Source organism: Halomonas sp. AOP27-A1-41 (assembly GCF_052378605.1).
Lineage (GTDB): Bacteria > Pseudomonadota > Gammaproteobacteria > Pseudomonadales > Halomonadaceae > Vreelandella > Vreelandella citrativorans.
Map to the genome: position 1 here is coordinate 1 of NZ_JBQSXT010000021.1, position 57544 is coordinate 57544.

Sequence of the window (57544 nt, forward strand, 5' to 3'; positions counted from 1 at the left end):
AAGTGCTTGGCGTCGGCGCTGTTGATAAAGCCACCAAGTGTCGATGCCAAAGGAGTAGGAAAGTGAGAGTAGTGCGCTAAACGCCAATAGGCTCGCAACGAGCGTGGGCGTCAGCGGGGTGAGCGCCAATAGCAGGGCGGATACTTGCCAAACGCACACCACTTTACGGCGTATGCTGGCAAATAAAGGGACTGAAAGCCACGTAAAGTGCCAGCTAGCCACCACAAATAAATAGCGCGTAACGCCAATCAAAATCACCCACAGCCCTAACGATTCAAGTTGAATTAACCCCACACAGAGCAACAGGATAAGCAGCGCATCCAGCTCCATATCAAAACGGGCGCCAAACGTGCTATAGCTCTGCGTTTTTCTGGCTATCCAGCCGTCCACGCCATCCAGCATCAGCGCGGTGGTCGCGGTAACAAGCCATAGCCAAATGGCATGAGTGAATACATTGTCGGCCAGCGCCCCCGCCACCAACGCGACTAATACGGCGCGCAGTAACGTTATTCTGTTGGCCCAGCCAAGTGCGCCACCCGACCAGAAAATCAATACGAAAAGGCTAATAAACGCATAGGTGCCAAACGCTAGCCCCCAGTTCAAAGCCGTTACCGTCAATGTGGGTAGCAGGCTGCCCAGCCCCAGCAGTAGCAAACTGCCCACCGCTAGTTCGCTGGCGCTGTAGAGGCGGCTCGATAAAAGATGGCTAGAAGCGAGCGTGGTAATTCGAACCATTGTGTCTCGCAAAGCGGATATCCCGCCCGCAGTCAATTGATGGGTGAGCCTGTTTATATATACGCTTCTTATACGTGGCTCTGCGGTTGTCTACCCCATTAATCATAGCGTATTGATGTCCCTGAAAAGTACCTGCGTACATTTTTAACCGTTCTTAAACGAAATTGGCGCCCGCATTCATCGACCTGTGTCTTTTCTGGGCTAAGCTTTACGGTACGCCACAAAAATTTCATACGTTGGCCATGCCAGATTAACGGCAGAGGTGCCCAGCTGATTGGATGAAAACGCGAATAATAGGGAAATGACATGTCGGCGAACGATACGGCCACTGCCTTCTGGGTAACGCGTCCAAGGGTCGGCGAGCTTAAAAAAGAGACGCTCACCAGCGTAGGGGAGGAAGACGTACGCGTACGTGCCCTGTTCAGTGGCGTTAGCCGTGGCACTGAGTCGCTGGTATTCAATGCCCGCGTACCCGAAAGCGAAGTGGAGCGTATGCAGGCCCCTTTTCAGGCAGGTAGTTTTCCCGCGCCGGTCAAGTATGGCTACTGTAGTGTCGGCGTTGTTGAGCAAGGGCCTGCGCACCTGCTTAACAAAACGGTATTTTGTCTCTATCCCCATCAGGATCGCTATGTCGTTCCTGCTTCCGCCGTATTGCCTATTCCTGACAGTATACCGGTGCCGCGCGCCGTGCTGGCCGCCAATATGGAGACGGCCATTAACGGCGTTTGGGACGCCGAACCAATGCTTGGGGAACGCGTCAGTGTTATCGGGGCCGGTGTTGTAGGCGCCCTGGTGGCTTACCTGTGTTCACAGATCCCCGGTGTGAGCGTCACGCTGATTGATATTAACCCGAAGCGCCAGGCGCTCGCCGAGCGTTTAGGCCTTGTCTTTTGTACCCCGGAAAAAGCGCCCAACGATCAAGACTGCATCATTCACGCCAGCGGCCATCCCGAAGGCTTACGCCAAGCGCTAAGCCAGGTCGGCAACGAAGGCCGAGTTATCGAAATGAGCTGGTTTGGCGAAGGGGAGGTGAGTATCCCCTTGGGCGGTGCGTTTCATTCACTGCGCCTTAGCCTGCGCGCCAGCCAGGTGGGCCAGTTACCCGCTAAATTGCGCCCGCGATGGGACTTCCAGCGCCGTTTAATGTTGGCCTTGAGCCTGTTAAACGATAGCCGATTAGACGCACTGATTAGTGGCGAGAGCGACTTTGACGCCTTGCCCCAGCTTGCTCCCAAACTCTTTTCTACGGACAGCGACGTGCTATGTCACCGCCTTCGTTACCCCGCTCACGTTTAACCACTACAGCTTACTATCAGGAGCGTTTATGTACCGTCTATGTGTTCGTGATCACTTTATGATTGCGCATAGCTTCAAAGGTGACATTTTTGGTCCTGCCCAGCGCACGCATGGGGCAACATATGTCGTTGATGTGGTCTTTCAGCGCCCGGAGCTTGATGAGGACGGATTAGTGATTGATATCGGCCTCGCCAGCGAAACGCTCAAGGAAGTGTTGTCACACCTGAACTATCGCAATCTGGATGACGAAGAAGCCTTTAAGGGTAAAAACACCTCCACCGAGTTTATGGCCAGCGTTATCTTCAGCCGTTTGGCCGATGCCATCGGTGAAGGCCAAATGGGGAAAACCGCGCAAGGCATCGCTCGTATGGAAGTCAAACTGCATGAGTCGCATATTGCCTGGGCAAGCTATGAAGGCGATCTATGAGTGAACCACTGACGTTTATTATCGCGGGGGCGCTTGATCAGCGCACCGGCGGCTATATCTACGATGCGCGCATGATCGAAGCGCTGCGTCAGGAAGGGCGCACCGTCGATGTCATCAGCTTATCAGGCCGCTTCCCTAATGCCGACCAGGAGGCTGCCGAGCAATTGGCTACGGCACTAAACGATTTGCCCGAGGCCACGGACGTGGTAATCGATGGTCTCGCCATGGGGATGTTACCGGACATCATTATTGAGCAGGCCAATCGGTTGATGATAACAGCACTGGTGCATCATCCGTTGGGTGATGAGCAAGGGCTAAGCGAATCCGAGCAGCAGCAATTTCATCAGTCTGAGCTGAAGGGGCTTGCCGCCGTCTCACAAATAATCGTGACCAGCCGGTTTACTGAGCGCCGGTTGAAGGCGTTGGCAAACCGCTACGCCATGCCTATAGCGGCTACGGTTAGTGTTGTCGAGCCTGGGGTGGACGTTGTCCCCATGAACGCCGCCCCAGCGCTTGGCGAGCCGCTGCGGTTTGTGTGTGTGGCAACGCTTGTTCCGCGTAAGGGGCAGGATGTGTTGGTCCAGGCATTGGCGGGATTAAACCAGAGAAACTGGCAGTGTGACTGTTATGGCGGTGCACGTGATGCGGCGTTTGCCGACCGGGTAGCGAAGTTGATTGAGGCGCATGGGCTTGCGTCTTGTGTGCAGCTGCACGGCGAGTGCGACGCGACGACCTTAACCAGGACGTACGAAAACGCGCACGCCCTGGTACTGCCTTCCTGGTACGAAGGTTATGGCATGGTGGTCACCGAGGCGCTGGCGCGAGGCCTGCCTGTCATTACCACGACCGGGGGCGCTCTTGATGAAACCTTGCCGGAAGGCGCAGGCCTTAAAGTAACGCCTGGGGATGTAAAGGCACTGACACATGCACTGAGCCGTTTCTGCGATGAACCTGAGCTGCGTGCGTCGCTTAAAGCCGGTGCAGAAGCGGTGCGTGAAACGCTTAGCGATTGGCAGCATGCCGGTGCTGCGTTTGCTAAAGCGCTGAACCCGATCCCCTCTTTTCATACCGGCAGCCAGTTTGAAGCCGATTGGCTCACGCTGCGTGAAGAGGCGGATGCTACGTTTAGAAGCCAGCAGCTTCCTCAAAAAGCCGCTATATGGCTAAGTGAACGCACTCAGACGCCGAGGCTGGTCGATTTAGGGTCAGGCAGAGGAAGCAATATGCGCTTCCTAGCGCCTTTTCTACCGACCCCGCAGCACTGGACGCTCATTGACCATGACGCTGAACTACTCAACGACGCCCGCGACAGCATCGGCAAGCTGGAAAATGCCCAGGCGGGCATTCGGGTAGAAACGCTCTGCACGTCGCTTGATTCGCTTGTTCATGTACCTCTGCAAGATTCGGATCTGATAACCGCATCGGCGCTGCTGGATCTTGTATCGCAAGGTTGGATCGAAACGCTCGTCACGCACTGCCAAGCACGTGACCAAGCGCTGTTAATGGCCCTTAGCGTGACCGGAGAGTGGGGCTTTACCGATGCCGATGATGAGCCGTTATCCGATGATGACCACTGGCTACTGGCGCTGTTTATGGCGCATCAGCATCGCGACAAAGGATTAGGTGATGCCTTGGGCGGGCAGGCTCACGAGACGCTGGTTAATGCGCTTGAACAAGCGAATTATCACGTTGAGCAGGTTGCTACCCCTTGGCTGTTGAGTTCGGCTAACCGTTTACATCAGCCTTTAATGACGGCGCTCATTAACGGCTGGGCGGAAGCGGCGACAGAACAGGCACCAGAGGCCGCTACTCGCATTGGTGAGTGGCGTGAGCGACGTACACACTCGGTGGCTTCCGGTGAAGTGGGCATTTGGGTGGGGCATTGTGACCTGCTAGCAACGCCAGAAAAAAGGGCGTAGCCCGATGAACATGCAGCAGATATGGCGCTCTCCTTGGGTTCGACGCGGGCTAATGAGCGCTGGCTTGCTTGTCATGAGCTATGGGGTCGTTATGGTCTGTGCGGCGCGGGCCATTGGTGTCGAGCTTGCGGCGTCGAAAATTTTGGCACTGGCGCCGGTGCTTCTGTTAGCCATGTTAATTCCGCTGTCCCTTGCTTATGGTGTGTTAGTACTGCTTTCAAGCCTGCCGGGCATTTGGGTGGCGATGGATAAACGTCACCGTGCCCAGCCGTCAGGCAAAGGTGGTGGCTCTCAGCACCACGTCAAACAGCGTGTCGTCTCCACAGCGAAACGTTCTCATCGTCGGGCGCAGAGCACTTCCAAGCGTCTCGATAGGCGTCATCTGAAGCCCCGGCCTGCCCGAGCCGATCAGCAGTGGGGCGACCAGAAGGTGCAGGCGATCAATGACGTTTGCTTCAATAAACCGGGAAACCGTTATGCCGCCCCCTTCCACCAGAATGCGCTTCAAACCACACTGATTAAGCAGCGCGATTACATCATTTGGGGCGAACTGCCCCTGCGCATTAAGCGGCAGTACATGGCGCTGAACCCGCGAATTGGGCGGCGGCGGTGTATCCGGCCCCACGATGTGCAGCGTGGGCGCCGAGTCGGTGTGGAACAGCTTAATGCCTGTGGGCACACGACCGCGCGGATCAAGCACTACCCGCGTGGGATGCGTGCCGGTGACATGACGCACTGTCAATTGGGGATCGTCAGCACTGGCCGTGCCGGCGCCGACGATAACGGCATCCACCAGCGCCCGCAGCCGATGCAGGTGAATCAGGCTCTCATGGCCGTTGATGTAGTGCGAGTGGCCGCTCTGCGTCGCAATACGCCCGTCCAGGCTTTGCCCCAGCTGGGCAATCACCCAGTGGGGGCGGCTTGCCAGCGGCACCAGGCAGTCCAACAGGTCAGTGGTCGCCGGTGTTATAGCGTTCTGACGGTGCCAGTTGCCCTCAGCGTCGAGCTGCAATGGCGCCTCGGTTGTTCGGCCTTCACGTATTGCCAACAGCCACGCCCATGCCGTGTCTATATCCAGCGACGTCTTCTTCTCCAACAATGTTTTAGGACCAATGCAGCCACTATGGTGACGGGTGTCGGACATAACGCCTCCACGCTGAGAAAACAGTCTTATCTTGCGGGGCCGTATCGTTCAACGCAAGCGTACGCTACCCGCTGCACCAGGCAATTAGGAGGCCACTATGTATCACATTGAACGCGCTATTTTCGATATTCGCCGTGGGCTGCCGGTTGTGCTTAATACGGGGGAAAAGCGTCTACTGGTACAGGCATTAGAGGGCATTGAGTCGGTCGATATGCTGGCCAAACTCGCAGGGACGCGACCTTCTCTGGTATTAACGCGCCATCGCCTGGAGGCGATGGGCATGTCACTAACGGCGGAAGCAGCCTGTTTGCCATTGGTTGAGCATGTGAGCGAAGATGATTTGCAGGCGCTCGCGGTGGTTCAAACGGCAAGTCGACCCGCGCATTCCTTATTAAGTGGCCTTAAACCCGCAGGACCTGGTGAGCGTGGCGCGGTTGCACTCATGCGCCGTGCTTTGCTAATTCCAGCCGCGCTATGTGCCGATGTGAGTGACCCGGCAGCTGAATTGGTGGCGCAGGAAATTGCTCAAGGCAAGCTGTTGGAAGTTGATGCGAGAGACGCTGCAAAGTGCCTGGCCGGTGCACCGGGTATGCTGAAACGGGTGAGCGAAGCCAGGATTCCGCTGGAAGACGCTGCTGAAAGTCGCTTTGTGCTGTTCCGCGAGCCGGATGGGCTACGCGAGCATGTGGCGGTCGTAATCGGACAGCCTGAAACGCTGGAAGGGGCAGTTCCTTTACGCCTGCATTCTGCATGCCTGACCGGCGATTTATTTGGCAGCCTGCGCTGCGATTGCGGCGAGCAGTTGCGTAATGCCGTGGCGGACATTCAGGCCATGGGGGGAGGTGTACTACTTTATCTGGCCCAGGAGGGGCGGGGCATTGGGCTTGCCAATAAGCTGCGCGCCTATACTCTGCAAGATGGTGGCCTGGACACCATGGATGCTGACCAGGTGCTGGGGTTTGGTGACGACGAGCGCCAGTACGCCGTGGCGGTGGACATGCTTAATGCGCTGAAGATCTCTCAAGTGCAGCTACTGACGAATAATCCATTGAAGATCGCTGCCCTGCGTGAAGGCGGGATTGAGGTGGTATCACGTCAAGCACTTTATGGGAGCGTCACCGACCAGAATCATCGCTACCTGAGTGCAAAAGCCAATCGAGCCGGTCATCTTTTCGGCGACGTATTAGGCCGACATGGGCGCTAACGCACTTAAAACGCAGGCAGCCGAGCTGTTTCCGTGATCACGGTTGCCAGTTGCTCAGCGTAATGGTGTACCAGACGCTCACCCAATGCCGACGTGGCTTGGTGGGCATCACCGGCCACGCCGTGCTGGCTTAAGTCCTCGGCAAGCCAGGCAAATGCGGCGGCCCCTTCCGGGCCTACCAGTCGGCAATTTTCTAACGTGCCGAGCGGGGCAGCCTGATAGTTGTCCAGATTGACGGTGGTTGGCGCCAGGTATTGCATCATGGCGGTTTCAAGCAGCCCGCCGTGTAATCCATAACGCAGCTCTTGGGCATCAACCGCACCTTCAAGCGGTGGGAGCCGTGTATACGTCGCTTTAACGACGCGCATATTAAACTGCTGGCGTAGGGTGAGCGCGGCCAGCTCCATAATGGCTTTATTGCCGCCATGGCTGTTGATGAGTACCAGCCGGTTGATGCCCGCCTGAGCGACGCATTTCCCATACGCTTCAAGTGTGGCAATCGCGAGCGACGCAGGAAGGCTAAGCGTGCCAGAGAAGTTAGCGTGCTCGTCGCTTGCGCCCACCGCAATAGAGGGTAAGCAAACGACCTCTAGAGCGGGGTCAAGAACGCTCAGCATAGCAGCCTGCAGTCCTTCGCCAATAATCAGGTCCGTGCCTAACGGTAGGTGTGTGCCGTGCTGCTCAATCGCGCCCAGCACTAAAACGGCGACAGGGTCGCGCTCGGCGACCCCCGCTAACTCGGGAACACTAAGCGCTTGCCAATCGTAAATCATAAATCCTGAATTCCTGGCGTAAGCTCCTTGTAACGGAGCTAGGTATGGAGGGTGTGATAGCCGGTCCTGATCAACGTTGTAGTAAACACGTTTTTGTAACCATAGTGCGCCTGCGCTTGAAACCACAGCGCTGTTGGCAGGTTAGGTCGAAAATTAACGTTTGAAAAGCTGTCACATACCATCACCCGCTATGGGCACGCGCCAGTAGGGGGTGATCCACTCGGCAGGCATGCAGGTCGCCCGAGGTAGGCCATCTGCACCTGTGGCTAACCTCAGGCTACGTTAAACCAGCATCGAACTGCTTAGCCGATGTGCTAGCTGGCCAAGCATTAATGAGGCTCCTTCGTCTGGGCAGCCGGGGACGACGGCGCGTGGACGCTAAACTGGTTTAGCGACTGAGGCGGCATCTCGCCAGACAATTCAGAAGGCAGCGCATTAAGAACATACGGAGAACCATCGGCCATGGCAGGCAAGATTAAACTGTCGCGCGCCATAAGGGTGTTAAATTCATCCAGCAAAGATGGGCTCAAACTCGTGCTAGGCGTTTTTAGCAGCCCTAAGCGCTGATTGATAACGCCGCCCCACGTGCTGCTACTGGAGTACTTGATGATCGGGACTGCCAACAGCAGGCCTAGCCATACCGGCGATAGCCATCCAAAGGCTGAGGCGGAAAACAGCATGACAGCTCCCGCCCAGGCAAGGCCACATAGCGTCATCCAGCCAGCATGCTGCCAAACTTCTCCCCAAGGTAAAGAGCGCTCGCCTCGGGGTTGGGTTTGCCACTCAATAGAGCGCCCTAGCAGCACAGTGATAATAAATAGGCTGTGCCATGCCATCATCAAGGGTGCAATCAACGCGGCAAAGAGTATTTCCAATACCATGCTGGTGAATAGCTTAAGCCTGCCACCAAAAGCATGAGGACACTGTCCGAGTGCCAGTAAAAACCCCAGAAACTTGGGTGCCAGCAGCATCCCCAAGGTAATGGTCAGTAGCCCTACGGATAACGATTTGGGCAGCATTTGCTCTGTCGGCTCATCAATCGCCTGGTAGCCGACCAGAAGGCTCGTACACACCAGCAGAGCGAGCCACACAAGCGATGATAAATAGGCAAAGGCGCCGAAGAAAAAATGTAGCCGACTGATGGGATGAAAGCCCGCGCCCGTTAGCAAACGTAGATGCTGTAAATTTCCCTGCAGCCAACGACGATCACGCTTGGCAAAGTCGAGCATATTGCTGGGCATGGCCTCAAAGCTGTTATGAGAGGCGCTGGCATACGGGTCATGACGTGAAACGGCGGTGGTGGCCGTAGTATCAAGAAGTACCTGCCAGCCACTTCTTTTTAACAGGGCTGCCTCCACGAAATCGTGGCTAAGAATTTCTCCGCCAAGTGGCGGTTTGCCGGGAATGGTAGGCAAGCCTGCGCTGGCCATAAAGGCGCGCGTGCGCACAATGGCGTTATGCCCCCAGTAGTTGGCAGCACCGCCTTGCCAGAAGCTTTGGCCTGCGGCCAGCATCGGGCTGTAAAGTGCAGAGGCAAACTGGGTGAAAAGGCCAAACAGCGTGCGCTGACCAACCGGAATCGGCACGGTTTGAATCAAGCCGACACTGGGCTCGCGCTGCATGCGGTGAACTAGCGTTAACAGCGTCTCGCCACTCATCAGGCTATCCGCATCCAGAACCACCATATAGTCGTAGCGGCGTCCCCAGCGGCAGCAAAAATCGGCAATATTACCTGCCTTACGCTCATGGTTGTTTTCTCGACGACGGTAGTGAACCGCCAGCTGACCGGCAAGGCGCTGCTGAAGTGCTGCCACGTGGGCGGCCTCTTCCTGGGCTTTGTCGAGGTCCTGCGTATCACTCAGAATAAAGACGTCGAAGTGTTCGCTTAAGGGTGTCTCAGGAGGGTTCGAGGAGGTGTGTGCCTGCTCAATTAGCGAGCGACAGGTCGCTTCGAGGCCTGCAATAGTGGGGATGGGAGGTTCTGCATAAATCGGCATGACCAGCGCTGTTTTACTCACCAGTAAATTGCCGTTAGGCGAAAGCGGCACTTGCCGACGCAGGCTTAAGGGATCTAGCCGCAGGGCGCACACAATAAAACCGAACACAGCACCCCAAAACGCCAAGGCGATCCAGCTAAACGTTAGTGCAAACAGTACCAGCATGGTGATTTGCCAGCCTATTTCCAAAAAGGAAATAACCTTGAACATCGCCACACAGCCAGCAATGCTGGAGCTGATGACGAGCACGGCCAGCAATGCGCGACGAAAGGCCAACCACGGAATCAACGGGGTAAGTTCAATAGATTTACGCATCGGGATACCACACATAGTTCCAGGTTTCGCTAATGGGCTGGTTATTGAGCATTAAACGCAGGCGGATATCAGTTGGCTCATTTCCCGGGGGAACTCGAAAGCTGGCGCGCCACATGTTATCGGGGAGCGGCATAACATGGGGCTGCGTGACGTTGCCGGTTTGGGTGCTAATGTCGAGTTCGACGGGTTGATCTGGGGCAATGCCATCAAGCGCACCGCCTTGAAAATCGACAACAAACTGGCGCTCTACTGTAGCGCCTTCACTGGCGCTTCCCTCAATGGTGGCCTTGCCATGACGGGTGCGAATGGCTCGGCCTACGGCGTGGTCCTGGGCATCATTGAGTGTGTAGGTGTGATAATGAAGGTGGCGTGAGTCCCCAGCGTTAAGCGGCTCATCGTCGACCCAATAGGCAACAATATTGTCGTGGGTTTCATCCGGAGTGGGTATTTCTACTAGTTCAACATGACCTGCGCCCCATGCATCAATAGGCGCTACCCATTGGCTGGGCCGTTGATGGTAATGCGCTTCCATATCCAAATAGCGGCTAAAGTCGCGCTCACGCTGCATCAGCCCAAAACCGTGGGGGGCGTTATCCACAAAGCTTGAAATATGTGTTTCTTGAGGATTACTGAGCGGGCGCCAAATCCATTCATCAGCGCCTGTATGTATCAATAATCCATCAGAGTCGTGTACCTGTGGCCGAAAATCATCAAACCTTTCATGGCTAGACTCGCCAAATGTGTACATGCTGGTAAGCGGAGCTATGCCTAGCTTGGCAACATCGTGACGGGCAAATAGCTCGGCTTCTATCTCGGCATCGGTTTGTTCACCTGGGCGCAGCGTTATGCGGTAAGCACCGCTTAACGATGGACTGTCGAGCAGCGCGAGTAGCGTGATTTCATCGGCATCTTCGCTTGGTTTATAGAGCCAAAACTCCCGAAAGGCTGGAAACTCTTCCTTTTCAGATGACGCTGTGTCGATCGCTAATCCTCGCGTTGATAATCCGTAGGTTTGACTCTGGCCCACCAGGCGGAAATAGCTGGCGCCTAAAAAGACCGCGAACTCATCCGCGTAATCGTCATTGTTGAGGGGATAGTGCAGCCGAAATCCGGCATGGCCACTGCCGGTTAAATCCTGCTCAAGAAGCGCCTCGGCATTGTCATCGTACTGAAAATCATCGCTGGAGAAGGGCAGCGGGGTGGCGTCATCGCCCTCAATGATGTTCAGCGTGATAGGCGTTTGAAAAATAAACCCGCTATGAAATAACTGTAAATTGAAGGGGCTTTCATCACGCCAGTAGGCTTGGTCGGGCGAAAAGCGGATTTGTCGATAGGTGTCGTAATCAATCTCTTTTAGGGCCGAGGGTAGTGATTCTTCAGGCGCTTGATACGCCTGTTCAGCAAGCTGTTTAGCCTGCTCAATGACCGCATTGAAATGGTCATCTGTGTGGGCACTGGTTGGCAATGTCGTAAAGCAGCCAAGCAGTAATATCCACTTTCCGATCTCCGGACTCTTCAACGTCGTACAGCGCATAGGCGAGTTCCTTTCGACGGCTGACTAAAACAGGGTGAGCTAACATTACTATCAGTATGTTTAAACAAATTTTGTACACTAAATCCTTTATGCACACCGTTCATCTAACGTATGGTCGCCAACATGGGTAATGCCGCCACTTACACGGCATTTGGACGCCCGCTTAACGTATATGTAGACCTGCCGTTGTTGCGCTCAATCTTTCACTTGCTAGTAGGTAATGTAGGCCAAATATGGGCATTTTGCGCGATGCTTGCAGGCGCGCTGGGCTATTTTTGCGCCTTGGGAACAGGCGAGTGACCCACCGGAGGTGGTCTGGCAGGATAGTGAGCGGATACGTGATCATGACGCTTGGTCTGTCGACTACGCTGTAGAGGTGACCGGGCGTTGGGCGAAACGTGTGGCAGACGATAAAACGTTGTTGATTGTGCTTGGCGATCATCAGCCAGCACCGCTTATTACCGGTGACGATGCCAGTGCGGCAGTACCGGTGCATATTATTAGCGGTGACCCTGCGTTATTGGCGCCTTTTCGCACGTATGGATTTGTGGAGGGCACGCTGCCGTCATTGGATAATCCTGAAAAGACTGCGCGAATGAGCCAGCTTCGCCACTGGTTACGGGAAGCATTTGGCCGCCGGTAACACTTTGCCTACAAGGACGAGACTATGATTCAGCCGGTGATTCTGTGCGGGGGAAGCGGCACGCGGCTGTGGCCGCTTTCACGCGAGCAAATGCCCAAACAGTTTTTGCGCTTAACCTCGACGAAGAGCCTGCTTCAGCAAACGCTGGATCGCTTGGAGGGGATAAGTACGACACCGCCGTTTATTATGGGCCATCAGGCGCACCGGTTCCTTATGGCTGAGCAACTGCGTGAAGCGAACCAAGCGGGGCGTATTGTGCTAGAGCCAGAAGGGCGTAACACAGCGCCTGCGATTGCCTGTGCGGCGTTGTTAGCCAAGGGCGCAGGAGACGATCCGCTGCTGTTGGTCTTGCCGGCGGATCATGTCATTGGCGATGTGAGCGCTTTTCAACAAAGCGTCGAGTGGGCCGTGCCCTTGGCAGAGCAGGGCTATTTAGTCACCTTTGGCGTTGTGCCTACGCATCCTGAAACGGGATACGGCTATATCGCCTGTGGTGATGCATTGGAAAAGGGCTATCAGCTCGCCTCGTTTATTGAAAAACCGAATGCAGAGCGCGCCGCTCAACTGCTTGAACAAGGCGATACGCTTTGGAACAGCGGCATGTTTTTGCTACGCGCTTCGACATATCTTGAGCAGCTGGCAGACCTTCAACCCGAGATGCTGTCTGCCTGCCGGGCCGCTGTTGATGGCGCTCACAGCGATCTGGATTTTCTAAGGCTCGCCGAAGCGCCGTTTCAGTGCTGCCCTGCCAATTCGATTGATTATGCCGTCATGGAGCACTGCCGTTTTGCGGCCGTCATCCCCCTTGATGCTCAGTGGAGCGATGTAGGCAGTTTCGATGCGCTTTGGGAGATGGCCGCGGCGGATGAAGCGGGCAATGTGGTGCAAGGTGATGCGCTGTTGCACTCGACTACGAATTCACTCGTGATGGCCGAACACCGCCTGGTGACCACGCTGGGTGTTAACGACTTGCTTGTGATTGAAACCCCTGACAGCGTGCTGGTGGCGCATCGGGACCAGGCCCAGCACATAAAACAATTAGTGGCGGTGTTAGCCAGTAAAGGGCGCCGCGAGCTTCAGTCAGCGCCCCAGGTACATCGCCCCTGGGGTGACTTTCAAGCAATTGATAGTGGTGAGCGCTACCAGGTTAAGCATATTACGGTGAAACCCGGCGGCCGACTCTCCCTTCAACGCCACCATCATCGCGCCGAGCATTGGGTCGTGGTAAGCGGAACGGCACAGGTAACCGTGGGAGAGCGCAGCTTCTTAGTCAGTGAAAATCAATCGACCTATATTCCGATTGGCACACTTCACCGCTTAGAGAACCCCGGTAAAATCCCGTTAGAGCTGATTGAGGTTCAGTCGGGTGCCTATCTGGGGGAAGACGATATCGAAAGGCTCGATGATGTCTATGCACGCCATGACGATGAGTAGGTGCTGATAAGGTCTATCAGCACCTCTCAGGCAGAGTTTAGTAAAGCCGGAAGTCGTTGGCGTTGGGGTTTTGCTGCTGCTCTTCGATGACTTTGCGGTAGCGCTTGTATTCCCACTGATACTGGGCGGGTTCCAGCGCAATTGACGCTTCAACACTGGCGTTAACCCCGCTCGCAGACACTGTTTCGTCAGCACTATACACCCGCTCGTCGGCGTCCAGAAAATGGATAGCAAAGCCGCGACCAGGCAGGCGCAGGGCAACGCCTGTGACAACGCGTGCCTGGGTGCGCGCCACCAGTTTGGGGAGTAGCGTGGCGGTATACGCATCGCGTGAATAAAACGGCGCAAAGACGCCGCTGCCCCAGTCGGGTTCCTGGTCAGGCAGAATGCCGATGGCCTCGCTGCGCTTAAGTGCTTTAAGCAGTGCTGCAACGCCCCGCGGGTTAGTGGGCACCAACTGCGCGCCCATCCGTTCACGGCCATGGCGAATAATCGGCTCAAGGTTGGTTATTTTGGGAGGCTCGTACATAGCGGTGAAAGGGAAATGGCTGGAAAGCCAGAAATTCAACACTTCCCAGTTGCCAAAATGCGGCGCCAGAACAATAACACCACGGCCCTGTGCGCGTGCGCTGTCCAGCTTGTCGCGACCATGCACTTCAACAATACTTGCTTCAACGCGATCAGGCTCCGCCATCCAGGCATAGCCCAGCTCCATCATGGTGGCGGTGGAGTGACGAAGGCTCTGTTTAGCGAGTGCCCTGCGCTTATGCTGGTCAAGCGTGGGGTATACCACCTTAAGATTAATATCGGTGACGTTTCGTTCACGGCGGCTAAAGCAGTAAACGAGAGGACCAAGCGTGGAGGCAAAACGCCACAGGCGCGGCAGGGGCCAGCGCGAAAGCCTTCGCCAAAGCCACGCAATCGCCGTGGCTCGGGAGAGTCGCTTGTCTGATGTCGTTGCGTGTTCCGTCATTCGTTAGATTAACCAGCTGTCCACATTACTCGGAGCACGTTTATCTTGTAAGCCCTTAAACCCTTTAACGCAGCGAACGATAAACCAAACCGCCAGTGCAAATAAAAGCGGGAAGCCGATCAGTACAAAGGTGAGCAGGAAGCTAATGCTTGCGTACAGCAAGCCAATCCAGAAGGTGCGAACCTGATAGCGGTAGTGTTCGTCCAGCCAAGCCGGGCCTTTGCCTTGATAGACATAGGCGATGATGACGCCGACAACCGAGGTGAAGCCGACAACAAAGCTTGCCAGATAAAGCGCATAAACCACCATGGCCATTGTGGTGTCGTGCTGCTTGCTTGGCTCGGCGGTAGTGTGTTCTGAAATAATTTCGCCTTCAATCGGCGAGTCATGACGGTTATCTTGCATGTCTTTTTACCTTTAATACGGATGAGACAATAAAACGAAGGTTCTTAACGCCCTATAATACCTTGCACGACGCCGCTAAGCATTAGTCACTGACTGGCGGTAACATTAGCGAGCCGGGCGGCAAATCTCCAAAAGGTTACCATCGGGGTCGCGCAGATAAACGGACTCGATCGCGCCATTGGCACCCTGGCGAGCCACCGGGCCAAGTTCAACCTCAATACCCAGCACGTCTAGATGCTGTTTGAATTCATTCAGCGGCAATTGGCAGCGTAGGCATAAATCCAGGCTGCCTGGCGTAGGGGTTGCAGAAATAGGCTCGATGTCGGTGTCGGTTTGATGGAGTCGTAGGGCGGTATCGCCCAGCATTAAATCTACCCGTTGGGCATCACGATAGCGTACGTCTAGCCCGAGAACTCGCGAGTAAAAATCAACCGCGCGACCCATATCTGTGACAGTAACAACAAGATGATCCAAGCCTGAGAGCATGCCTCTTTCCTTAAATGCAAACCGAAAACCAGAGAATACGACGATGCAATGCTGTCCGCTATGCGGTGAAATTAAGGTCTCGCTCTATCATCAAAATCATCGTCGTGAATATTACCAGTGTGCCACGTGTTGGCTGGTGTTTGTGCCGTCCGAGCAGCATTTAAGCGTAGCGGATGAAAAAGCAGAGTATGACCAGCATCAAAATTCACCGCAAGATATGGGATACCGGCGATTTTTAGGGCGCTTGTTCACCCCGTTGCTAGCCAAACTGCCGAAAGGTGCCAACGGGTTGGATTTTGGTTCAGGGCCTGGTCCCACGCTGTCTGTGATGTTCGAGGAAGTTGGCCACCCCATGGCGGTCTTCGACATTTTCTATGCGCCCGACATGTCCGTTTTGCAGAACACCTATGACTTTATCACCGCGACTGAAGTCGTTGAGCATTTAGCCATGCCCGGAAAGGTGCTGGCGCAGTTGGTTGCTCAGCTACTCCCTGGTGGCTATCTGGGCATCATGACCAAGCGAGTGACCACTCAAGCAGCATTTGCCAACTGGCACTATATTAATGACCCCACCCATATCTGTTTTTTCAGTGAGGCAACCTTTGAATGGTGGGCCGCGCAGCATCAACTAACAGTCGAATTTCCTGAAAAAGATACGGTTATTTTGAGAAAACACTAATCGATACGAACAGGCTATGAAAAAGCGTTGACTTTATGCTATCCAGGGCAATAATTGCGCGCCCGTTTCTTGCCTGTGGTTGTGTAAAAGGTGGTAACGGCTCTTAAACAGCTACGTCCGCTTTTTTTGACCCTGTTTTTTGACAACGTGTTTGGCAAGGTGAGGTTTTCATGTCGCGGCAATTACTGGCTATGGCGTTTGCGCCTCTGTTGGGCCTGTTTATTTTAGGCATTGGCAACGGCTTTTTGGCTACCTTGATCACGGTACGTCTGGATGCGGCAGGCGAGTCTGCGACGGTGATTGGGATTGTCTCGTCAGCGTACTTTATTGGCCTGGCCTTGGGCGCCTTGTTTAACGACCGGTTATTGCTGCGTATTGGGCACATTCGTGCCTATGGCAGTTTTGCCTCGCTGGTTGCCGTGACGGTGCTTCTTCAAGGGCTCTTTTTTGACCCTTGGGCCTGGTTTGCATTGCGCTTGATTGGCGGCTGGGCAACGGTCGGTGTCTATCTGGTCATTGAGAGCTGGCTGCTCACGGCAGGCGAGCAAAAAGTGCGTGGCCGGTTGTTGGCGCTCTACATGATTTCGCTTTACGCCGCCGGTGTCATTGGTCAGCTATTGCTGGGCGTCACCAATGCCATGGGCGGGACGGCACCGTTTATGGTGATCGGCATGCTGGCATCGCTTTCTGTGCTGCCAATGGCGATGATTCCGCGTGTTACCCCTCTGATTGAGCACGCCGAACCGCTACCTCCTTATCGACTGATCATGTTAACCCCAACGGGTGTGCTGGGTAGCTTGGGGTCGGGCATGGTAGTCGCGGCGGCGTATACCCTGCTGCCCCTTTATTTGCAGCGCATTGGAATGAGCGTGAATCAGGTGGGCCAGATGATGGCGCTGGTGGTGCTGGGGGCCATGCTGCTGCAGTATCCAATTGGGCGCTGGTCAGACCGTCATGACCGCCAAATGGTACTTATCGGGATCAGTGGTTTTTGTGTGCTGGTGTCGGCGGCAATTCTTTGGCTACCGCTCTCCACGCCGCTGCTGGCGGTACTGCTGTTTTTGCTGGGCGGTGGAGTGTTTGCATTCTACCCCGTGGCCGTCAGTCATGCTGCCGACCGAGCGCCCGCCGGGGCGCTTGTACGTATGAGCCAAGGACTTTTGCTGATTAACTCTATCGGGGCAACCTTAAGCCCGCTGATGATCTCACCCGTTATGACAGCAGTGGGCGATGCCGGGTTGTTCTGGGCATTTGGCGGGCTCAGCCTGTTCTTCCTGCTCTTTTTTGCCTGGCGGCGCAGCGTGCGCCCCGCCCCGATGCCGGTGGCGCCGTTTACCGCTACTACGCCCATGACTGCGGCCGGGGCAGAGCTTGTGATTACCGAGGAGCTTGTCCAAGGGGCGCTTGAGCACGAGCACCTGGAAGACTTGTCGGATGCAGTACCAAACGTGGACGTAGCGGAACCCGTAGTCGGACCGCCCGCCGAGGAAGAAACCCGAATTGCCTACTATGACGATGTCGAACAGTTAAGCACGCGTCAGTAATTTGGTAGCGGGTCTGTATCGTAAAGAGGTGAGACGTTGGGCTAATGGTGTAACGATAGGCAGGAAACTACTATCGAATATAACGGTTTATAACAAACGACTGTTTTATTTCTACATCGAGGTTTTGCCATGAATCACTACGTCGCGCCGGTACGCGATTTGCGTTTTGTGCTCGAAGAACTGCTCGGGCATCACTCGCTGACGCTGTCCAATTTTACAGAGACAACACCCGACGTTGTTGAGGCGGTGCTGGATGAAGCCGCCAAGCTAGCGGGTGACGTTTGGGGGCCGCTGAATGCTACCGGTGATCATCAAGGCGCCAAACATCATCCTGATGGGCGAGTAACGACGCCTGATGGATTCGCGGCGGCCTACCAGGCGTATGTAGAAGGCGGCTGGAACGGCATCGGCGTATCGGAAGCATTAGGTGGGCAGAACTTGCCTGAAGTGGTGGCCAGTGCCGTTCAGGAAATGCTCCACGGTGCCAATATGGCGTTAGGGCTTTGTCCCATGTTAACCGCTGGCGCCATTGAAGCATTGGCCCATCATGGCAGCGAGCCGCTGAAAGCGACGTATTTACCCCATCTGGTAGAAGGGACCTGGACAGGCACCATGAACCTGACCGAACCCCAGGCAGGGTCGGATCTTTCTAAAGTGCGTACCAAGGCAGTACCTGAAGGCGATCATTACCGGATAAGTGGCCAGAAAATCTATATTACCTGGGGTGAGCACGACGCCGCTGAAAATATCATTCATTTTGTGCTGGCGCGTAAACCTGATGCGCCTGAAGGTAATAAAGGCATCTCGCTGTTTCTAGTGCCCCAATTTCTCGTCAATGATGACGGCACCCTGGGCGAGCGTAACGACGTTTTATGCACCGCCATTGAGCACAAGCTGGGTATCCACGGCTCACCGACTTGTTCGTTAAGTTTTGGCGAGCAGGGTGGGGCAATCGGTTATCTGGTGGGTGAAGAAGGGCGCGGCCTGAATCACATGTTCACCATGATGAACGAGGCGCGTCATAAAGTGGGTATCCAGGGGATTGGCGTAGCCGAACGCGCCTGCCAGCACGCGTTTGCCTACGCACAAGAGCGCCATCAGGGTCGTTTGTCGGCAGCGCGAGGCGGTAAAGAGTGCCCCATCAGTGGGCATCTTGATGTGCGGCGCATGCTGCTTTCCATGCGCGCGCGCACCGATGCGCTGCGTGCGTTAGCGCTGTACTGTGCAGCACAGCTGGACACCGCCCGCCATGCTGAAAACGAGAGTGAACGCCAGGCGGCTCAGGCTCGCGTGGATATCTTGATTCCTGTGGTAAAAAGCTTCTCGACGGATCAAGCGGTAGAGATCGCCTCGTTAGGTATTCAGGTGCACGGCGGGATGGGGTATATCGAAGAAACCGGCGCGGCACAGCTGCTGCGTGATGCTCGTATCGCACCCATTTATGAAGGCACTAACGGCATTCAGGCGCTGGATTTAGCAGGACGCAAGTTACAGCGTGATAATGGCGAAGCATTTTCCAGTCTACTAAACGAAGTAGCCGACACGGTTGAACGTCTCAAGGCTGAACCTGCGTTGGCTCATTTGGGACAGGCGCTGGCTGCCGGGCTTGAGGATTTACGTGCTGCCAAGCAGCAGGTACTTGAGCAGGGCAAAGACCCGGAAAAAGGGCCTGATGCCGTACAGGGTTATGCGACCCCGTTGCTAAACCTGGCAGGCCATGTGTTATGCGCCTGGCAAATGGGGCAGGCGGCACTCAGTGCGCAGGCGGCCATTGGGCAGGGCACAACAGACCCTTTCTATAAGGCAAAACTTCTAAGCGCACAGTTTGTGATCACCCAGTGGCTCCCTGTTGGGCGTGCCCAGCGGGCGGTAATTGACGCAGGCATTCAATGCCTGAGTGATTTCGAGGTTGGTTAATCGCCCTATTGTGGCAATCGCCGCCCCTGGAGGCGGCGATTGTATTTCTGGCGGGCGAGAAAAGAAGTGATTGCCCCCCAACCAAGCGTTCGCTAGGGTTGCAAGGCAGGCCAGTTAAGCCGTCATAACGATGTAAGTCACCATAACAATGAAGGAGCCAATATGAGCGAATCAGTTATTGAAAAGGTCGATAACGAGGGTATCGTCCGCCTGACCATCAACCGTCCCAAGGCGTTGAATGCGTTAAATAGCGATGTACTTTCCGCGCTAGAGACCCACCTGACTGAGCTTGAGAATCAGCCAAACCTGCGCGCCGTATTACTGACGGGCGCCGGTGAAAAGTCGTTTGTCGCCGGAGCGGATATCACCGAAATGCGTGATAAAACGCCGGAAGAAGCGCGCGCCTTTGCAAGCCAGGCGTTACGAACCATTAAACGACTTGAAACACTTCCGGTGCCGGTGGTCGCCCTTGTGAACGGGTTTTGCCTTGGCGGCGGCTGCGAATTGGCACTGGCCTGCGACTGGGCAGTAGCCAGCGACAACGCGGTATTCGGCCAGCCTGAAGTTTTGTTGGGTGTCATCCCAGGCTTTGGTGGTACGCAACGCCTGCCGCGCCGCGTAGGCCCAGCCATGGCGATTGATCTTGTGACAACAGGGCGCAAGATAGACGCGAAAGAAGCGCTACGCATCGGTCTGGTTAACCGCGTAATGCCTCAGGCAGAGCTTGAAAGTTATATCGAAGAGCTTACCCAACAGTTAAAAGGCAATGGCCCTCAGTCGGTACGCGGTGCCAAGCAGGCCGTTCATGACGGGATGGACCAGGACCTTGATAGTGCATTAGCCCTGGAGACCAGCCTGTTTGCGCTCTGCTTTGCCGGTGAAGAGCAAAAAGAGGGCATGAGCGCATTTATAGAGAAGCGTAAGGCCAGCTTTTAGTCAGGTTGGCGTGATAGGTACGTCGGTTGTTTTCCGTTAATTATTGAGGGGGTGGCGGTAGCGCCCCCCCCCCTTTGGGATCAATTATCTTAATCGTTGATCTGTTACTTCCATAACTCGATCAATACCTTGCCGGACACCTCCGCATCTTTGGCTATAGCAAAGGCTTGTTGAGCATCGGCCGCGGGCAATACATGCGTAATAACGTGATCAAAGTTTGAATTAGCTGCCAGTAGCGCGATAGCTTCATCAATCTCATTATTGAACCGGAAACAGCCTCTAAGCTGAACTTCTTTCGCAATCAGCGATGCAAGCGCAATGGGCTGCGGAGCGGCAGGCATCATGCCTATTTGAGCAATAACGCCAGCGCGGCGCACGGCGAGAATAGCATTATTGATAGAGGCGGGAACGCCGGTGCACTCAAGCACCACGTCAAAGGCCTCCTCGGGGAGCTCTTCCCTATCCACCTGAATGGTGCGATGAACCCCGAGTATTTTTGCACGTGACAGCGGTCCCTCAAGAATATCGGTAATGCATACCTCTTTTGCGCCCCTGGCAAGTGCAGCAGCGGCAGCGAGTAGACCTATAGGTCCAGCTCCACATACCAATACGCGCTTTTGGTCAACACCTCCGGCTACTTCGATCCCATGCAGACCCACAGCAAGTGGCTCTGCTAAGGCTGCACGTTTGAGAGGCAGAGTATCGGGCAATGCACGCAACATGCTGGCATCGACATCAAGGAATTGACTCATGCCCCCTTGCGTATGTGGCCAGGTTGACGCGGATCCCAAATAGGCTCCGTTGGGCCACAAGTGGGGCTTATCTTCGATACCGGTTTGGCTTTGCCCGAATGTGGCGGGGTGCAGTGTTACCGGTGTGCCAAGCGGCCATTGCCCGCTTGGGTCTTCATCGACTACTCCTGACATTTCGTGACCTGGAATCAATGGCTCACGAACAACAAAAGCACCATTGGCACCTTCATGATAATAATGAAGATCCGAGCCACATATTCCACCGAAAGACATACGTAAGCGCACTTTTCCGGGAGCGAGCGCTGGAAGATCAATATTTTCTTCGCGTAGATCCTGCTTACCGTGAATAACTAATGCTTGCATGGTGCTTCATCCCCAAAGGCAATTTCCAGGTGTTAAACCACCGAGGTCATTCCGCCATCAACGAAAATATTTTGTCCAGAAACGAAACTTGAAGCACCCGAACAGAGATAGACCAGCGTACCCACCAGTTCGTCGAAATGTCCCCAGCGCTGTGCCGGAGTGCGTTTTTCCACCCACTGGTTAAAGCTTGTGTCTTGCCATAGCGCGGTATTCATTTCAGTTTTAAAGTAGCCGGGAGAAATGCAGTTGACCTGAATGTTGAAGCGAGCAAGGTCAGCAGCCATACCCTGAGTGAGTAGAACAACCCCACCTTTGGTTGCCGAATAGGGGGCGATGGTTTCTCTGGCAAGTTTGGACTGTACCGAGCCGATGTTGATGACCTTACCCGAGCCACGTTCACTCATGGCTGGAGTCAACGCACGAGACACGTAAAACAGACTCGAAAGATTGGTGGCGATGAGCGCATCCCAATCTGACGTAGAGTACTCATTGAACGGCGCTCGGCGTTGAAGCCCTGCATTGTTGACCAGGATATCCGGAACGCCAAACTGATCGATAAGTGCTTCTACGGCTTGCTGAGTCGCCCTGGCATCAGTGACATCAAAGCTGATGGCTTCAACGTTGGCGCCTGTCTCTTGGGCGATGTTGTGGGCTTCCTCCTTGACGCTTTCCAGGTCCCGCCCATGCACAATGACATGAGCTCCTTGGGAAGCAAGCCCCCTGGCAAGCGCATTGCCCAGCCCCCTTGAGGATCCGGTTACCAGTGCCAAGCGGCCGTTAATATCGAAAAGTGCTTTTGTCATCGTGCTCACCTAAAACAGCATGAAAATAATAACCGCGAATATAAAGCCGACAACGGATTCGAGCGCCTGCTGAACGGTCCAGGTCTTGAGCGTTGTCTTAACGTCCATTCCTAACAGGCGACCAACCAGCCAGAACCCAGAGTCGTTGACATGCCCTGCAAAGACAGAGCCCGCGGCTGTTGCCAGGGTAATCGCCACTACCTGCATGGATGTAAAGTCACCGCCAATCACGGCGGGGGCCATGAGCCCGGCGGCGGTTACCAGGGCGACAGTTGCCGAGCCTTGGGCCAAGCGCATAATCACCGCAATGACATAAGCCGCCAGGATGATCGGTAAACCAATATCGCTGAGCGAACTTGATAGCGCATCGCCAATGCCGGATGCCCTGAGTACGCCACCGAACATACCGCCGGCGCCTGTGATCAGTACTACCGAGCAAATCGGCGCCAAGGATGAATCAAGCACTTTTTCTAATGCACTGCCTCCGATACCTTGGCGGCGGCCTAGCACTAACATTGCCACCAACGTTGAAATAAGCAGCGCTACCGGCGTGTTGCCAACGGCTGATAGCAGTTGGAACCACTGTGCGTCACTATCCACAACGCCCATTGAGCGCAGAAAGTTTAAGCCGGTGTTCATGAAAATCAGCACAATCGGCAGCAACAACATGCTGATAACAACGCTGACAGAAGGCGGGTTGATAACGTGGTCATCGCTGACGTCGCCGAACAGGGAGTCTGCGAGAGGGAAGGGGTAGCGCTTTGCGACAATTTTCCCCCACATATAGCCTGATATCCACCAAAGGGGGAACGCAATCACCACGCCAGCAAGCAGCAATAACCCTAAATTTGCCTCATAAAGCTCCGATGCGGTAACCGGGCCTGGGTGAGGGGGCAGGAAAACATGCATAACCGAAAAGGCAGCGGCAGCAGGCATGGCATAAAGAAGGATAGGGCCACCCAAACGACGCGAAACGGCAAAAATGATCGGTAGCATGACGATCAAACCGGCATCAAAAAATATCGGAAAGCCCATTAGCAGTGACGTGATACCGAGGGCAAAAGGCGCTCGCTTTTCGCCGAAGAGATCAATCATTTTATCGGCAAGCGCTTTGGCACCGCCTGAATGCTCAACAAGCTTGCCAAGCATTGCCCCTAACCCTACCAGTAGAGCAACAGCGCCCAGCGTTCCCCCAAAGCTATCCACCATCGTGGGAACAATCGCATTGACTGGAATCTGCGTGGCGAGCGCTGTCAGTAAGCTCACCAGCATCAGCGCCACAAACGCATGCATCTTGAATCTGATGATCAATAGTAAAAGGGACAAGACCGCTACGGCGGCAATGCCTAGCAACGGTCCTGTAGATAACGTTTGCGTCCATTCATCCATGCGAGTACTCCCAATGATAGTGCTAATTGCTGGCTATGTTATCGGTAACATCGTACAGCTTGATATTTTCTTGCATACACGACCTTGGTTTAAATAAAGTAAAAAAAGAATCTGTTAGACGATGAAACAGGCAATTTATGGGATAAAGAAAGGCGACATAATGCGACTAGCGTAGCCATCCTTGCTTTTTTGACGTAAAAAAGGGGTAACCATGTTTGATCTCTACATTGCCAACAAAAACTACTCTTCTTGGTCATTGCGGCCTTGGGTGCTTATGAAGGCGCTTGATATTCCTTTTAAGGAACACGTTATGGCCTTTGAGGGTGGCAATGGGGCGAGTCGCGATACGTTTATTCGCTTTTCGCCTTCCGGGCTTGTGCCTTGCCTGGTGGATGGCGAGATGGCCGTCTGGGATTCGCTGGCCATTGTTGAATACATTGCCGAGCAGCATGCTCGGGTATGGCCAAAAGAGGCGACAATACGTGCTTGGGCACGTTCGGCCAGCGCCGAAATGCATAGCGGCTTTTCCACGTTACGTAACGAATGCCTCATGAACTGCGGCGTGCGCGTCACGCTTCAGGATGTTTCTGCTGGGCTCAGAGCTGATCTCGCTCGATTGGATAGGCTCTGGCAAGAAGGCCTTTCACGCTTTGGTGGCCCTTACCTGGCAGGTGACGAATTTACGGCGGTAGATGCCTTCTACGCACCTGTCGTTTTCCGTGTACAAACGTTTGGCTTGCCTTTAAGCGAGGCTTCGAACGCTTATGCAAAGCACCTGTTGACGCTGCCAGCGATGCAGGCGTGGTATCAAGCAGCGCTCGACGAACAATGGCGTGAGCCTCATCACGAAGCCGATACGTTAAAACACAGCACCCTAACGGCTGATTATCGGAATGCCTAGCGCCTATCGGGCCGCGCATCAGGTAAACTAGCCAAAATTTATCGCTGGATATTCTGATGGCCCTTAGTGCGACGCCTTACAAAGTTGATATTAACCTTACCGACCTGGATCGTGGGGTGTATGAAACGCTACGTTTTACCGTGGCACGCCACCCCTCTGAAACAGAAGAGCGGATGAGTGCGCGGCTGATTGCTTATGTATTGTGGTACAGCGAGGCGATTGCATTTGGGCGCGGGCTTTCCGATGTGGATGAACCCGCACTATGGGAAAAGAGTCTGGATGGGCGGGTGCTGCATTGGGTTGAAGTAGGCTTGCCGGATGCCGAACGCCTAACCTGGTGCTCACGGCGCGCCGAGCGCGTATCGCTGCTTGCCTACGGGCGCACCGATATATGGGAAAACAAAGTACTTCCTGGCGTGGCAACGCTTAAAAATCTTCACGTAGCGACCTTGCCTCAAGAAGCCTTGGCAGTGATTGCTCAGAACCTCCCGCGCGCTATTAACTGGGCGGTTATGGTGAGTGAGGGCTCGCTGTTTATCACGGATGAAAACGGCCAGCATGAAATTACTCCGCAGTGGCTGTTAAGGGACCGTTAGGCTATTTCTTTAAATACATACAGCAAGGTACTGCCAACTTGGTGCGCGCAGCGAGGGCATAGGAACTGGCTATGCTTACTGTTACCCACCTTTGGAACAGAAGAGAGGCAGCGCCTTGCGCCACGGGTGTTGGGTTGTTATTGATGTTTGGCGAATAATATTTCCTTGCTATCTTTTTGCATGTTTACATACAATCAGGAATGTTTGCTAGCGCTCTTCGAGGGCGCTACTTTGGTTTTAACCCCCACTCAAGGGATGAGCAATGTACAACGTTTGCCTGCCTGCTTGGCGCCTGCTTCTCTTTGTAGCAGCAATGAGTCTACTCCCTGCCTTGGCGAATGCAGATAACAACGTCATTTCTGTGACACATGAAAATGACGGTCTAATGAGCAGTGACGATGGGCACTTTACCAGCGGCTTCGAGCTTAATTGGGCATTTAAGCCCAGCCCGGAAAACTGGACTCAGCGTTTAGCCACGGCGTTGCCGGATAGTTTGATAGGCCAGGCAGATTCAGTTGCTTTCCGATTGGTGCACCAGATTTATACGCCGGATGATATCGAGCGCTCTGAGCTAATTGAGGACGACCGCCCCTATGCAGGCCTGGTCTATGCAGGTATGTCACTTTATGAAGATGTTCCGGTAGGACGCTGGCAGCAAGCCACTGATCTTCATATAGAGGCCGGCCTGGTAGGCCCATCATCGCTTGCTGACAGCATTCAGCGTGAGGTGCACCGTATTACCAATAGCGAACGTCCAAGCGGCTGGCATAACCAGTTAAAGGATGAGCCGTTGCTTAACCTGACCATGCGTCGTCAGTGGTGGCATAACGTGCCTCTGGCCGGTAAGCGCTTGGCTCACGGCCCCGGTGTCAGCGTTGCCCTGGGCAACCTCAATACCTACGCTAGTGCGGGTTATGGCGTTCGCTGGGGTGATGATGCCAGCGGTATCCCGACGCTTACCCCCAACCCCAGTAACCGTGGCCGCATGACGAGTACAACGGGCTGGCAGTGGTATGTATTCGCTAATGTCGAAGGCTACTACGTCGCGCATAACCTCACTCTGGATGGCAACGTGTTTTCCAGCAGTCACTCGGTTGACCGTAAAGAGTGGGTAGGAGAAGGGGCCGCTGGCTTTGCCATTGCCTGGGATGAGTGGCAAGCCGTTTTTTCCGGTGTTCAGCGCACGCGTGAATTTGATGGCCAGGAAAAGCAGGACAAATACGGCGCGATTACGCTTTCAAAAAGCTTCTAGTTAAAAAGTCTTCCGGCTAGTTCAGCACATGACCAGGGCAGATGCCCTGGTCATTGTAGAGGTGCGCCATGACTACCGCTTACAGAACAGCTCCTACGCGGATGGGTGGAAGAAACAGCGCTAAGCCCTTATCAATGGATAAGAACTTTTTAACAAATGATGAACTTGCTGGCTGATTTTTCAGCCCTCTTCGAGAACAGCTACCTTTTAAGAGGAAGAATAAAACGATAGGGATTGTGATTTGTCAGGAGATACGCAATGGAATTGCTTAAGCAAATTACTGATTATCTACAGCAGCAAAAACTCAAATTGGCCACTGCTGAATCATGCACCGCAGGGCTGATTGTCTCTGAGCTGGCCCGTGTGCCCGGTAGCGGGCAGTGCATTGACTGTGGGCTGGCGGTTTATTCCCCGGAGGCAAAAAATCGTTATTTGTCGGTCAGCTTCGATACGATTGATACGTATGGGCTTACCAGTGAAGAAACCTCTCGAGAAATGGCGCTAGGGGCACTTAATAATAACGATGCCACTATAACCGTCGCCAATACCGGGATTGCAGGCCCTGAACCGCATGATGATATTCCCGTCGGTACGGTATGCTTTGCCTGGGCCTTTCGCCATGAGCAAAAGATTTACATGATTACCGAGACACGCCGCTTTTCCGGTGATCGTAACGACGTTCGCCTAGCCGCCGCGCACTATGCATTGGAGTACATTCCTCAATATCATCGTGATGTATTGAACGGTAGCGCGCCATTAGATGAGTAGAACCAAACACATTTCTGCTCTAGCCTGAATAAAACGCTATCCGCTATGGATCAACGTTCGACCGCAAGGAGGCCAGAATGGTAGATCAGCAGGCAACCCAATCGCATATTCAAACGGCTTTACAGGTAAAACCGCATATTGACTCTCAGCAAGAGATTGATAAGCGCGTTGATTTCTTGTGTCGCGAAATGATCGAAACAGGGCAGTATGCGCTTGTATTGGGCATTAGTGGCGGCGTGGATTCCACGGTAGGCGGCCGCTTGGCGCAGTTAGCGGTTAATAAGGCGCGTGAGCAGGGCATCGACGCCTCTTTTTACGCGATGCGGTTGCCTTATGGTACTCAGCAGGATGAAGACGATGCGCAGAAGGCACTGTCGTTTATTGAACCCGGCCATGTGCTGACCGTTAACGTTAAACCGGCAAGTGATGCCCTGTTGGCCGCACTGGAAGAGGGCGGGCTAACGTTTAGAGACGACGCTCACCGCGACTTTGTGTTGGGCAATATCAAGGCGCGCCAGCGTATGGTGACGCAATACGCAGCGGCCGGAGCACGAAGTGGCCTGGTGGTCGGCACGGATCAAGCCGCCGAAGCACTAATGGGGTTCTTCACCAAATATGGTGACGGCGCCTGTGACGTTGCGCCGCTCACCGGGCTAACCAAGCGCCAGGTACGTGAAGTAGGCGCAGCGCTGGGGGCACCTGCCTTCCTAGTTGAAAAGCAGCCCACTGCCGACCTGGAAACGCTCAAACCCCTGTTGGCGGATGAAGTGGCGCTAGGCGTGACTTATGCGGATATTGATGCCTTCCTGGTCGGCGATGCCATCAGCGATGAGGCGTATACCACCATCATTGACACCTATACCCGCACCGAGCATAAACGCCAATTGCCCAAGAGCCCTTAAGTATTTCTCACCAGTAAAGGCTAAACGCCGTCAGGTTAGGTTGTTATGATGCAACCACCTAACCTGCCGTTGAGCCTGCCATGCGTCTACTCCACACCGCCGATTGGCACCTGGGGAGATTGTTTCACAACATCTCACTGCTTGAAGACCAGCGCCACGTTCTAAACCAGCTGATCGAGATCGTCGACCGCGAAGCCGTAGACGCTGTGCTGATTGCGGGCGATATCTATGACCGCTCGGTGCCGCCTTCCGCGGCTGTTACGTTGCTTGATGATGTGCTGGGCGAGCTTTGCCAAGCGCGTGGTTTGCCAGTGGTTATTATTTCCGGCAACCACGACGGCGCCGAGCGCTTGGGCTTTGGTGCACGCCATTTGCGTCAGGCGGGGCTGCATATTCTTTCTGATTTGAGCGCCTGCGATACCCCCGTTACGCTTGCTATCAACGGCGTTGAGGTCGATATTTTTGGTGTGCCCTATGCTGACCCGGAATACGTACGCAGCCAGTTCGGTGAACCGGTCCGCGACTTTGATAGCGCCCACCGCTACTTGCTAACGCGTATTGGTGAGAAGCGCCACGCTACCCGCCCAACGGTACTGATGAGCCACTGCTTCGTAGATGGCGGCAGCGCATCCGATTCCGAGCGCCCGTTAACCCTGGGTGGTGCAGAAAGTGTTGCCTGGGAGCCCATGCAGGGCTTTGACTATGTCGCGCTTGGCCACTTGCATGGCCCGCAATACCGCGGCGGCGAACATATTCGCTACAGCGGCTCGCTGCTTAAATACAGCTTTTCAGAAGCTCGGCAGCGTAAAGGCGTTACGCTTGTGGATATAGGTAACGAGGGAGTGACCGGCATTGAGCATCATCCGCTGGTGCCCAAGCGCGAAGTGCGCGTGCTGGAAGGCGAGCTTGATGAGTTGTTGAGACAAGGGCGCGAGGACCTCTGTGCCGATGACTACTTGTTGGTTCGGCTAACCGACCGCCACGCTATTTTAGACCCCATGGGCAAGCTACGCGCGGTGTACCCCAATGTTCTGCACCTCGAAAAGCCCGGCATGCTGGGTGGGCAACAGCGTCAGCAACTGGATCGCGAACGGCTGCGCTTTAATGCCCTGGATATGTTCAGCGATTTCTTCGAACAAACCAGCGGTGACGCCATGAGCGCGGACCAGGCGCGCGCCATGAGTGATGTCATCACCACCCTCAGCCGCGATGAAGAGGGCCAGTCATGACGCCGCTCATACTCACCATGCAGGCCTTCGGCCCTTTTGCGGCTGAGGAGATCATCAACTTTTCTCAGCTGGGTAGAAGCCCGCTGTTTTTGATCAACGGCCCGACAGGCGCCGGGAAAAGCTCGATTCTGGACGCCATCTGCTTCGCGCTTTATGGCCAGACCACGGGAGAAGAACGCTCGGGCACCCAGATGCGTTGCGACCAGGCCGCCGATACGTTGCTAACTGAAGTAACGCTGGATTTTTACCTGCGCGGAGAGAGCTACCGGGTGCGCCGCGTGCCTCAGCAGGAGCGCCCTAAAGCGCGAGGCGAAGGGACGACAACGCAAAATGCAGAAGCCCAGCTGTGGCGGCTAACCGCTGATGACAAGGAAAATCAGTGCCTCGTCGCGCGTAGCGTTAACGATGCTACCGCCCAAGTGCAGGCACTACTGGGGCTGGATGCCAGCCAGTTCCGCCAGGTGATGGTGCTGCCCCAGGGCAAGTTCCGGGAGCTGTTGCTGGCGGAGTCAAAAGATCGCGAAAAGATTTTTTCCCAGCTGTTTCAAACCCATATTTTTCAACGCATTGAAGAGCATCTGCGCACCCAGGCCAACCAGATAGACCGAGCGGTGAAAGATCACCAGCACCGTGTCCAGGGCATTCTGGATGCAAGCGACATTGAAAGTGAAGCGGCGCTTATTGAGGCGCTGGAAACGCTGGCGCCAGAGCATCAGGCTGCTGAAAAGGCGTTAGCCATTGCTAAACAGCAGCGTGAACAGGCAGAGGCTGCCGAGCGCCAGGGGCAGGAGTGCCAAGCACTTTTTGACCGCCATACGGCATTGGGCGCAGAAAAAAAACAGCGGCTACACCAGCAGCCGGAAATAGAGCGTGCTCAACAGCGCCTAAGCGCCCATGAACAAACCCAGGCGCTGGCCGAACCCTTTCACCGCGTGCAAACAGCGCAGCAAACGGCAAGCGCTACCCAGCAAGAACGCGTTCAGGCTCAAACGGCTGTTGAAAAACAGCAGGCGACGCATCAACACGCTCAGCAAGCGTTACACCAGGCACAAACCCGCTACCAGCAGTTGCCGGAACGCCGTGAACAGGCTGGCCGTTTACAGCAAGCGTTGGAGCAATTTCAGGCGCTCACTGGTGTAGAGCAGGCGCTACACCAGGCGCAACAAACATGGCAAAGCCTGTATCGGCAGCTTGACCAACAAACGCAGCAGCGCGACACCATCGCTGAGCAGGGCGAGGCACTTGCCGCCAGGCTGAAAGCGGAGCAGATAGAGCGCAATCACCTTGCAGGTTGCGATGAGGTGTTAAAAGGCCGCCAAGCGCTGCATGCGCAGCGGCAAACACTGGCCGGGCTTGAATCCCAGCGCGCTGCATTGGCCGAGCAAGTGGCTCAGGCGGCAAGCGATGTTGAGCATCATCAGCAAACGGTTGAGCACTATAAGCGTCGCGCCACCGAGCAGGAGATGCACTGGCACCAGGGCCAAGCCGCGTTACTCGCCGCTCGGCTGGAATCCCAGCAGCCCTGCCCGGTGTGTGGCAGCCGTGAGCACCCTGCACCCGCCGTACAAGAGCAGCCCCCCGTTACCCAGGCCGATGTGAAGCGCGCACGCACGGAGCATGAGCAGGCGCATCAATCGTTGGTGCAAGCTCAACAGTTGCAGCAGCGTTTGACCCAACAGCTTAATTATAACGATGAGCAGAGCGAGTACTTACGTCATACGCTGGGCGAGTGGGGCGCCAAACCAATAAGCGCACTGGAGGCTGCCTGCCAGGAGAGCCAGCGACATGTTGAACGCTATCAAGTGCTGACTCGAGAGTTGGCAGCCCAGGAGCGCACACTTGAGCAACATCGCAGCGAATGGAAAGCGCTGGATACCCAGATAAAGGCACAACAGCCTGAGTTAGAGGCCGCCCAAAAGCGGTGTCATCAGTTGGAAGCCCAATGTGAGCAACTGCGCAGGGCACTGCCCGAGCCACATGGGTCACTTGAGGCGCTGGAGGCAGAGCTTGGCCGTGTGCAAAGCGACATTCAGCAGTCTGAGGCGGCGTGGCAATCTGCTCAGGAGAGTGCTCATCACGCACAAACGGGGCTGGCCCGCGCCGAAACCACGCTGTCAGATAGTGCCCAGCGCGTCGCCGCCGCGACTCAGGCGCTAAGCGCGGCCCAAAACGAATGGCAATTGGCGCTAAGCGGTAGCGCTTTCGACAACGACGCTGACTTTATTCAGGCCCGCCTGGAAGCGCCCGAGCGCCAGGCGCTTATTGAAACCGTCACCCTCTTTCAGCAGGCGTTGGCCAAGCTGGATGGTCAGCTTGAGGATAGCCAGACACGCCTTGAGGGGCTAACGCCGCCTGATTTAACCGCTTTGGCGGAGCAAGTGGCTAGCGCGCAAGCGCATGAGCAGGTTTGTAATCAAACCTACCAGCGCCTGGCGGCTCGGATTGCACAGCTAACCGCCACTCAGCAAAAGCTCAAGGCCGCCCATGCCGCCGAGGTGGAGCTTGAAGCCGAGTATCGGCTGTGGGGAACGCTGAGCGAGATCGCCAATGGGCGCACCGGGCATCGCATTAGCCTGCAGCGTTTTGTGCTTGGCGTGCTGTTGGATGATGTGCTTATCCAGGCATCCGAGCGGCTGGTGCGGATGAGCCGAGGGCGTTATCAGCTGGTACGCCGTGAAGACCCCTCCAAAGGAAATAAGGCCTCAGGCCTGGAGCTGGATGTTGCCGATACCTATACCGGTAAAAATCGCCCCGTCGCGACGCTCTCGGGTGGTGAATCGTTTATGGCCGCGCTGGCGCTAGCATTGGGCCTCTCTGACGTGGTGCAGGCGTATGCCGGTGGCATTCAGCTCGATACGCTATTTATCGATGAAGGTTTTGGCAGCCTGGACCAGGATGCCCTTGACCAAGCCATCACCATGCTGAGCGAGCTGCAAATGGGCGGGCGTATGATCGGAATTATTTCTCATGTCAGCGAACTCAAAGAGCAAATGCCGGTTCGTATAGAAGTACGTGCCAGCCGTCAGGGAAGCACGGTACAAGTGCAAGGTGTTATGCCGGCGTAGGTCCTCTAGACTCAGTAGGATCTATGCGTGCATTCGTGGTCAGTACGTATATTGTCAATACAGCCTGTCAGCCCAAGGAGTACAAGGATGAACGCTAGTAAAATTCTTCAACAGCTTATGCAGCAGGCCGGTGGCAGCCAAAAAGGCAGCAGCGGAGTCAATGTGAAGGGCATGCTGGAGGGCTTGTCTCGTCAGTTGAGTGGGGGCGGTAGTGATCAGCGCTCAAGCCAGTCGGGAAGTTCCAGCGGCTTCGATATGAAAAGCCTTTTGGGCGGTGGTGCCATGGGCATGCTGGTCGGTTCCAAACGTGGCCGTAGTATGGGCGGTAAAGCACTTAAGTATGGCGCTATTGCAGGCGTTGGCATGCTGGCCTGGAAGGCCTGGCAGAATTCACAGGCCGCTAAAAACCAGCAGGCCACCAGCAGTGAAGCAGAAGGCGAGCGTGTTGATGTATTAAGCGGTGAGATTCAGGAGCGGCGTAGCCTTGAACTGCTGCAGGCCATGATAATGGCAGCTCGCGCCGATGGGCATATTGATGAGCAGGAACAGGTGCTGATTACGGAGCAGATCGATGCGCTAGGGGCCGACCAGGAAATGCATAACTGGGTCGAAAGGCAGCTAAAGGCTCCATTGGATGCCGAAGCGCTTGCCCGCGAAGCGGACTCGCCCCAGGCTGCTCGGGAAATGTATTTAATGAGTGTCGCAGTAACTGATGACCAGAACCCCATGGAGCGCGCCTGGTTGGATCAACTGGCGCAAGCGTTAAAGCTTACCCCGGATGTCACCAAAGAGCTTGAGCACCAGGCCCAGCAGGCGGGCTGATAGCGTTTTCGTTTTCACACTAAAAAGCGCCGCCAGGATGCTGGCGGCGCTTTATTTTTACCGGTGGCAATAGCCTAAACGGCGTTATCGATTACTCCTGAATTTGACCCGCCAAAGGGCATTTCCGGGGTGGCAATAAAAGTGCGTACGTCTTTTATCAATGGCTGGTTGGCTGGCGTATGTATTAGTGATAGCTCCGTCCATCTTTTTAAAGCCAGTTTCTTTAAAGCGAGGACCATACTTCGCTCAGCGTACGTAATGCCGCGTCAATGGGAGGTTCTTCTGCACGATCATGGCGCCAAATCAGGCTAAGTGCGCAGGGCAGGCGAATATTGCTGGCAATGACAAGGCCGCTTTCCTGACGCTCGGTCATAGCCAGAGCATCGCGCGCAAGGCTCAGGCCAACGCCCGCGCGGACTAAGTCCAGCATGCAGGCCTCCTGATCGACCTGAGCGACGCGATTGGGTGTGGCGCCATTGCTGGCAAGTGTGTGTTGTAAAAGGCGGTGATGGGCCGAGTCCTCGGGCGTGACGATCCAGGGCAAGCGGGCCAGGGCTTCCCAGCGCGTATCGGCCAGTTGGGCATCCCAGCCCATCGGGGCAACAACGTAGTAGTGAAAGTGGGTCAGCTCGCGCCAGGCAAGCGCCTCATGGTCGGTTCCCAGGCCGGGCGGCGCTAGGTAAAACCCTACATCCAGGTCGCCTTGCTCAACACGCCTTAACGTATTGCCGCTCATCCCATGATGAAGCTCGGTTTCAAGCTGCGGTGCTTGCGTCATTAGGCGGCGCAGGAAAGCGCCCAGGCGAATAAATTCTGGATCGACAATCGTGCCTATCTTGAGCTTGCCTCTTGGCGTGCTGTGCAACGTATTGGCCGTTTGCTCAAAAGCATAGGCGCTTGCTAGGGCTTTCTCGGCGGAGGGTAGCAGGGCATGGCCATCAGGCGTTAGCGCTAAGCCCTGGGGGCGGCGTTCAAACAAAGTAAGCCCCAAGCTTAGCTGAAGCTGCTTCAACTTTAGGCTGATGGCGGGCTGGGTAAGGTGCAGTTGCTCAGCCGCGCGTGAGACGCTGCCTAGACGGGCGACCATGACAAATGCCCGTAGTGTCGCATATTCGTGCATGGCGCCTCCTGGTTTTCATTTTGTTATTAGCAGAGCTTATATCCCGGTTTAAATTTACTCAATTGATCGCGCCAACAATCACGCTAGTCTGGGCAGATCCCATTGGTTCTGCTTATAAAGGTAGTGATGATGACAACAACAGCCATTCAGCACTTTATTAATGGTCAGATCAGCGAAGGTTGCTCTGGCGATGCCCAGGATGTGTTTAACCCAGCCACCGGCCAAGTCACCGGCCGTGTCGCCCTGGCGTCACAAAGCGATGTGGAGGTGGCTGTAAATGCGGCCAGTGCAGCATTTCCTGCGTGGGCCGATACGCCACCCATTCGACGGGCTCGGGTGCTGTTTAAGTTTCTGGAATTATTGAATACGCATAAAGATGCCTTGGCTGAGGCGATCACCCAAGAGCATGGCAAAGTATTTACCGATGCCCAGGGCGAGGTGGCGCGCGGGATCGATGTTGTCGAGTTTGCCTGCGGTATCCCCCAACTGCTTAAAGGTGACTACACCGAGCAGGTCAGTACCGGTATTGATAATTGGACAACCCGGCAACCGCTTGGTGTTGTGGCGGGTATTACGCCGTTTAACTTCCCGATCATGGTGCCGATGTGGATGTTCCCTATCGCTATCGCCACGGGTAACACCTTTATTCTCAAACCAAGCCCGCTTGACCCTAGCGCGTCACTAATGCTGGCAGACCTTCTGAAGCAGGCCGGTTTGCCCGATGGCGTGTTTAACGTGGTGCAGGGAGGGAAGGAGTCTGTTGAAGCATTAATCGATCACCCCGAGGTCAAAGCGCTCTCGTTTGTTGGCTCGACGCCAATTGCCAACCTGATCTATGAGCGGGGTGCCAAGCACGGCAAGCGGGTGCAGGCATTGGGTGGGGCGAAAAACCATATGGTCGTGATGCCTGATGCGCACCTGGATAAAGCGGTGGATGCGTTAATTGGCGCCGCCTACGGCTCGGCGGGCGAACGCTGCATGGCGATTAGCGTAGCGGTACTGGTCGGCGACGTGGCGGATAGCGTGGTGCCCAAGCTTGCCGAGCGCGCTAAAGCGCTAAAAGTAAAAAATGGCATGCAGCTGGATGCCGAAATGGGGCCGATCGTAACGCGTCAGGCCCACCAGCGTATTACCGGCTACATCGAAAAAGGCGTGTCTGAAGGTGCGAAACTGATCGTGGATGGCCGTGAGTTTGATACTACCCAGGTGGGTAGTGACTGTGCCGACGGCTTCTGGATGGGCGGCACGCTTTTCGACCACGTCACGCCGGAAATGACGATCTATAAAGAAGAGATCTTTGGCCCGGTGTTGGTGTGCGTACGCGTGCCGGATGTCGCGACGGCCATTCAGTTAATCAACGACCATGAATTCGGTAACGGCGTCAGCTGCTTTACCGAAAGCGGCAGCGTGGCAAGAGAGTTCGGGCGCCGTATTCAGGTTGGCATGGTCGGTATCAATGTGCCTATCCCGGTGCCGATGGCGTGGCACGGCTTTGGCGGTTGGAAGCGTTCACTGTTCGGCGATACCCACGCCTACGGTGAGGAGGGCGTACGTTTTTATACCAGGCAGAAGTCAATTATGCAGCGCTGGTCAGACTCGATTGATAACGGGGCTGAGTTTGTGATGCCGACGGCCAAATAAGTCGATGCGGAGCAAGGCAAATGACACAACAACAAACCTTGGCATTTGACTACATTGTGATAGGTGCAGGCACCGCAGGCTGCCTGATGGCCAACCGGTTAAGCGCCGATCCGAATAATCGGGTGCTTCTAATCGAAGCGGGTGGGCGCGATAACTATCACTGGATTCATATTCCGGTGGGGTATCTGTACTGCATTAATAACCCGCGCACCGATTGGCTGTTTCGCACCGAGCCAGAACAAGGCCTGAACGGCCGTTCGCTGATTTACCCGAGGGGTAAAACCCTGGGCGGCTGTTCGAGTATCAACGGCATGATTTATATGCGCGGCCAGGCGCGCGATTACAATCACTGGGCAGAAGTCGTGGGTGATGAGGCGTGGCGGTGGGAGAACTGCCTGCCGGACTTTATGCAGCATGAAAGCCACTACCGGCTGGATGAAGGAGGCGATGCGGATGCCGAGCAGCGCGAGTTTCACGGCGATAGCGGTGAGTGGCGGGTTGAAAAGCAGCGCTTGAAGTGGGAAGTGTTGGACGACTTCGCCGAGGCGGCCGTGCAGGCCGGCATTCCCCGCACCGAGGATTTTAACCGTGGCAATAATGAAGGCGTTGCTTACTTTGAAGTCAACCAGCGTAGTGGCTGGCGCTGGAACACCGCCAAGGCGTTTTTACATCCCGCGCTTAAACGTAACAACCTGACGCTTTGGCACTCTACCCAGGTGAATCGGCTCTGCTTTGAAGATGATCAGGGCAGCCCACGCTGTAACGGAGTAGACGTTATCCAGCGCGGGAAAAATCTGAACGCCCGCGCCAGCAAAGAAGTAATTTTATGTGCCGGTGCCATTGGCTCGCCGCATCTTTTGCAGTTATCGGGTATTGGGCCTAAAGCACATCTTGAAGAGCACGCCATTGAGGTAGTGCATGACCTGCCGGGTGTAGGCGAGAACCTGCAAGATCATCTTCAGATCCGCTCAGTGTATCGTGTCACCAATGCAAAAACGCTCAATGCAGTAGCAGGCACTTTGCTGGGTAAAGCAGGCATTGGCTGGGAGTATCTGTGCAAGCGCACCGGCCCCATGAGCATGGCACCTTCACAACTTGGCGCCTTTACGCGCAGTTCTAACGAGTATGAGCACGCTAATATTCAGTATCACGTTCAGCCATTAAGCCTTGAGGCATTTGGGCAGCCGCTACATCCTTATCCGGCCATTACCGCCAGCGTATGCAACTTAAATCCGAGCAGTCGCGGAACAGTCCGCCTGAAAAGCTCCAATCCAGCTGATGCTCCGGCTATTTCGCCCAACTATTTAAGCACCCACGAGGATCGAAAGGTGGCCGCTGATTCACTGCGCGTTACTCGGCACATTGCAGCGCAAGCGGCTTTTTCCAAATATGCTCCCGAGGAGGTTAAACCGGGGCTTGAGTATCAAAGTGATGACGAGCTAACGCGCTTGGCAGGCGACATAGGTACCACCATTTTTCATCCAGTAGGCACAACACGGATGGGTTGTGCTGATGATCCGATGGCCGTTGTGGATGCTAAATTACGAGTGCTGGGCGTCAAGGGGTTACGCATTGCGGATGCGGGGATAATGCCCACCATCACCAGCGGTAATACAAACTCGCCCACGTTAATGATTGCAGAAAAAGCGGCTAAATGGATTTTAGAGGAAAATGTGTTGCATTAACTTTTTTTTTAAGCATAGTGTTGACGTGTGACCTGGTTAGGCGCATTCTTAAACGCAGTTGGTTAGCAAGTCGAACGTTGTCAGCAGTATCGAACGCCTAAGCGTGAGTCTGGTGAAAGTTTCTTGTTCTACCCACTGCAATTCGGGTATTTCCCGGCTTTACATTAAGCTACATCGAGGATTTCGATCATGGCAACTGGTACCGTTAAGTGGTTTAACGACACTAAAGGTTTCGGCTTCATTTCTCCGGACGACAATGGCGACGACCTGTTCGCGCATTTCTCTGAAATTCAAGCTGACGGTTTCAAAACTCTGCAAGACGGCCAGAAGGTTTCCTTCGACGTCACTCAGGGTAAGAAAGGCCTTCAGGCTTCCAACATCAAAGTTCTGGGTTAATTCTCAGCATTTGATGTTCGCTGCTAGCGCCAGGCGTTAGTAAGCTGAAAAAACGCTCGTGAGCGTAATGCCGTTCGGTTAACGATGACCGAAGGCTCTAAGAAAATCCGGTATTCTTCATTGGATACCGGATTTTTTTGTGCCTATTCAACAGACATTGCTCGATATTGATGAGCTACATTCCTTCACTGGCCTCAGCACCTTTGCCCAGCATATCCCTGTCGAATGGATAGAGTCTGCTCTTCACCTTTCTGGATGACCGTCCTCGACCATCAAGGCCGAGGACGGTAAAAATATCCAAAACCCGCTATCCAGTAAATCGCAAGGCGGCGCCGCTTAAGTGAACAGCATTACGAGCCTAGCGCCGGGGCTTTTTGCTATCCACTTCCCAGCTAGAAGCGTCACAGATGCCACTACCGAGCAAATCAGATACAGCAGACATTGCGGTTAGAGTCTTTTGATGGGCAGGAAGGATTCAACCCCGCTGAAGCGGGGTCTGGTGGTTAGGCGACCTGATTCATAAGGCTGTCGTAAGGGATTTTCAGGCCGTCATGAAGTCTTTTTATCATGCCCAGGCTTAGCTTGCGCTTACGGTTCAATACCTCAGAGACGCGGCCACTAGGACCGATATAAGCCTCAAGGTCGCGCTGCGTTAGCCCCTGTTGCTCCATGCGAAATTTGATAGCTTCGATGGGGTCGGACGGGCCAATGGGATAGTGCTTATCCTCGTACTTCTCAATAAGGATGGAAAGCACTTCAATTTCATCGGCTTCAGGAGAGTCCGGCGCGGCACTCCAAAGCTCTTCTAGGCGAGCGAAAGCGCGATCAAGGTCGCTATCATTACGGATGGGCTGAATGTTCATCATATTGTCTCCGCATCAATTTTATCGTACTGAGCATGGGTGCCGACGAATCGAACCCAGGCAATTTGCTGCTCATAACGAATGGATAGGATTACCCGGTACTTATTGCCGCCGATATTGAAAACAGCGCGCCCACCTTTAAGGATGCTGGCTGTTCTAATATCAGCCTTTAGTTGCTGTGGTGTTTCCCAAGATGCCTTTAGCATCATGTTATACCACTCGGTCAGCGGGGTTTCGGCATCGCCATAGCCCTGCTCCCAAAACTCTTTCAGCGTACGCTTTGCTATGACTCTCATGCCACCTCCCAATATGGGATATTGTAGCGCCTCCCGATTTGGGAGTAAAGCTTGATTCCAGCAGGCTAGCGCCGCCTTCCCCTCCCCCCCCTTAAAGCTAAGATTGGTTAGAACGCCCATATCGTCAGATGCCGCTAAGCGCGTCCCCAATGATCGACTGCATGCCTTTCAGGGGGCGCTTGCGGCGGAGGGCTGAAGGAGGCTGAATTCTTGGCGCGAGAGAATGAAGAAACGCGATACCGTATTTCGATCGATTCCAGTGGCACCATGGATATATCGCCTACTGCCTACTAGGGCGCTTATTTATTCTCAAGGGCTTGAGATAGGAAGACCCCGCCGAAGCGGTAATGCTGTTCGGTCATCGGCAAACCTTAACCGAATAGCATTACGCTCACGAGCGGGGTTTTTTGTGTGTGAATTTTCTTATTCTATTTTGGTATTTAAATGTTTCTAAAAATAACTTTTTAGAATATGTGGTTGAGGTCACAATAGCGCATTACTTTTGTTAGGAATGTCGCGTTATGACACTGGATGCATGGATTGCGATAGCGGTGGTTGCCACCATCTTCCCGCTAATGACCGTCTCGAGGTTAGGGCCCGACATCATTTTGCTTGGCGCTGTCATTGTACTGATGACCCTGGGCGTTATTGAGCCAGCTCAGGCGTTAAGCGGCTTTTCCAACAGTGGGCTATTTACGGTCGCTTTTATGTACGTGCTGGTGGCTAGCATCCGTGAAACGGGCGGTATCGATCTTATTATTCGCTATGTATTGGGGCGCCCTAAAACCGAGCGGGGTGCTTTGGTGCGGTTACTGTTACCGGTGGCCTCTTTAAGTGCTTTTTTAAATAACACCCCTGTAGTAGCTACCTATATACCGGCGGTTATGAGCTGGAGTCGGCGGCTGCGACGCTCCCCTCAGCGGCTGCTGATGCCGTTAAGCTTCGCCTCCATTCTTGGCGGTACGATTACCTTGTTTGGCAGCAGCACCAACCTGGTGGTGTATGGGCTGCTGACGGAGCGTTATCCCAATGTGACCATGGGCCTGTTTGACCTTGCCTGGGTGGGTGTGCCGGTCGCCGTGGTAGGGCTTGCCTATCTGGTGATTCTTGGGCCGCGCCTGTTACCTGCCCGCGAGGGGTTGGCCAATGCGTTCGCTAACCCGCGTGAATTTACCATTGAGATGGAGATCGATCGGGAAGGCGTTCTGGTTAATCGAACGGTGGAGGAGGCCGGGCTGCGCCACTTGCAAGAGCTGTTCCTGGTTGAGATCGAGCGTGACGGTAACGTTGTGAGTGTTGTGGGGCCTGGTGAACAGTTAAAGGGTGGTGACCGGTTGGTGTTTGTGGGCACCAGCGATGCCGCTGTCGAACTACAGCAAATTCGTGGATTAATACCCTCGCACGATCATACCTCCAGCCTTGAAAAAGAGTTCAAAGAGCGCCGCTTGGTCGAAGCCGTAGTGTCGAACCAGTGCCAGTTCATTGGCCAGCGCATTCGAGACGGCCGCTTTAGGACGCTTTATGGTGCGGCCGTACTGGCTATCTGCCGAGGCGGTGAGCGTGTCACCGGCAATCTGGGGCAGGTACGCCTGCAGCCCGCTGATGTGCTGCTACTGGAAGCGCGTCCTCCGTTTATTGAACGCCACCGTCAGTCAAAAGACTTTCTCTTGATCAGTGAGCTAAACGGCTCTGCGCGGCCTGTTCATGAAAAAGCGCCGCTCGCCTGGGGGATTCTGCTGGGGGCAGTATTGCTGGCCGCATTCGGCGTTTTGAGCATGCTAAATGCCGCGATGCTGGGCGCTGCACTGGCGCTGTTAAGTGGCTGCTGTTCGGTTGAAGCTGCCCGGCGCGGGCTGGATAGCCAAGTGCTTTTGACGATTGCTGCCTCGTTTGGCGTAGGAGCCGCGCTGCAGAGTTCGGGCGCCGCAGATGCTATTGCCGGCGGCATACTGCATGTCGTAGGCAGTAACCCTTGGCTGCTCTTGATAGGTACGTACTGCGTTGTGGCGCTGCTAACCGAGCTTGTCACTAATAACGGTGCGGCGGTGATTATTTTTCCGGTCGTCATGGCCGCCGCCGAGAGCCTTGGCGTAAGCTCAATGCCTTATGTGATTGCAATAATGTTTGCCGCTTCGGCCAGCTTTTTAACGCCTATTGGCTATCAAACCAACTTAATGGTGTATGGCCCCGGCGGTTATCGTATTAGTGATTTTATGCGCGTAGGCGGTGGCCTAAACGTGCTAACCGGGGCCATCGCACTCATATTGATTCCTCATGTGTGGCCCTTTTAAGCGTAATCACTCGCTGTGAATGCCGGTTTACGTTAGGGTCTGTTAATGTTTCATCGCCGCTTGCGCTAACCGTTCAAGCGCCCTAATCGCGTGCTTTTTTAATTAAGTAAGGATAAATATCATGACGGACCCAGGCGAACTGATTATTGAACCGAAAAACGGTCAACCTGCCGATGCCTGTGTGTTTATCATTCATGGCTTAGGTGCCGATGGGCATGACTTCGAGCCTCTGGTGCCCGCGCTTAACCTTCCTGAAGACGCCCACGTACGGTTTATTATGCCGCACGCGCCACGGCTGCCGGTGACCGTTAACGGCGGCATGGTGATGCCCGCCTGGTACGACATTCTGGCGATGGACCTCGGGCGCCGTGTTGATGAAGTACAGCTGAAATGCTCTGCCAAGCGTATTCAGGCGCTGATACAGGAACAGATTGATCACGGTATCGATAGCCAGCGGATTATCGTGGCAGGGTTCTCTCAGGGGGGCGCGGTGGCTTATCAGGCGGCGTTATCTTTTCCGTTGCCGTTAGGTGGGTTGCTGGCAATGTCGACCTACTTTGCCACAGCAGACAGTATCGAATTGAGTGACGCTAACAAGGCAATTCCGATTGAGGTGCATCACGGTAATATGGACCCTATCGTGGCAGAGAGTTTGGGACGGGCTGGGTTTGAGCGTTTAAAAGCCCAAGGCTACACCGCCAACTATCGCCAGTATCCTATGGCTCACGCACTTTGCCCTCAGCAAGTGGGCGATATTGGTCAGTGGTTGAGCACTCTTCTGAAGTAATCCTTACATCGACAAGTGATCAAAAGATAGGCAAAGTAATTTGTCTATAAGCCGCTGCAAGGATAGCAATGGCAGTAATCTCGTCTGTCGACCTCATCGAGGCTGTATTAGCGCTGTGTCTTTTGATAGCAGCGCTGATTTGCCTATTTGACCGCCATTTGGTGCGTGCGTGTCGCGCCTTTTTTGCCTTTACGCTCACAATGGCGCTTGCCTGGCTAACCCTGGGGATGCCCTGGTTAGCGGCTGTCGAAGGGCTATTGGGCACGGTATTAACTGTTGCCTGCTTTTTTTACGCGTTAGGTATCTTTCCCTCCAGCGCTTCTAAATTACCCCGTTACGATCATTTTGAGCCGCCACTAACGCATAGAGTCATGCGCATTGTGTTAGCGCTTGCCTGGTGTTTGATGGTCGGAGCTGCCATTTTCCTTGTGCTACCTGAAATGGCTTACTCGCCTGCAAAGCACCCCCTGGTGTTGGCCGGAGTGGCGGTGGTGGCCACAGCAATGGGCGCTTTTGCCTGGCAGCGCCATTTATTGCGCCGTTTGCTTGCCTTTAACGTGCTGGGGTCGGGTGTGTTTCTGCTCTTGGCCGGGGTTGCAGGCGCAATTCCCCAAGGGCAGGCGCTGGTTATAGTGGGCCTAGTGATAGCTTGGATCGGATCACTGCTGGGGGCATTAGTGATCCGAAAGCTTTACCAGCTTGAAGGGCAAGAGGCCCTGTTAGAGGATGACGGGCTTGGGGAGAAGGCTAAATGATAGAGCGATTTGGCCTGACAGACAGTACATTCGAGCCGCTTTTGACCAGCCATTGGGCATTGGCTGCCGCCGTGTGTTTGCCGCTTGTCTTCGGTGGGCTAGCCGCACTCTGGCCACCTAAGCGGATGTGGCCTATCGCGTTGGCATGCGTTCCTGTATTGGCCGCCGGGCTATCGTTATTGATCGACTACCAGCAAGTAGGGCTACTGCACTGGGGCTGGGAAGCCTGGGGGATTAATGTTGCGCTGCGCTTAAACGGGGTAAGCGTGCTGATGTTACTGATAACGCAGTGGCTGGCAGCGGCAGCGGCGCTTTATACCCCAGGCTCGCTGCGGCTTTCGGCACCCGAACCGTTGGCCCGTTGGATATGGCCGTTGATGGGCGTTATGGTCAGCGCGCTTTCGTTGATTTGGCTGGCCACTGACTTGATCACGCTCTACCTTGCGCTGGAAGCCATGGGGTTGGCTGCAGTAGGCATGTTGCTGCTTTCAGGTAAGGCCACGGCGTTGTTGGCCGGTATGCGGTATCTGTTGCTTACGCTGGTGGGGTCGCTTGCCTATTTACTGGGCGTCGCGCTGCTGTTGGGCACTTGGGGGCGGCTTGATTTGGTCGGGCTTGCGCAGGTTATTGAGCCAGGGCCGATTGTCTGGATCGCCGCGGCGCTAATAGGGGCAGGGCTTGCCCTGAAAGCTGCTCTCTTTCCGCTTCATGCCTGGCTTTCTCCGGTGCATTCCAGCGCCTGGACGCCTGTGAGCGTATTGCATGCTGGGCTGGTGGTTAAAGCATCGCTATTCGTGCTGCTTCAGCTGTGGAGTCTTTTATTACCGGACACCTTTTGGGCGCCGCGATTAATCGCCTGGCTGGGCATGTTGGCCATTATATGGGGTGGCTTAATTGCCTGGCGTGCTGAAACGCTCAAAACAGTGGTGGCTTCATCAACCGTGGCGCAGTTGGGCTACTTGATGGTGGTGTTCCCCTTATTGCTAGGCCCCAATGTAGCGTCAGTAGTAAAGGCGCTGGCGTGGGAAGGGTTCTGGTTGCAGTTAATAGGCCATGCGCTAGCGAAAGCCGCGATGTTTTTAGCCGCCGGTAATTTGATGATGGCCACCGGTGAAACCACCCTAAAGGGGCTTGCTGGCACCAGCCGCCGCCTACCACTTTCACTGTTGGTTTTTGGAATTGCGTCGGTAACTTTAATGGGGCTGCCGCCAAGCGCGGGCTTTACGGCTAAATGGCTGCTCCTGCAAGCCATGGTGCTCTCCCACCAGTGGCTGGCAGTGGCAGTATTGCTTATAGGTACACTGTTAACCGCCGCCTATATTTTTCGCTTTTTCCGCTATTCGTTCCTGGAGGAGGCCCCGCGCCACCGTTTTCAGCCGCTTGCTCCGGGTATGGATGCGATTGCGCTTTGCTTAGCCATGGCGGCATTAGCGTTAGGACTTTTAGCGCACTTTCCGCTTGAGCTTCTTCATGGAGATAACGCATGAATGTCGCTTGGCTACCCTTGACTGCGTTGGCCGCATCGCTACTGGCTGCGGTGATTATTTTTGTACTGCCTGAAGCATCCAGGCGGATGCGTACCAGTATCAACCTGCTGGCGGCGGTCATCAAAATCAGCCTAGTGGCGCTAATGGTAACGCTCGTAGCACGTGGCGAGGAGGCCGTGTTCAGCTTTCAGGTGGTCGGTAATATCGACTTTGTACTGCGTGCTGACGCGTTGGGCGTCATGTTTGCCGGGCTCTCGTCGCTCTTATGGCTATGCACTACGATTTACGCCATTGGTTATCTGGAAGGAACCGCGAACCGTAAGCGCTTTTTTGGGTTTTTCAGCTTATGTGTTGCCAGTACGCTGGGTATTGCGCTGGCCGGTAACTTGTTTACCTTTCTGATTTTCTACGAAATGCTGACGCTGTCCACCTATCCGTTGGTGGTCCATTCGGGCACTGATAAAGCCTTAAATGCTGGGCGAATTTATCTACGTTACACCCTGACCGCAGGCGTAGTACTGCTGTTGGGTACGGTGCTTTTATATAGTTTAACGAGCGACCATTCGTTCGCCTCCGAGCGCGGTCTAGAAGGCTACTTAGTAAACCACCGCAGCCTGCTAACGTTTATATTTGCGCTTCTGGTGGGCGGGTTTGCCGTTAAGGCTGCGATGGTGCCGCTGCATGGCTGGTTGCCCAGGGCCATGGTCGCACCGGCACCGGTAAGCGCACTATTGCACGCAGTGGCGGTGGTAAAAGCCGGTGCCTTTGGCATTTTGCGAATTATTTACGACCTGTATGGCATTGAGCTAAGCGTAGAGCTTGGGGTTACGACGGTATTAGCAGTGGCGGCCTCGATCACTATTATATACGGCTCAATACGTGCCATCGCGCAGCAGGAGTTAAAGCCGCGACTGGCCTTTTCAACCATCAGCCAAGTGTCGTATATCGTACTTGGGGTTAGCCTGGTGGGTCCTTTTGGCACCATTGGCGCGCTTGCTCACCTACTGCACCAAGGGATCATGAAGGTAACGCTATTTTTCTGTGCGGGTATTTATGCAGAAGAGCTGGGCATCCACCGCATTGATGAGATGGATGGAGCGGGTAAGCGTATGCCACTCACCAGCCTGGCCTTTACGGTGGGCGCCTTTGGCATGATTGGTCTACCGCCTGTGGCCGGATTTATCACTAAATGGTATTTGGGAATTGGCGCCATTCAGGCCGACATGTATTGGGTTGTCGCCGTGTTGGTGTCAAGCAGTGCGCTAAATGCCCTCTATTTTCTGCCGATCGTGCATCGTCTTTGGTTTCGTGTTGGCCCTGCCCATGGCAATGGAAACTGGCCAAAAGATCAGCGTCTTGGACGTTTGGAAACTCACGGCTGGCTGCTCTGGCCTGCGGTGTTTACCGCCGTTCTCAGTATTGCTGCTGGCGCACTTGCCGGGTTGCCGTTTAGCCCACTGGATTGGGCAACGCGTGTAGCCGAGGGGGAGTACCTGCAATGATAACGCTACTCTTGGTGATAACACTTTGCTGGCCGGTCTGCGTGTCGTTGATGGGCGTATGGAAGGCTTATCGTACACCTGCTGCTCAGCGCTGCTACTTCTCGTGGGTCTGGCTCAGTGCGGCATGGCCGGCACTACTGTTGGCGTATATGGGGGAAGCCCAGTGGGTGATAGATGCCTGGATGCTGGGCGGGCACTGGTCGCTTAACGCACTGAGCCGCCCTTGGCTTGCTTTCACCGCGCTGCTTTGGTGTTTTGTAGCGATTCATGCGCGTGGATATTTTGCCAAGGAGCAGGCCAGCGCCCAAGCGGGCGACAGTGCCGCTGAGCGCCGGTTGTTGCGCTTGGCTCTGTTATGGCCATTAACGTTTGTCGGTAACGTACTTCTGATTATCGCCCAGGATATCGCCACTTTTTACCTGGGCTTTGCGCTGATGACATTTGCCGCCTATGGCCTAGTCGTACATAACGGTACGCCGGATGCGAAGCTGGGGGCGAGGGCCTATTTGATTCTCGCGGTGGTCGGCGAAGGATTGCTTCTTGGAGGCTTGCTGTGGGCGGCCGGTAGTGCGGAAACCGTACTGCTGGCAGGCGTACGTGAGGGGATCGCCACGGCTGAGTATGGTGCCTTAATGGCGTGCTTGCTATGGCTTGGGCTGGGCGTGAAGGCTGGCGTTATCGGCTTACACGTGTGGCTACCGCTTGCGCATCCGGCGGCCCCCGCTCCGGCCAGCGCGGTGCTAAGCGGCGCGATGATCAAGGCCGGACTGCTTGGCTGGATCTACGTATTACCCTTGGGGGAAACCTCGCTTTCCGGTGCGCTCACCCGGCTTGGCGACATCATGGTGATCGCTGGTTTGGCCGCTGCCTTTGGCGCGGCGCTGTATGGGGTGTGGCAGAGGCATCCCAAGGCCGTATTAGCTTACTCCAGCATCAGCCAAATGGGCATGCTGACCGCCATGGTCGCTATGGGATTGGCTGCACCCGAGGTGTGGCCCTTGTTGCTGCCGGGCGTGGTCCTCTTTGCGGCTCACCACGCGCTGGCCAAAGGCGCGCTATTTATGGGGACCAGTGTTAGTGAGCATTTACCTCGGTGGCCGTTGGCGCTTGTCTGGGTGCTGCTGGCGCTGCCTGCCTTGTCGCTTACCGGCTCCTTTGGCGCTGGGCTCGTCAGCAAGTGGGGCGTCAAAAGCGCGCTGTATGAGATGCATCATGAGCAACTGGTCGCGCTGTTAACCTGGGCGGCAATTGGCACCTCTGCGTTGGTGAGTGTCAGTCTCTGGCGGCAGTGGCAGCAGCGCAGCACCGGTGGCAGCCATCCTGGTCAGTGGGGTGCTTGGCTTGCTGCATTAACTGCCGCTCTTGTGACGCCGATATGGCTACCGCTTCCTCAAGGGAGTGCGGAAATCCCCCCGTTGAAAGAGTGGTTTAGCCTGATGTGGCCACTGCCCGTAGGCATCGTGTTAACGTGGGCGGGATGGTGGTTAACGCGCCATTGGCGTATATGCCCCCCGCCTGCAGGCGACTTATGGTGGCCTTATGCGTGGCTCGTTCAAAATGCCTTGGTAGGGGTTCGCTCTGCTGGGCAGTGGTGTGGCGATGTTAAAGCAGCATCTGTGGGTATTGCTCTGGCCATTGAAAAACGGATGATGGCGCGCTTAACTCAACTAACGGCCATGGAAAGCTGGATGCGCCACCATACGAGCGGCTTGATGATGGCGTTAGCCATTGTTTTGGCACTGTTATTAATCTGGGAAGGGGCGCCATGAGCCACGAGAGTTCACAGAACCACCGAGGGAGACGTGCCAAAAAGCCCGATGAGATTCCACGTTATGGGTGGTTTGATGTTGTATGGCGGGTGTTGCGCGCCGCTAAGCGTGACCGCCTTACCATGTTGGCGGCTGGTGTCGCGTTTTACGCTTTGCTGGCACTATTTCCTACCATTGCAGCGGTAATATCGCTGTGGGGGTTACTGTTTGACCCGGTGGAAGCAGGGCGGCAGCTTTATGAGCTAAGCCGTTTTATGCCCCCGGATGCGGCAAGCCTTATTGACCAGCAGACCCAGACAGTGGTTGAGAGTGCCGAATCTGGCAACGTAATGGCGGTGCTTTTAGGGCTATTGGTCGCCATGTATATCGCTTCCAAAAGCGTGGGAGTGCTCGTGGTGGGGCTGAATGTGGTTTATGGCGAAAAGGAGCGGCGTAACTTCTTTCTTCGCGGTGTTGTGTTGGTGCTACTGACGTTTGGCCTGATTGGCATGACCTTGGTATCGCTTGGCTTTATTGCGATTGTGCCTGTGTTGGTCGATGCCTTAGCGGTGGATGATCCTTTCGATCAAGTACTTAAGTGGCTGCGTTGGCCTGCCTTGTTGATCATCATGAGCTTTTTAATTGCCCTGTTGTACCGGTTTGCGCCTTATCGGCGTGCCGCGCAATGGCGCTGGTTAAGCTATGGCACGCTGCTGGCGACCACCTTATGGTTACTTGGGTCAGGCGGGCTTTCACTTTATGTCCGCTACTTTTCAAGCTTCAGTGAGCTTTATGGGTCACTGGGCGCCGTGGTTGTACTGATGATGTGGTTTTGGCTGTCTGCGTTTGTGGTACTGCTAGGTGCAGAAGTGAACAGTGAAATGGAGCGCCAGACCTATAAAGACACCACTATTGGTGAAGAGCGCCCATTAGGTGAGCGCGAAGCCTTTGCCGCCGATACGCTGGGGGTTGAAAACCCTTGGAACGGGGATAAAGAAAAAAACCGCCAGTAGCGAGCTGGCGGTTTTACCGTACGTTTACGTATTAGGCGGTTACCCTTGCGGTAAGAGCCCTTTTTAGAACAGCCTTTTTACAAAAGCTCTTCAGCCGCCAGCGCCAGGCGCGAACGCTCAACGCTTTTGAGGGTAATATGCCCGGCGTGTGGCCAGTCACGGAAGCGCTCAACCACGGCCGCCATGCCACAGGTATTGGCGGTTAGATAGGGCGTATCGATTTGCCCCACGTTGCCTAAACAGACAATTTTGGTATTACGTCCGGCACGGGTAACCAGTGATTTAAGCTGTTTGGGTGTAAAGTTTTGTGCCTCGTCGATAATCAAAAAGGTGTCGTTTAAGGTGCGCCCTCGCATAAAGCCTGGCGAGCGAATTTGCACGCGTGAGCCAATCAGTTGCCGTGTTGCGCCATTATCCCAGGTCGACTCTCCTTCGTCATTGCGCAGCAGGTTATCCATATTGTCGTGGAAGGCACCCATCCACGGCGACATCTTCTCCTCCTCGGTGCCGGGTAAAAAACCAATGTCCTCGCCCATTGGAATAGGTGCGCGGGTAAACACGATGCGCTCAAACTGCTTGGCATCCAGGGTTTGCTGGAAAGCGGCGGCCAGCGTCATAAAGGTCTTACCCGTGCCCGCGTTACCGGCAATGGTGACCAGATCAATGTCCGGGTCCATCAGCAGGTTAAGGGTAAAGTTTTGACGGCTATCATGGGCGTGAACGCCCCACACTCCAGCGTGGTGGCGGTAGTTGGTCAACAGCTGTAACCGCGCTGATGAGGGCGACAGCTCACGAATAATGGCCTCAAACTCAGCGCCATTCTCGCTGTCGGAGACAAGCATTCCCAAGTGCCAGTGACGGGGCATGTCGCCACTTAATTGATAAAACGTTTGATGCTCCACCCGCTCAACGCTGACATCAACATTCAGCGCTTCCCAAAGTGCCCCGCCGTTGTGTCCCGCCGATGCGTACACCTGGGCACCCTCAATCATGGCATCGCTGTCTGAGAATGCCCGATCGTTAAAGTAATCCTCCACAGGGACTTTTAGCGCGGCCGCCTTTACGCGCAGGTTGATATCTTTGGTAATTAGAATGACCGAGGCATCGGGGCGCTCATCGCGTAGCCGACAGGTTTCCGCCAGAATACGGTTATCCGGACTGTCGTCCATCGAGTCGAAGGGCTTTAAATCGTTGAAGCAGAGAAAGTGCAGGCGTCCAGATTCGCCGCTAATACGTGGGATGGGGATGCCGCGTTGAATCTCGTCAAAAGTAACCTGGTTGGTAAGGTCAGAGAGCGTACGGCTAACTTGACGTGCCGTACGGGCAATCTCACGAATTCCGTTTTTATGCTTATCCAGTTCCTCAAGAACCGTCATGGGGATAACCACGTCATGCTCTTCAAAGTGGTAGAGCGCTGTGGGGTCATGGATTAGGACATTGGTGTCCAGGACATAAAGCCTTGTCGCTTTCTTATCGAGTCTTACCATCGGGCGATAGCTCCTTGGTTGACGGCAACATCGACACTGGCAGCTACATCTTACGCCTAGATGACACTTGCCTGTGTCGTTCCTCTGGCGTGTCTTTCAATCTCCTTGTGAGGCACTTTTTTATAGCGTGGAAGGATATTGCACTTTTTTCCACTGCTATATTTCACCGAAGTGACCACTCCTACATTTTAGCGAAGTGACCACTACTGCGAATTGCCTAGAAAACGCGCCACTTTGTTAAGGAGTGCGGTGGCCACTACGCCCAGGTTTTCACTCTCTACATAGCGGTAATAGTGGCTTTCCAGGGCAAGGTCGTGATTCAGTGAGTAGAGCTGATCACTTTCCAATGCTTCTTTAACCAGCGGGTGGGGAAGTAGTGCCCATCCCGTGCCGTTTATTACCGCATCTCGGATCACCTCAAACATGGTGAATCCCAGGTAGTTAGCGGAAAACAGCGCCTCGCTGACCAGTTTGTCGTCCTGAATGTGGGTTAAGCAGACTTGCGTGTATTGGGCGAGATCATCGCGATTGACGCTGGGAAGCCGACTCAGTGGGTGCTGTGGAGAGGCCACTAAGCGCATACTTACAGGTGCCAGGTTGGCTGCATGGGTGGCAACGCCTTCGGCGGTATAAAGCCCAAACGCAATATCGACAGTTTGGCGCAGAATAAATTGGCTGTGCTCCTGGGGTGGAACAAGATAAACCGATACAGCGGTCAGCGGGAACTGCTGCTTTAAATCGTGCATGACCTGGTGCCAGAACCGCTCGGGAAGCGCATCATCGCGGGCAATGCACAGCTGGTTTTCGACCCCTTGCAGATGTTGGTGGCAGTGCTTTTTGATTCGGCTGGCACTTGTCAGTAGCCGGTAACAGTCGGGGAGTACGCTTTCACCTACGGCGGTTAGTGTCAGGCTATTTCCCGAGCGTTCAAAGAGTGCCACCCCCAGGCTATCTTCCAGCGCATGGACCGCCGCACTTAGCGTACCGCGCTTTATACCTGACTGCCGTGCAGCGGCGGCAAAGGAGCCGTGCTCAGTAACTTCAACAAACGCCTGGACTTGTTCAGCTCGCATACGGAGTCTCGTGGTTGAGTGCTATTTTTTTTAGCGCTGAGTGATTCGTTAAACGTTAGTACACCCTTTACCATGCAGCACGATTTCCTACAATCCTGCTAAATCAGAATGGAGTTTTCTGCGTGACCCCCTTTATTGCTGAGCGCCGTGCGCTAAGATTTTCAGCTATTTCAGCAAGCTTTTTTGCGCTGTCTGGCTTGGTCCTGGGATTAGCCAGTGGCTCTATCACGATTTTATTCGATAGTGGATATTCACTGTTAAGCCTTGTTCTCGCTTCGCTCTCACTGCTTGCGTTACAGCATGCCCGCAAACCCGCGGATGATCACTACCCCTTTGGGCGGCTAACGGTAGAGCCGCTAGCGGTGCTGCTCAAAGGCGTGGTGATTGCGCTGGTGTGTCTGTTCTCTTTAGTGTCAGCCGTGTGGAGCCTGGCGCAGGGCGGACGCTTGGTGACACTTGATTTGGCCTTGTTATTTGGTGTTGCTAACGTGAGCGGCTGTTTGTTGACCTGGTGGTGGCTAAAGCGCTATGCCCGTATTGCTCGCTCCTCCTTATTGGCGGCTGAGCTGCGTCAGTGGCAAATGGATACCTGGTTAAGCGCGGCGGTAATGCTTGGTTTTGCACTTACCTGGGGGCTCACGTTAACGCCCTGGGCAAGTTATGCGCGGTTGGCAGACCCGGTAATGGTGCTGGTCATTGCAGGCTACTTTTTACCCATGCCTATCCGCATGGTGCGTGGAGCGCTTCGCGAACTGATGTTTGGCGAACCCATGGGCAGCATTCGCCAGGACATGGTGGAAGAGGTCGCCGGTTTTGATATCGCCAGTGACGATGTGCGCCTGGCGCAGGTGGGCAGTTTTCTGATGGTGGATATCCAGCTCGACAAGCAGCAGATCGATGATGCTGAAGAGATTGTGGAGAGCGTTGAGCAGCACTGCTTGCAGCGTAATTTGCGCCCCGTCACCAGCATTACCCTGGTGGCCACGTAAACCGGGGGGAATAGCACTGTCACTTTCGTTAGTGTTCATCATAACGCCTGCTTAATGAAGCGGGCGTTATGATGTAAAAGCGGAGCACTACAAGCGCAGTTAATCGTCTTTCTTCTCTGGTTTGCCTTTGCGCTCGGTGCTTGCCATCTCCTCAAGCTCCTCTTCGCTCATTGAGTTGTACATATCCCTGGAAGCATCATAAAGCTCACTGGGCTTGATTTCTCCACGTTTGGCGGAAAGGGCAGCGCCTGCGGCTTTTTGCTGGGCTTTCGATGTGGCTGGCATAATTAAGGCTCCTTTAGGTTGACTTCCCTTTAGCGCTTACGCTATTTAGCGTAGCAGGCAGGAATAGGCTTTCCAGAGCGCGCCACAAGGGCTGCCCAACTTTACTAAACATCAAGAGAGCGTCATGACACCAGCCATTAATACGGCCAAAAAAGCGGGTATACCGTTTGAAATTCATGAGTATCAGCACGATGTAGCGGCGGAGTCTTACGGCTTGGAAGCCGCTGAAAAACTGGGGGTGGCCGTCGAGCAAGTATTCAAGACCCTGGTAGTAACGCTGGACGGCAAGACGCTTGCTGTGGGGATCGTGCCGGTCACTCATCAGTTGGGCCTAAAGCAGATTGCCAAGGCCGCTGGGGCTAAAAAAGCCGTCATGGGGGTGCCTGCCGAGGTCGAGCGTGCCACTGGTTACGTGTTGGGTGGGGTAAGCCCCTTGGGGCAGAAAAAACGCCTGGCAACCTATATTGATGCGTCGGCTGCGGGCTTTGCCACTATTTTTGTCAGCGCCGGGCGGCGCGGGCTTGAAATTGAGCTGGCGCCCAATGACCTGGCAACCCTTTGTAAGGCTGAGCTTGCGCCACTGGCGGTATGAGATGCACGCAGGGGCAGGCACTTTCTGGTATGGTGCTTCACATTAAAGTGTATCCGTATTAGTTACCTCTTTTACTGGCCGTTAAACGGCCCTGCAGGTTTTATTGTGTCAGACGCCTCCTTCTCGTCGCTCGCCTTACCGGCCACGCTGCTTACTAACCTTGAGTCGCTGGGTTATCACCAGATGACGCCTGTTCAGGCGCAAAGCCTGCCGCCTATGCTGGCCGGGCGGGATGTGCTGGCACAGGCCAAAACAGGCTCGGGCAAAACAGCGGCGTTTGGTTTGGCGCTACTCGCTGAACTACGGGTTGAAGTATTTTCTGTACAGGGGCTGGTACTTTGCCCCACTCGTGAGCTTGCTGATCAGGTAGCCGAAGAGCTGCGCCGTTTGGCGCGGGCCATGGCTAACGTTAAAGTATTAACACTGTGTGGCGGAGCGCCGTTTGGGCCACAGTTAGGCTCGCTTGAGCATGGCGCGCATATTGTTGTTGGTACCCCGGGGCGTATTGAAGAGCATCTGCGTAAAGGTTCGTTGACGCTGGGTTCGCTAAGCACACTTGTGCTGGATGAGGCGGATCGCATGCTCGATATGGGCTTTCAAGCATCATTGGATGCGATCATTGCGGAAACCCCGGCGGATCGCCAGACGCTGCTATTTAGCGCTACCTTCCCTGATCAACAGGAGTCCGGTGGCTTGGCGGCCATGACGCGCGGCGTCATGATGGATCCTGTCAGCGTTAAAGTGGCTGAGGTGCATGACGCCACTACCATTGATCAGCACTTCTATGAAGTGCCTAGTGAAGATGCCCGCTTTGGTGCGCTTAAACAGCTGTTGCTGGTCAACCGTCCGACGACCAGCGTGGTGTTTTGCAACACCAAGCGCGAAACCCAGACGGTAGCCGATAGCCTGTTGGATGCCGGTTTTAGCGCGGTAGCGCTGCACGGTGATTTAGAGCAAAAAGACCGTGATCGTATTTTGATACTCTTTGCCAACCAAAGTGCGTCAATCCTGGTGGCCACCGACGTGGCGGCACGTGGCCTGGATATTGCGCAATTGGATGCGGTGTTCAACTATCAAATTGCTCGTGAGCTAGAGGTTCATGTCCACCGCGTAGGACGTACCGGGCGGGCGGGCGCCAGTGGCATTGCCTGTACACTGGTAACCCCTCAAGAAACCTATCGCTTGGGACGCTTGGCAGAGCTTCTGAGCGAGCAGCTCACTACGGAAGCGCTTCCTAAAGCCACACAAACAGCCCCCTTTGAACCTCCCATGGCGACGCTGCAATTAGCCGGTGGCAAAAAGGATAAACTGCGGCCAAGCGATATTTTGGGTGCCCTGACCAGCGAGGGTGGGCTGCGCGGTGATCAGGTCGGTAAAATTAAAGTGTTGGCCCGCAGTGCTTATGTCGCGGTTGAGCGCAGCGCTGTTCAAAAAGCCCAGGCCAAACTCGAACGTGACAAACTAAAAGGACGCGCCTTTCGTGTGCGTCGCATTCGCTACTGAGTGCCAGAAACTGTCCCTACTTCTAACTGTTTCTACTTCTATAGGAGCCATTGCAGCTAGCCATGAAAACACCCAAACGATTACAGCCCCTGGTCGATGACGGCCTGATCGATGAGGTGCTGACGCAGTTGATGAGCGGCAAGGAAGCACAGGTTTACGTGGTGCGCTGTGACGAAGAAGTACGCTGTGCCAAGGTATTTAAAGAGGCTAAACAGCGCAGCTTTAAGCAAGCGGTACAGTACCAGGAAGGGCGTAAAGAGCGTAATAGCCGGCGTGCCCGGGCCATGGCGAAGAAGACCCGCTATGGCCAAAAAGAGCAGGAACAGGCGTGGCTGACTGCGGAAGTAGACGCGCTTTATCGCCTTGCCGCGGCTGAAGTACGCGTACCCAAGCCTTTCGGTTTTGTGGATGGCGTGCTGCTCATGGAGATGATTACCGATGCCGAGGGCGCTGTTGCGCCACGCTTGGATGACGTAACACTGACCCACGAGCAAGCGCTGCGCTATCACGATAAAGTCATCAAGGATGTGGTGCGCATGCTCTGCGCTGGCCTGATCCACGGCGACTTGTCGGAATTTAACGTGCTGGTAGATGCCGAGGGGCCGGTCATTATTGACCTGCCCCAGGCCGTGGATGCTGCTGGTAACAATAGCGCCGCTGCCATGCTAGAGCGTGACGTTAATAACATGCGCGCCTACTTTGGCCACTATGCGCCTGAATTGCTAAAGACCCACTATGGCAAAGAGATGTGGGCGCTTTATGAGGCAGGCGAGCTGCACCCAGAGAGTAAGTTGACCGGCCACTTCGACTTCGACACCCACATCGCCAATGTCGATGAGTTGATGGAAGTGATCGATGATGCCAAGGAAGAAGAGGCTGAGCGTCAGGCGCGGATGCGCGATGACGAGGATGACGGCGAGATTCCCCAGCCCTACTGACCCCTCAATGTGCATCGGCAGTGATAAACTGCCGCATATTTAGCGGGTTAACAAACCAACCCGCTGGGGTAGGTTGCGGTAGCGAGGGCTGGTGTGAAAGGTGTTGTAAGTACAAGAAGTGCAAAAGGACTGTTAACGTCGCTCATCGTTGGCGCGATAGGTGGCACGATTTTTCAACTTACCGGTTTACCGCTTGCCTGGATGCTTGGTCCTCTGGTTGCCAATCTGCTGGTTTCCTCTCGGGGCGTTAACGTTGTAGTGCCGGAGCGCCTGCGCAATGTTTTTCTCGCTGTTATGGGGTTGGTGTTAGGCAGCCAGGTGACACCGGAGCTCGCTCAGCGGGTGGTCGACTGGCCAATATCAGCTGTGCTATTGCTAGCGGGCATTAGCGCCTCCACGGTGGTGGCTTCGGCCTGGTATCGGCGCTGTGGGTTTGATTCCGTCAGCGCTTGGTTTGCCGCCGCTCCTGGCGCCATGACGGCGATGATTATCCTGGGCGACAAATGTGGCGGTGACCCTCAGCGTATTGCTATTGCCCAGTCGCTTCGCGTGATTTTGGTGATTTTAGTGTTACCTCCTCTTTTTTGGGCCTACGAGGGCGGGGAGGGTGGCATGGCGTTACGGGCAAATGAGTTTGAACATGCCTGGATGCTATTGCTTATTCCTCTGCTACTGCCGCTCGGGCGCTGGCTACGTTTTCCTACCCCCGCCTTATTGGTACCGCTGCTTACCGCTGCACTGCTTTCAGGGTTTGATATTGCCAGTCTTCGCTTGCCCGACTGGGGAATGAACCTGATGCTTTGGGTATTGGGCAGCGCAATCGGTTCTCGTTTTAAAGGCATGACGCGACGGTTGTGGGGGCGCTATTTATGGCAGTCAGGCATTGCCACGCTGTTGGCGCTTATGGTGTTGGCTCTGTTTGCCGAATTGATTCATCAGTTTGTGGGCGTTGGCCGTGATGTAGCTCTACTGGCGCTGGCACCCGGCGGGGTTGGCGAGATGGCCATTTTGGCGGTGGCGCTTAATATTGACCCGGTATTCGTCGCATTTCATCACCTTCTTCGCATGGTGACGTTGATGGTTTTTGCGCCATTTTGGGCTCGCTGGCTTTTACGGCATCAGGCATCTAACCCTACTAATGATCGATAAGTAACGTAAGGAACGTTCATGTTTTCTCGTATGCTGCAGCCGCTATTTCGTTACTTTGAAACGCGCGTAGATCCTTACCCCATGGAGGATGTGCAAACACCGCCTAAAGGCCTGTTGCCTTTCATCAAGCACTTCTCGCGCCCGGTATTGCCGTTGCTGATTGCCATGACGCTATTTACTGCGTTGGTGTCATCTGCGGAGGTGGTTTTCTTTAACTATATGGGGCAACTGGTTGATTGGCTGGGCAATGTAGAGCGTGAAGGCTTTTGGGCTGCGAATGGCCTTTGGTTGACCGGAGTCGGTGTGTTGATGCTTGTGGGGCTGCCACTGTTGGTGCTGGCTCAATCGTTGATTACTCATCAAAGCATCTTCGGTAATTACCCGATGATTGGCCGTTGGCTCTCGCATCGTCATATGCTCAATCAAAGCTTGGCTTTTTACCAGGACGAGTTTGCCGGGCGGGTGTCCCAAAAAGTGATGCAAACCGCCCTGGCGATCCGCGAAACGGTCACCAAGGTGATGGGCCTTTTGGTCTATGCCATTGTGTATTTTACCGGTGCGGCGATTTTGTTGGGGCGGGCCGATTTGTGGCTATTGCTCCCTTTGGGGCTTTGGCTTGTTGGGTATCTGGCCATCATGCGCTTTTTTGTTCCTCGGCTGCGTGATGTGTCCATGGCGCAGGCCGATGCCCGCGCGCAGATGACTGGGCGCGTGGTCGACAGCTACAGCAATATTCAAACC

At 54.8% G+C, this 57544-nt stretch carries 51 protein-coding genes (1 of these 51 cut by a window edge); 34 read left to right on the top strand and 17 right to left on the bottom strand.

Annotated elements, in window-relative coordinates; genetic code table 11:
* A partial coding sequence (locus ACT3TC_RS13300; RefSeq protein ID WP_444640345.1) for a CDP-alcohol phosphatidyltransferase family protein occupies positions 1 to 735 on the bottom strand: 735 nt, incomplete at its 3' end.
* Between the two features lie 306 nt (positions 736 to 1041).
* Between ACT3TC_RS13300 and ACT3TC_RS13305 the strand changes: the two genes are divergently transcribed.
* Genes ACT3TC_RS13305 through ACT3TC_RS13315 form a run of 3 tightly spaced genes read left to right on the top strand, consistent with a single transcriptional unit; the run spans position 1042 to position 4377 of the window.
* On the top strand, positions 1042 to 2031 hold the full coding sequence (locus tag ACT3TC_RS13305) for a zinc-dependent alcohol dehydrogenase (RefSeq protein WP_172117306.1): 990 nt from the start codon (positions 1042 to 1044) through the stop codon (positions 2029 to 2031).
* Positions 2032 to 2059: 28 nt separating this feature from the next.
* Complete coding sequence (locus ACT3TC_RS13310; RefSeq protein ID WP_172117305.1) at positions 2060 to 2458, top strand: 6-pyruvoyl trahydropterin synthase family protein; 399 nt, start codon at positions 2060 to 2062, stop codon at positions 2456 to 2458.
* On the top strand, positions 2455 to 4377 hold the full coding sequence (locus ACT3TC_RS13315) for a glycosyltransferase (protein WP_444640346.1): 1923 nt from the start codon (positions 2455 to 2457) through the stop codon (positions 4375 to 4377). The genes ACT3TC_RS13310 and ACT3TC_RS13315 overlap by 4 nt, the downstream gene beginning before the upstream one ends.
* 271 nt (positions 4378 to 4648) lie before the next feature.
* On the opposite strand, the gene ACT3TC_RS13320 is transcribed toward ACT3TC_RS13315, so the two are convergent.
* Positions 4649 to 5521 (bottom strand): RibD family protein, encoded by an 873-nt coding sequence (locus ACT3TC_RS13320; protein ID WP_444640347.1) that lies wholly within the window; start codon positions 5519 to 5521, stop codon positions 4649 to 4651.
* Between the two features lie 97 nt (positions 5522 to 5618).
* On the opposite strand from ACT3TC_RS13320, the gene ribA reads away from it, so the two are divergent.
* Entirely contained in the window at positions 5619 to 6725 is a 1107-nt protein-coding gene (gene ribA, locus ACT3TC_RS13325; protein ID WP_444640348.1) for a GTP cyclohydrolase II RibA, read from the top strand.
* A gap of 5 nt (positions 6726 to 6730) precedes the next feature.
* Here ribA and ACT3TC_RS13330 read toward each other — a convergent pair whose 3' ends face one another.
* From ACT3TC_RS13330 to ACT3TC_RS13340, 3 genes are all read right to left on the bottom strand, one after another.
* Positions 6731 to 7498, bottom strand: a complete 768-nt coding sequence (locus ACT3TC_RS13330; RefSeq protein WP_444640349.1) for a creatininase family protein — start codon at positions 7496 to 7498, stop codon at positions 6731 to 6733.
* Positions 7499 to 7827: 329 nt separating this feature from the next.
* Positions 7828 to 9810 (bottom strand): glucans biosynthesis glucosyltransferase MdoH, encoded by a 1983-nt coding sequence (mdoH, locus tag ACT3TC_RS13335; protein ID WP_444640350.1) that lies wholly within the window; start codon positions 9808 to 9810, stop codon positions 7828 to 7830.
* Positions 9803 to 11344, bottom strand: a complete 1542-nt coding sequence (locus ACT3TC_RS13340; RefSeq protein ID WP_444640351.1) for a glucan biosynthesis protein — start codon at positions 11342 to 11344, stop codon at positions 9803 to 9805. Before ACT3TC_RS13340 ends, mdoH begins: the two co-directional genes overlap by 8 nt.
* A gap of 253 nt (positions 11345 to 11597) precedes the next feature.
* Between ACT3TC_RS13340 and ACT3TC_RS13345 the strand changes: the two genes are divergently transcribed.
* Both ACT3TC_RS13345 and ACT3TC_RS13350 read left to right on the top strand, forming a co-directional pair.
* On the top strand, positions 11598 to 11987 hold the full coding sequence (locus ACT3TC_RS13345) for a hypothetical protein (protein ID WP_444640352.1): 390 nt from the start codon (positions 11598 to 11600) through the stop codon (positions 11985 to 11987).
* Positions 11988 to 12011: 24 nt separating this feature from the next.
* Positions 12012 to 13421, top strand: coding sequence for a mannose-1-phosphate guanylyltransferase/mannose-6-phosphate isomerase (locus ACT3TC_RS13350; RefSeq protein WP_444640353.1), 1410 nt, complete (start codon positions 12012 to 12014; stop codon positions 13419 to 13421).
* 37 nt (positions 13422 to 13458) lie between these two features.
* On the opposite strand, the gene ACT3TC_RS13355 is transcribed toward ACT3TC_RS13350, so the two are convergent.
* From ACT3TC_RS13355 to ACT3TC_RS13365, 3 genes are all read right to left on the bottom strand, one after another.
* Positions 13459 to 14394 (bottom strand): lysophospholipid acyltransferase family protein, encoded by a 936-nt coding sequence (locus ACT3TC_RS13355; RefSeq protein ID WP_444640354.1) that lies wholly within the window; start codon positions 14392 to 14394, stop codon positions 13459 to 13461.
* Positions 14395 to 14397: 3 nt separating this feature from the next.
* Positions 14398 to 14799 (bottom strand): DUF4870 family protein, encoded by a 402-nt coding sequence (locus ACT3TC_RS13360; protein ID WP_172117296.1) that lies wholly within the window; start codon positions 14797 to 14799, stop codon positions 14398 to 14400.
* A gap of 105 nt (positions 14800 to 14904) precedes the next feature.
* On the bottom strand, positions 14905 to 15285 hold the full coding sequence (locus ACT3TC_RS13365; RefSeq protein WP_444640355.1) for a VOC family protein: 381 nt from the start codon (positions 15283 to 15285) through the stop codon (positions 14905 to 14907).
* Positions 15286 to 15328: 43 nt separating this feature from the next.
* Here ACT3TC_RS13365 and ACT3TC_RS13370 point away from each other — a divergent pair, with 43 nt between their 5' ends.
* The 4 genes from ACT3TC_RS13370 (at position 15329) to ACT3TC_RS13385 (ending at position 20361) form a co-directional block, all read left to right on the top strand.
* A complete protein-coding gene (locus ACT3TC_RS13370; RefSeq protein WP_444640356.1) occupies positions 15329 to 15964 on the top strand; it encodes a class I SAM-dependent methyltransferase in 636 nt (211 codons plus the stop codon).
* Between the two features lie 170 nt (positions 15965 to 16134).
* Positions 16135 to 17508, top strand: coding sequence for an MFS transporter (locus ACT3TC_RS13375; RefSeq protein ID WP_444631496.1), 1374 nt, complete (start codon positions 16135 to 16137; stop codon positions 17506 to 17508).
* A gap of 129 nt (positions 17509 to 17637) precedes the next feature.
* Entirely contained in the window at positions 17638 to 19425 is a 1788-nt protein-coding gene (locus ACT3TC_RS13380) for an acyl-CoA dehydrogenase (protein WP_444640357.1), read from the top strand.
* 162 nt (positions 19426 to 19587) lie between these two features.
* A complete protein-coding gene (locus ACT3TC_RS13385; RefSeq protein WP_444640358.1) occupies positions 19588 to 20361 on the top strand; it encodes an enoyl-CoA hydratase-related protein in 774 nt (257 codons plus the stop codon).
* Positions 20362 to 20465: 104 nt separating this feature from the next.
* On the opposite strand, the gene ACT3TC_RS13390 is transcribed toward ACT3TC_RS13385, so the two are convergent.
* Genes ACT3TC_RS13390 through ACT3TC_RS13400 form a run of 3 tightly spaced genes read right to left on the bottom strand, consistent with a single transcriptional unit; the run spans position 20466 to position 23668 of the window.
* Positions 20466 to 21476: an L-idonate 5-dehydrogenase gene (locus ACT3TC_RS13390; protein WP_444640359.1), complete on the bottom strand. Its 1011-nt coding sequence runs from the start codon at positions 21474 to 21476 to the stop codon at positions 20466 to 20468.
* A gap of 32 nt (positions 21477 to 21508) precedes the next feature.
* Positions 21509 to 22279, bottom strand: a complete 771-nt coding sequence (locus ACT3TC_RS13395; RefSeq protein WP_444640360.1) for a glucose 1-dehydrogenase — start codon at positions 22277 to 22279, stop codon at positions 21509 to 21511.
* Between the two features lie 9 nt (positions 22280 to 22288).
* Positions 22289 to 23668: a GntP family permease gene (locus ACT3TC_RS13400; RefSeq protein WP_444640361.1), complete on the bottom strand. Its 1380-nt coding sequence runs from the start codon at positions 23666 to 23668 to the stop codon at positions 22289 to 22291.
* A gap of 211 nt (positions 23669 to 23879) precedes the next feature.
* On the opposite strand from ACT3TC_RS13400, the gene ACT3TC_RS13405 reads away from it, so the two are divergent.
* The 8 genes from ACT3TC_RS13405 to ACT3TC_RS13440 all read left to right on the top strand — a co-directional run bounded on the left by ACT3TC_RS13405 (position 23880) and on the right by ACT3TC_RS13440 (position 33203).
* On the top strand, positions 23880 to 24569 hold the full coding sequence (locus ACT3TC_RS13405) for a glutathione S-transferase family protein (RefSeq protein ID WP_444640362.1): 690 nt from the start codon (positions 23880 to 23882) through the stop codon (positions 24567 to 24569).
* A 56-nt stretch (positions 24570 to 24625) separates the two neighbouring features.
* Complete coding sequence (locus ACT3TC_RS13410) at positions 24626 to 25165, top strand: YaeQ family protein (protein ID WP_192527464.1); 540 nt, start codon at positions 24626 to 24628, stop codon at positions 25163 to 25165.
* A 262-nt stretch (positions 25166 to 25427) separates the two neighbouring features.
* A complete protein-coding gene (locus ACT3TC_RS13415) occupies positions 25428 to 26417 on the top strand; it encodes a lipid A deacylase LpxR family protein (protein ID WP_444631501.1) in 990 nt (329 codons plus the stop codon).
* 258 nt (positions 26418 to 26675) lie between these two features.
* Positions 26676 to 27185, top strand: coding sequence for a CinA family protein (locus tag ACT3TC_RS13420; RefSeq protein ID WP_444640363.1), 510 nt, complete (start codon positions 26676 to 26678; stop codon positions 27183 to 27185).
* Between the two features lie 77 nt (positions 27186 to 27262).
* The gene (gene nadE, locus ACT3TC_RS13425; RefSeq protein ID WP_444640364.1) at positions 27263 to 28087 is read left to right on the top strand and encodes an ammonia-dependent NAD(+) synthetase; all 825 of its coding nucleotides are present in this window, start codon (positions 27263 to 27265) and stop codon (positions 28085 to 28087) included.
* An 80-nt stretch (positions 28088 to 28167) separates the two neighbouring features.
* The gene (locus tag ACT3TC_RS13430; protein WP_444640365.1) at positions 28168 to 29316 is read left to right on the top strand and encodes an exonuclease SbcCD subunit D; all 1149 of its coding nucleotides are present in this window, start codon (positions 28168 to 28170) and stop codon (positions 29314 to 29316) included.
* Entirely contained in the window at positions 29313 to 32381 is a 3069-nt protein-coding gene (locus tag ACT3TC_RS13435; RefSeq protein ID WP_444640366.1) for an AAA family ATPase, read from the top strand. The genes ACT3TC_RS13430 and ACT3TC_RS13435 overlap by 4 nt, the downstream gene beginning before the upstream one ends.
* An 87-nt stretch (positions 32382 to 32468) precedes the next feature.
* Positions 32469 to 33203, top strand: a complete 735-nt coding sequence (locus tag ACT3TC_RS13440) for a tellurite resistance TerB family protein (RefSeq protein ID WP_444640367.1) — start codon at positions 32469 to 32471, stop codon at positions 33201 to 33203.
* Between the two features lie 223 nt (positions 33204 to 33426).
* Here the strand turns inward: ACT3TC_RS13440 and ACT3TC_RS13445 are convergent, their stop codons facing one another.
* Complete coding sequence (locus ACT3TC_RS13445) at positions 33427 to 34323, bottom strand: LysR family transcriptional regulator (RefSeq protein WP_444640368.1); 897 nt, start codon at positions 34321 to 34323, stop codon at positions 33427 to 33429.
* Positions 34324 to 34452: 129 nt separating this feature from the next.
* Between ACT3TC_RS13445 and ACT3TC_RS13450 the strand changes: the two genes are divergently transcribed.
* The 3 genes from ACT3TC_RS13450 to ACT3TC_RS13460 all read left to right on the top strand — a co-directional run bounded on the left by ACT3TC_RS13450 (position 34453) and on the right by ACT3TC_RS13460 (position 38045).
* The gene (locus ACT3TC_RS13450; protein ID WP_444640369.1) at positions 34453 to 35964 is read left to right on the top strand and encodes a CoA-acylating methylmalonate-semialdehyde dehydrogenase; all 1512 of its coding nucleotides are present in this window, start codon (positions 34453 to 34455) and stop codon (positions 35962 to 35964) included.
* Between the two features lie 20 nt (positions 35965 to 35984).
* Positions 35985 to 37649 carry a GMC family oxidoreductase gene (locus ACT3TC_RS13455; RefSeq protein ID WP_444640370.1) on the top strand — a complete coding sequence of 555 codons (1665 nt, stop codon included), beginning with the start codon at positions 35985 to 35987 and terminating at the stop codon, positions 37647 to 37649.
* A gap of 189 nt (positions 37650 to 37838) precedes the next feature.
* Entirely contained in the window at positions 37839 to 38045 is a 207-nt protein-coding gene (locus ACT3TC_RS13460) for a cold-shock protein (RefSeq protein WP_054641278.1), read from the top strand.
* Between the two features lie 503 nt (positions 38046 to 38548).
* Here the strand turns inward: ACT3TC_RS13460 and ACT3TC_RS13465 are convergent.
* The gene (locus tag ACT3TC_RS13465; protein WP_226912098.1) at positions 38549 to 38911 is read right to left on the bottom strand and encodes a helix-turn-helix domain-containing protein; all 363 of its coding nucleotides are present in this window, start codon (positions 38909 to 38911) and stop codon (positions 38549 to 38551) included.
* Positions 38908 to 39204, bottom strand: a complete 297-nt coding sequence (locus ACT3TC_RS13470) for a type II toxin-antitoxin system HigB family toxin (protein ID WP_444640371.1) — start codon at positions 39202 to 39204, stop codon at positions 38908 to 38910. The genes ACT3TC_RS13465 and ACT3TC_RS13470 overlap by 4 nt, the downstream gene beginning before the upstream one ends.
* Before the next feature lie 521 nt (positions 39205 to 39725).
* Between ACT3TC_RS13470 and ACT3TC_RS13475 the strand changes: the two genes are divergently transcribed.
* The 7 genes from ACT3TC_RS13475 (at position 39726) to ACT3TC_RS13505 (ending at position 48787) form a co-directional block, all read left to right on the top strand.
* Positions 39726 to 41495, top strand: a complete 1770-nt coding sequence (locus tag ACT3TC_RS13475) for an SLC13 family permease (RefSeq protein WP_172117279.1) — start codon at positions 39726 to 39728, stop codon at positions 41493 to 41495.
* A gap of 121 nt (positions 41496 to 41616) precedes the next feature.
* Positions 41617 to 42282 (top strand): alpha/beta hydrolase, encoded by a 666-nt coding sequence (locus ACT3TC_RS13480; RefSeq protein ID WP_172117278.1) that lies wholly within the window; start codon positions 41617 to 41619, stop codon positions 42280 to 42282.
* 68 nt (positions 42283 to 42350) lie between these two features.
* Entirely contained in the window at positions 42351 to 43037 is a 687-nt protein-coding gene (locus tag ACT3TC_RS13485) for an NADH-quinone oxidoreductase subunit K (RefSeq protein WP_444640372.1), read from the top strand.
* A complete protein-coding gene (locus ACT3TC_RS13490) occupies positions 43034 to 44524 on the top strand; it encodes a complex I subunit 5 family protein (RefSeq protein WP_444640373.1) in 1491 nt (496 codons plus the stop codon). The genes ACT3TC_RS13485 and ACT3TC_RS13490 overlap by 4 nt, the downstream gene beginning before the upstream one ends.
* Positions 44521 to 46026, top strand: a complete 1506-nt coding sequence (locus ACT3TC_RS13495) for a complex I subunit 5 family protein (protein WP_444640374.1) — start codon at positions 44521 to 44523, stop codon at positions 46024 to 46026. Before ACT3TC_RS13490 ends, ACT3TC_RS13495 begins: the two co-directional genes overlap by 4 nt.
* Complete coding sequence (locus ACT3TC_RS13500) at positions 46023 to 47795, top strand: proton-conducting transporter transmembrane domain-containing protein (protein ID WP_444640375.1); 1773 nt, start codon at positions 46023 to 46025, stop codon at positions 47793 to 47795. Before ACT3TC_RS13495 ends, ACT3TC_RS13500 begins: the two co-directional genes overlap by 4 nt.
* The gene (locus ACT3TC_RS13505; RefSeq protein WP_444640376.1) at positions 47792 to 48787 is read left to right on the top strand and encodes a YihY/virulence factor BrkB family protein; all 996 of its coding nucleotides are present in this window, start codon (positions 47792 to 47794) and stop codon (positions 48785 to 48787) included. The genes ACT3TC_RS13500 and ACT3TC_RS13505 overlap by 4 nt, the downstream gene beginning before the upstream one ends.
* Before the next feature lie 77 nt (positions 48788 to 48864).
* On the opposite strand, the gene ACT3TC_RS13510 is transcribed toward ACT3TC_RS13505, so the two are convergent.
* Positions 48865 to 50274 carry a PhoH family protein gene (locus ACT3TC_RS13510; RefSeq protein WP_444640377.1) on the bottom strand — a complete coding sequence of 470 codons (1410 nt, stop codon included), beginning with the start codon at positions 50272 to 50274 and terminating at the stop codon, positions 48865 to 48867.
* Between the two features lie 203 nt (positions 50275 to 50477).
* On the bottom strand, positions 50478 to 51347 hold the full coding sequence (locus ACT3TC_RS13515) for a LysR family transcriptional regulator (RefSeq protein ID WP_444640378.1): 870 nt from the start codon (positions 51345 to 51347) through the stop codon (positions 50478 to 50480).
* 122 nt (positions 51348 to 51469) lie between these two features.
* Between ACT3TC_RS13515 and ACT3TC_RS13520 the strand changes: the two genes are divergently transcribed.
* Positions 51470 to 52336: a cation diffusion facilitator family transporter gene (locus ACT3TC_RS13520; RefSeq protein WP_444640379.1), complete on the top strand. Its 867-nt coding sequence runs from the start codon at positions 51470 to 51472 to the stop codon at positions 52334 to 52336.
* A 99-nt stretch (positions 52337 to 52435) separates the two neighbouring features.
* Here ACT3TC_RS13520 and ACT3TC_RS13525 read toward each other — a convergent pair whose 3' ends face one another.
* Positions 52436 to 52621 (bottom strand): DUF3008 family protein, encoded by a 186-nt coding sequence (locus tag ACT3TC_RS13525; RefSeq protein ID WP_172117269.1) that lies wholly within the window; start codon positions 52619 to 52621, stop codon positions 52436 to 52438.
* Between the two features lie 124 nt (positions 52622 to 52745).
* Between ACT3TC_RS13525 and ybaK the strand changes: the two genes are divergently transcribed.
* The 5 genes from ybaK to ACT3TC_RS13550 form a co-directional block, all read left to right on the top strand.
* Complete coding sequence (gene ybaK, locus ACT3TC_RS13530) at positions 52746 to 53213, top strand: Cys-tRNA(Pro) deacylase (protein ID WP_172117268.1); 468 nt, start codon at positions 52746 to 52748, stop codon at positions 53211 to 53213.
* A 105-nt stretch (positions 53214 to 53318) separates the two neighbouring features.
* Entirely contained in the window at positions 53319 to 54716 is a 1398-nt protein-coding gene (gene dbpA / locus ACT3TC_RS13535) for an ATP-dependent RNA helicase DbpA (RefSeq protein ID WP_444640380.1), read from the top strand.
* A 62-nt stretch (positions 54717 to 54778) separates the two neighbouring features.
* Positions 54779 to 55654 (top strand): PA4780 family RIO1-like protein kinase, encoded by an 876-nt coding sequence (locus ACT3TC_RS13540; RefSeq protein ID WP_444640381.1) that lies wholly within the window; start codon positions 54779 to 54781, stop codon positions 55652 to 55654.
* A gap of 93 nt (positions 55655 to 55747) precedes the next feature.
* Positions 55748 to 56803, top strand: a complete 1056-nt coding sequence (locus ACT3TC_RS13545) for an AbrB family transcriptional regulator (RefSeq protein ID WP_444622544.1) — start codon at positions 55748 to 55750, stop codon at positions 56801 to 56803.
* Positions 56804 to 56821: 18 nt separating this feature from the next.
* Positions 56822 to 57544: the 5' end (the start) of an ABC transporter ATP-binding protein gene (locus tag ACT3TC_RS13550; protein WP_444640382.1), read on the top strand. Its footprint extends 1146 nt past the window's final position; the window shows 723 of its 1869 coding nt (coding positions 1-723); its start codon is at positions 56822 to 56824; its stop codon lies off the right edge, out of view.

Coding starts and splice junctions, on each gene's coding strand:
- nadE (WP_444640364.1), top strand. CDS start 27,263: ATGGTAGATCAGCAGGCAACCCAATCGCATATTCAAACGGCTTTACAG.
- ACT3TC_RS13525 (WP_172117269.1), bottom strand. CDS start 52,621: ATGCCAGCCACATCGAAAGCCCAGCAAAAAGCCGCAGGCGCTGCCCTT.
- ACT3TC_RS13395 (WP_444640360.1), bottom strand. CDS start 22,279: ATGACAAAAGCACTTTTCGATATTAACGGCCGCTTGGCACTGGTAACC.
- ACT3TC_RS13495 (WP_444640374.1), top strand. CDS start 44,521: ATGAATGTCGCTTGGCTACCCTTGACTGCGTTGGCCGCATCGCTACTG.
- ACT3TC_RS13515 (WP_444640378.1), bottom strand. CDS start 51,347: ATGCGAGCTGAACAAGTCCAGGCGTTTGTTGAAGTTACTGAGCACGGC.
- ACT3TC_RS13400 (WP_444640361.1), bottom strand. CDS start 23,668: ATGGATGAATGGACGCAAACGTTATCTACAGGACCGTTGCTAGGCATT.
- ACT3TC_RS13465 (WP_226912098.1), bottom strand. CDS start 38,911: ATGATGAACATTCAGCCCATCCGTAATGATAGCGACCTTGATCGCGCT.
- ybaK (WP_172117268.1), top strand. CDS start 52,746: ATGACACCAGCCATTAATACGGCCAAAAAAGCGGGTATACCGTTTGAA.
- ACT3TC_RS13375 (WP_444631496.1), top strand. CDS start 16,135: ATGTCGCGGCAATTACTGGCTATGGCGTTTGCGCCTCTGTTGGGCCTG.
- ACT3TC_RS13355 (WP_444640354.1), bottom strand. CDS start 14,394: ATGACGGAACACGCAACGACATCAGACAAGCGACTCTCCCGAGCCACG.
- ACT3TC_RS13385 (WP_444640358.1), top strand. CDS start 19,588: ATGAGCGAATCAGTTATTGAAAAGGTCGATAACGAGGGTATCGTCCGC.
- ACT3TC_RS13485 (WP_444640372.1), top strand. CDS start 42,351: ATGGCAGTAATCTCGTCTGTCGACCTCATCGAGGCTGTATTAGCGCTG.
- ACT3TC_RS13320 (WP_444640347.1), bottom strand. CDS start 5,521: ATGTCCGACACCCGTCACCATAGTGGCTGCATTGGTCCTAAAACATTG.
- ACT3TC_RS13475 (WP_172117279.1), top strand. CDS start 39,726: ATGACACTGGATGCATGGATTGCGATAGCGGTGGTTGCCACCATCTTC.
- ACT3TC_RS13350 (WP_444640353.1), top strand. CDS start 12,012: ATGATTCAGCCGGTGATTCTGTGCGGGGGAAGCGGCACGCGGCTGTGG.
- ACT3TC_RS13370 (WP_444640356.1), top strand. CDS start 15,329: ATGCAATGCTGTCCGCTATGCGGTGAAATTAAGGTCTCGCTCTATCAT.
- ACT3TC_RS13455 (WP_444640370.1), top strand. CDS start 35,985: ATGACACAACAACAAACCTTGGCATTTGACTACATTGTGATAGGTGCA.
- ACT3TC_RS13330 (WP_444640349.1), bottom strand. CDS start 7,498: ATGATTTACGATTGGCAAGCGCTTAGTGTTCCCGAGTTAGCGGGGGTC.
- ACT3TC_RS13490 (WP_444640373.1), top strand. CDS start 43,034: ATGATAGAGCGATTTGGCCTGACAGACAGTACATTCGAGCCGCTTTTG.
- ACT3TC_RS13340 (WP_444640351.1), bottom strand. CDS start 11,344: ATGCGCTGTACGACGTTGAAGAGTCCGGAGATCGGAAAGTGGATATTA.
- ACT3TC_RS13305 (WP_172117306.1), top strand. CDS start 1,042: ATGTCGGCGAACGATACGGCCACTGCCTTCTGGGTAACGCGTCCAAGG.
- ACT3TC_RS13310 (WP_172117305.1), top strand. CDS start 2,060: ATGTACCGTCTATGTGTTCGTGATCACTTTATGATTGCGCATAGCTTC.
- ACT3TC_RS13390 (WP_444640359.1), bottom strand. CDS start 21,476: ATGCAAGCATTAGTTATTCACGGTAAGCAGGATCTACGCGAAGAAAAT.
- ACT3TC_RS13440 (WP_444640367.1), top strand. CDS start 32,469: ATGAACGCTAGTAAAATTCTTCAACAGCTTATGCAGCAGGCCGGTGGC.
- ACT3TC_RS13510 (WP_444640377.1), bottom strand. CDS start 50,274: ATGGTAAGACTCGATAAGAAAGCGACAAGGCTTTATGTCCTGGACACC.
- ACT3TC_RS13360 (WP_172117296.1), bottom strand. CDS start 14,799: ATGCAAGATAACCGTCATGACTCGCCGATTGAAGGCGAAATTATTTCA.
- ACT3TC_RS13405 (WP_444640362.1), top strand. CDS start 23,880: ATGTTTGATCTCTACATTGCCAACAAAAACTACTCTTCTTGGTCATTG.
- ACT3TC_RS13445 (WP_444640368.1), bottom strand. CDS start 34,323: ATGCACGAATATGCGACACTACGGGCATTTGTCATGGTCGCCCGTCTA.
- ACT3TC_RS13380 (WP_444640357.1), top strand. CDS start 17,638: ATGAATCACTACGTCGCGCCGGTACGCGATTTGCGTTTTGTGCTCGAA.
- ACT3TC_RS13420 (WP_444640363.1), top strand. CDS start 26,676: ATGGAATTGCTTAAGCAAATTACTGATTATCTACAGCAGCAAAAACTC.
- ACT3TC_RS13460 (WP_054641278.1), top strand. CDS start 37,839: ATGGCAACTGGTACCGTTAAGTGGTTTAACGACACTAAAGGTTTCGGC.
- mdoH (WP_444640350.1), bottom strand. CDS start 9,810: ATGCGTAAATCTATTGAACTTACCCCGTTGATTCCGTGGTTGGCCTTT.
- ACT3TC_RS13505 (WP_444640376.1), top strand. CDS start 47,792: ATGAGCCACGAGAGTTCACAGAACCACCGAGGGAGACGTGCCAAAAAG.
- ribA (WP_444640348.1), top strand. CDS start 5,619: ATGTATCACATTGAACGCGCTATTTTCGATATTCGCCGTGGGCTGCCG.
- ACT3TC_RS13435 (WP_444640366.1), top strand. CDS start 29,313: ATGACGCCGCTCATACTCACCATGCAGGCCTTCGGCCCTTTTGCGGCT.
- ACT3TC_RS13410 (WP_192527464.1), top strand. CDS start 24,626: ATGGCCCTTAGTGCGACGCCTTACAAAGTTGATATTAACCTTACCGAC.
- ACT3TC_RS13365 (WP_444640355.1), bottom strand. CDS start 15,285: ATGCTCTCAGGCTTGGATCATCTTGTTGTTACTGTCACAGATATGGGT.
- ACT3TC_RS13470 (WP_444640371.1), bottom strand. CDS start 39,204: ATGAGAGTCATAGCAAAGCGTACGCTGAAAGAGTTTTGGGAGCAGGGC.
- ACT3TC_RS13540 (WP_444640381.1), top strand. CDS start 54,779: ATGAAAACACCCAAACGATTACAGCCCCTGGTCGATGACGGCCTGATC.
- ACT3TC_RS13480 (WP_172117278.1), top strand. CDS start 41,617: ATGACGGACCCAGGCGAACTGATTATTGAACCGAAAAACGGTCAACCT.
- ACT3TC_RS13500 (WP_444640375.1), top strand. CDS start 46,023: ATGATAACGCTACTCTTGGTGATAACACTTTGCTGGCCGGTCTGCGTG.
- ACT3TC_RS13450 (WP_444640369.1), top strand. CDS start 34,453: ATGACAACAACAGCCATTCAGCACTTTATTAATGGTCAGATCAGCGAA.
- ACT3TC_RS13315 (WP_444640346.1), top strand. CDS start 2,455: ATGAGTGAACCACTGACGTTTATTATCGCGGGGGCGCTTGATCAGCGC.
- ACT3TC_RS13415 (WP_444631501.1), top strand. CDS start 25,428: ATGTACAACGTTTGCCTGCCTGCTTGGCGCCTGCTTCTCTTTGTAGCA.
- ACT3TC_RS13430 (WP_444640365.1), top strand. CDS start 28,168: ATGCGTCTACTCCACACCGCCGATTGGCACCTGGGGAGATTGTTTCAC.